General features: G+C 73.1%; 44 protein-coding genes and 2 pseudogenes (1 of these 46 running past the window's edge). 22 read left to right on the top strand and 24 right to left on the bottom strand.

What is annotated here, in order from left to right:
• From AB0F29_RS12165 to AB0F29_RS12130, 8 genes are all read right to left on the bottom strand, one after another.
• A protein-coding gene (locus tag AB0F29_RS12165) for a DUF389 domain-containing protein (protein WP_361870540.1) crosses the window boundary here: on the bottom strand, positions 1-827 show its 5' portion. 43 nt of this gene lie to the left of the window's left edge; the window shows 827 of its 870 coding nt (coding positions 1-827); its start codon is at positions 825-827; the stop codon falls past the left edge of the window.
• Between the two features lie 236 nt (positions 828-1,063).
• Positions 1,064-3,190: an ATP-binding protein gene (locus AB0F29_RS12160; protein WP_361870537.1), complete on the bottom strand. Its 2,127-nt coding sequence runs from the start codon at positions 3,188-3,190 to the stop codon at positions 1,064-1,066.
• Positions 3,187-3,891, bottom strand: coding sequence for a DUF4255 domain-containing protein (locus AB0F29_RS12155; protein WP_361870534.1), 705 nt, complete (start codon positions 3,889-3,891; stop codon positions 3,187-3,189). The genes AB0F29_RS12160 and AB0F29_RS12155 overlap by 4 nt, the downstream gene beginning before the upstream one ends.
• A complete protein-coding gene (locus tag AB0F29_RS12150) occupies positions 3,888-7,193 on the bottom strand; it encodes a hypothetical protein (RefSeq protein WP_361870532.1) in 3,306 nt (1,101 codons plus the stop codon). Before AB0F29_RS12150 ends, AB0F29_RS12155 begins: the two co-directional genes overlap by 4 nt.
• A gap of 394 nt (positions 7,194-7,587) precedes the next feature.
• A complete protein-coding gene (locus AB0F29_RS12145) occupies positions 7,588-7,971 on the bottom strand; it encodes an XRE family transcriptional regulator (protein WP_361870529.1) in 384 nt (127 codons plus the stop codon).
• Positions 7,972-8,473: 502 nt separating this feature from the next.
• Positions 8,474-9,175: an RES domain-containing protein gene (locus AB0F29_RS12140; protein ID WP_361870526.1), complete on the bottom strand. Its 702-nt coding sequence runs from the start codon at positions 9,173-9,175 to the stop codon at positions 8,474-8,476.
• 196 nt (positions 9,176-9,371) lie between these two features.
• Positions 9,372-11,714: a benzoate transporter gene (locus AB0F29_RS12135; protein WP_361870523.1), complete on the bottom strand. Its 2,343-nt coding sequence runs from the start codon at positions 11,712-11,714 to the stop codon at positions 9,372-9,374.
• Positions 11,711-13,819 (bottom strand): ATP-binding protein, encoded by a 2,109-nt coding sequence (locus AB0F29_RS12130; protein ID WP_361870520.1) that lies wholly within the window; start codon positions 13,817-13,819, stop codon positions 11,711-11,713. The genes AB0F29_RS12135 and AB0F29_RS12130 overlap by 4 nt, the downstream gene beginning before the upstream one ends.
• 132 nt (positions 13,820-13,951) lie before the next feature.
• Between AB0F29_RS12130 and AB0F29_RS12125 the strand changes: the two genes are divergently transcribed.
• Positions 13,952-15,328: a hypothetical protein gene (locus tag AB0F29_RS12125; RefSeq protein ID WP_361871134.1), complete on the top strand. Its 1,377-nt coding sequence runs from the start codon at positions 13,952-13,954 to the stop codon at positions 15,326-15,328.
• Between the two features lie 254 nt (positions 15,329-15,582).
• Here the strand turns inward: AB0F29_RS12125 and AB0F29_RS12120 are convergent, their stop codons facing one another.
• A complete protein-coding gene (locus tag AB0F29_RS12120) occupies positions 15,583-16,344 on the bottom strand; it encodes a LuxR C-terminal-related transcriptional regulator (protein WP_361870517.1) in 762 nt (253 codons plus the stop codon).
• Between the two features lie 238 nt (positions 16,345-16,582).
• On the opposite strand from AB0F29_RS12120, the gene AB0F29_RS12115 reads away from it, so the two are divergent.
• The 5 genes from AB0F29_RS12115 (at position 16,583) to AB0F29_RS12095 (ending at position 21,293) form a co-directional block, all read left to right on the top strand.
• Complete coding sequence (locus AB0F29_RS12115; RefSeq protein ID WP_361871131.1) at positions 16,583-17,893, top strand: hydrolytic protein; 1,311 nt, start codon at positions 16,583-16,585, stop codon at positions 17,891-17,893.
• A gap of 703 nt (positions 17,894-18,596) precedes the next feature.
• The gene (locus AB0F29_RS12110) at positions 18,597-20,138 is read left to right on the top strand and encodes a phage tail sheath family protein (protein WP_361870514.1); all 1,542 of its coding nucleotides are present in this window, start codon (positions 18,597-18,599) and stop codon (positions 20,136-20,138) included.
• Positions 20,139-20,200: 62 nt separating this feature from the next.
• Positions 20,201-20,641 carry a phage tail protein gene (locus AB0F29_RS12105; RefSeq protein WP_003966145.1) on the top strand — a complete coding sequence of 147 codons (441 nt, stop codon included), beginning with the start codon at positions 20,201-20,203 and terminating at the stop codon, positions 20,639-20,641.
• Positions 20,638-21,138 (top strand): hypothetical protein, encoded by a 501-nt coding sequence (locus AB0F29_RS12100; protein ID WP_361870510.1) that lies wholly within the window; start codon positions 20,638-20,640, stop codon positions 21,136-21,138. Before AB0F29_RS12105 ends, AB0F29_RS12100 begins: the two co-directional genes overlap by 4 nt.
• A complete protein-coding gene (locus tag AB0F29_RS12095) occupies positions 21,135-21,293 on the top strand; it encodes a DUF6760 family protein (RefSeq protein WP_003966147.1) in 159 nt (52 codons plus the stop codon). The genes AB0F29_RS12100 and AB0F29_RS12095 overlap by 4 nt, the downstream gene beginning before the upstream one ends.
• 1,503 nt (positions 21,294-22,796) lie before the next feature.
• Here the strand turns inward: AB0F29_RS12095 and AB0F29_RS12090 are convergent.
• On the bottom strand, positions 22,797-23,426 hold the full coding sequence (locus tag AB0F29_RS12090) for a hypothetical protein (RefSeq protein WP_361870502.1): 630 nt from the start codon (positions 23,424-23,426) through the stop codon (positions 22,797-22,799).
• A 604-nt stretch (positions 23,427-24,030) separates the two neighbouring features.
• On the opposite strand from AB0F29_RS12090, the gene AB0F29_RS12085 reads away from it, so the two are divergent.
• The 12 genes from AB0F29_RS12085 (at position 24,031) to AB0F29_RS12030 (ending at position 38,066) form a co-directional block, all read left to right on the top strand.
• Positions 24,031-24,552, top strand: coding sequence for a hypothetical protein (locus AB0F29_RS12085; protein WP_361870500.1), 522 nt, complete (start codon positions 24,031-24,033; stop codon positions 24,550-24,552).
• 95 nt (positions 24,553-24,647) lie between these two features.
• The gene (locus tag AB0F29_RS12080; RefSeq protein ID WP_361870497.1) at positions 24,648-25,073 is read left to right on the top strand and encodes a phage tail protein; all 426 of its coding nucleotides are present in this window, start codon (positions 24,648-24,650) and stop codon (positions 25,071-25,073) included.
• Between the two features lie 58 nt (positions 25,074-25,131).
• Entirely contained in the window at positions 25,132-25,854 is a 723-nt protein-coding gene (locus AB0F29_RS12075) for a peptidase M23 (RefSeq protein WP_361870494.1), read from the top strand.
• Complete coding sequence (locus AB0F29_RS12070) at positions 25,851-27,632, top strand: VgrG-related protein (RefSeq protein ID WP_361870491.1); 1,782 nt, start codon at positions 25,851-25,853, stop codon at positions 27,630-27,632. The genes AB0F29_RS12075 and AB0F29_RS12070 overlap by 4 nt, the downstream gene beginning before the upstream one ends.
• A 126-nt stretch (positions 27,633-27,758) precedes the next feature.
• Positions 27,759-28,076 (top strand): PAAR domain-containing protein, encoded by a 318-nt coding sequence (locus tag AB0F29_RS12065; protein ID WP_018959944.1) that lies wholly within the window; start codon positions 27,759-27,761, stop codon positions 28,074-28,076.
• On the top strand, positions 28,073-28,522 hold the full coding sequence (locus AB0F29_RS12060) for a GPW/gp25 family protein (RefSeq protein ID WP_361870487.1): 450 nt from the start codon (positions 28,073-28,075) through the stop codon (positions 28,520-28,522). The genes AB0F29_RS12065 and AB0F29_RS12060 overlap by 4 nt, the downstream gene beginning before the upstream one ends.
• The gene (locus AB0F29_RS12055) at positions 28,522-30,483 is read left to right on the top strand and encodes a putative baseplate assembly protein (RefSeq protein ID WP_361870484.1); all 1,962 of its coding nucleotides are present in this window, start codon (positions 28,522-28,524) and stop codon (positions 30,481-30,483) included. The genes AB0F29_RS12060 and AB0F29_RS12055 overlap by 1 nt, the downstream gene beginning before the upstream one ends.
• On the top strand, positions 30,480-31,055 hold the full coding sequence (locus AB0F29_RS12050) for a phage tail protein I (protein ID WP_098021952.1): 576 nt from the start codon (positions 30,480-30,482) through the stop codon (positions 31,053-31,055). Before AB0F29_RS12055 ends, AB0F29_RS12050 begins: the two co-directional genes overlap by 4 nt.
• A gap of 745 nt (positions 31,056-31,800) precedes the next feature.
• Entirely contained in the window at positions 31,801-32,565 is a 765-nt protein-coding gene (locus AB0F29_RS12045) for a zinc ribbon domain-containing protein (RefSeq protein WP_361870480.1), read from the top strand.
• 471 nt (positions 32,566-33,036) lie between these two features.
• Positions 33,037-34,014, top strand: coding sequence for a terpene synthase family protein (locus tag AB0F29_RS12040; RefSeq protein WP_361870477.1), 978 nt, complete (start codon positions 33,037-33,039; stop codon positions 34,012-34,014).
• 231 nt (positions 34,015-34,245) lie between these two features.
• Positions 34,246-36,549, top strand: coding sequence for a peptidoglycan recognition protein (locus tag AB0F29_RS12035; RefSeq protein ID WP_361870474.1), 2,304 nt, complete (start codon positions 34,246-34,248; stop codon positions 36,547-36,549).
• Between the two features lie 41 nt (positions 36,550-36,590).
• Positions 36,591-38,066 (top strand): carboxylesterase family protein, encoded by a 1,476-nt coding sequence (locus tag AB0F29_RS12030; RefSeq protein WP_361870471.1) that lies wholly within the window; start codon positions 36,591-36,593, stop codon positions 38,064-38,066.
• A 36-nt stretch (positions 38,067-38,102) separates the two neighbouring features.
• Here the strand turns inward: AB0F29_RS12030 and AB0F29_RS12025 are convergent, their stop codons facing one another.
• The 8 genes from AB0F29_RS12025 to AB0F29_RS11990 all read right to left on the bottom strand — a co-directional run bounded on the left by AB0F29_RS12025 (position 38,103) and on the right by AB0F29_RS11990 (position 46,014).
• On the bottom strand, positions 38,103-38,759 hold the full coding sequence (locus tag AB0F29_RS12025) for a TetR/AcrR family transcriptional regulator (RefSeq protein ID WP_361870468.1): 657 nt from the start codon (positions 38,757-38,759) through the stop codon (positions 38,103-38,105).
• A gap of 93 nt (positions 38,760-38,852) precedes the next feature.
• A complete protein-coding gene (locus AB0F29_RS12020; protein ID WP_361870465.1) occupies positions 38,853-39,923 on the bottom strand; it encodes a CopD family protein in 1,071 nt (356 codons plus the stop codon).
• A gap of 157 nt (positions 39,924-40,080) precedes the next feature.
• Entirely contained in the window at positions 40,081-40,296 is a 216-nt protein-coding gene (locus tag AB0F29_RS12015; protein ID WP_007457219.1) for an EF-hand domain-containing protein, read from the bottom strand.
• A 39-nt stretch (positions 40,297-40,335) separates the two neighbouring features.
• Complete coding sequence (locus tag AB0F29_RS12010; protein WP_361870462.1) at positions 40,336-41,199, bottom strand: polysaccharide deacetylase family protein; 864 nt, start codon at positions 41,197-41,199, stop codon at positions 40,336-40,338.
• 398 nt (positions 41,200-41,597) lie between these two features.
• Positions 41,598-42,113: an ATP-binding protein gene (locus AB0F29_RS12005; protein ID WP_361871129.1), complete on the bottom strand. Its 516-nt coding sequence runs from the start codon at positions 42,111-42,113 to the stop codon at positions 41,598-41,600.
• Positions 42,114-42,387: 274 nt separating this feature from the next.
• Positions 42,388-43,155: an enoyl-CoA hydratase-related protein gene (locus tag AB0F29_RS12000; RefSeq protein ID WP_361870459.1), complete on the bottom strand. Its 768-nt coding sequence runs from the start codon at positions 43,153-43,155 to the stop codon at positions 42,388-42,390.
• A gap of 119 nt (positions 43,156-43,274) precedes the next feature.
• Positions 43,275-44,522, bottom strand: a complete 1,248-nt coding sequence (locus tag AB0F29_RS11995; RefSeq protein WP_361870456.1) for an Ig-like domain-containing protein — start codon at positions 44,520-44,522, stop codon at positions 43,275-43,277.
• Positions 44,523-44,772: 250 nt separating this feature from the next.
• Entirely contained in the window at positions 44,773-46,014 is a 1,242-nt protein-coding gene (locus AB0F29_RS11990; RefSeq protein ID WP_361870453.1) for an Ig-like domain-containing protein, read from the bottom strand.
• Positions 46,015-46,166: 152 nt separating this feature from the next.
• Between AB0F29_RS11990 and glgX the strand changes: the two genes are divergently transcribed.
• A complete protein-coding gene (glgX, locus tag AB0F29_RS11985; RefSeq protein ID WP_361870451.1) occupies positions 46,167-48,425 on the top strand; it encodes a glycogen debranching protein GlgX in 2,259 nt (752 codons plus the stop codon).
• Between the two features lie 16 nt (positions 48,426-48,441).
• Here the strand turns inward: glgX and AB0F29_RS11980 are convergent, their stop codons facing one another.
• From AB0F29_RS11980 to AB0F29_RS11965, 4 genes are read right to left on the bottom strand one after another with little or no spacing between them, the layout of a single operon-like run.
• Complete coding sequence (locus tag AB0F29_RS11980) at positions 48,442-49,095, bottom strand: response regulator transcription factor (protein WP_361870448.1); 654 nt, start codon at positions 49,093-49,095, stop codon at positions 48,442-48,444.
• A complete protein-coding gene (locus AB0F29_RS11975) occupies positions 49,092-50,447 on the bottom strand; it encodes a sensor histidine kinase (protein ID WP_361870445.1) in 1,356 nt (451 codons plus the stop codon). The genes AB0F29_RS11980 and AB0F29_RS11975 overlap by 4 nt, the downstream gene beginning before the upstream one ends.
• A gap of 14 nt (positions 50,448-50,461) precedes the next feature.
• Entirely contained in the window at positions 50,462-51,262 is an 801-nt protein-coding gene (locus AB0F29_RS11970; RefSeq protein WP_361870442.1) for an ABC transporter permease, read from the bottom strand.
• Between the two features lies 1 nt (position 51,263).
• Positions 51,264-52,181, bottom strand: coding sequence for an ABC transporter ATP-binding protein (locus AB0F29_RS11965; RefSeq protein ID WP_361870439.1), 918 nt, complete (start codon positions 52,179-52,181; stop codon positions 51,264-51,266).
• A 187-nt stretch (positions 52,182-52,368) separates the two neighbouring features.
• Here AB0F29_RS11965 and AB0F29_RS11960 point away from each other — a divergent pair, with 187 nt between their 5' ends.
• Both AB0F29_RS11960 and AB0F29_RS11955 read left to right on the top strand, forming a co-directional pair.
• On the top strand, positions 52,369-54,438 hold the full coding sequence (locus tag AB0F29_RS11960; RefSeq protein ID WP_361870436.1) for an ABC transporter transmembrane domain-containing protein: 2,070 nt from the start codon (positions 52,369-52,371) through the stop codon (positions 54,436-54,438).
• Entirely contained in the window at positions 54,435-56,315 is a 1,881-nt protein-coding gene (locus AB0F29_RS11955; RefSeq protein WP_361870433.1) for an ABC transporter ATP-binding protein, read from the top strand. Before AB0F29_RS11960 ends, AB0F29_RS11955 begins: the two co-directional genes overlap by 4 nt.
• Positions 56,316-56,351: 36 nt before the next feature.
• Here AB0F29_RS11955 and AB0F29_RS11950 read toward each other — a convergent pair.
• Positions 56,352-56,783 (bottom strand): annotated as a pseudogene (locus AB0F29_RS11950) (DUF3626 domain-containing protein); the annotation flags it as partial.
• The gene (locus AB0F29_RS11945) at positions 56,704-57,153 is read right to left on the bottom strand and encodes a helix-turn-helix domain-containing protein (RefSeq protein WP_361870430.1); all 450 of its coding nucleotides are present in this window, start codon (positions 57,151-57,153) and stop codon (positions 56,704-56,706) included. The gene AB0F29_RS11945 and the pseudogene AB0F29_RS11950, both read right to left, overlap by 80 nt.
• 203 nt (positions 57,154-57,356) lie before the next feature.
• Between AB0F29_RS11945 and AB0F29_RS11940 the strand changes: the two are divergent.
• Positions 57,357-57,671 (top strand): annotated as a pseudogene (locus AB0F29_RS11940) (transposase); the annotation flags it as partial.

The raw sequence follows: 57,671 nt of genomic DNA, 5'->3' as shown, positions 1-57,671 counted from the left end.
GTCACCACCGCGACCGGCACCCCGTCGGGCACCTTCCCGCCGAGGTCCGCGAGGAGCCGGTCCAGCGGTGGCAGGTCGGCCGGTGTGCGCACGGCGATGTACAACGTCCGTGAGCGTGTCTGTACGTCGATGACCTGCGCGCCGGGCGTACCGGAGAGCCAGGCGGTCGCGGCCGCGGAGGTGCGCGTGGTCCAGACGTGGAGCAGCACGGTCACCGTGGTGCTGGCCGCGAGGACCAGGCCCACCGCGGCGAACAGCAGACCGAGCGCCGCGTAGGCACGGCGCGATGCGCGGGCCGGGCGTTCCCGGGTGTGGTCGAGTGCGGCGAAGACCACCATGCCGGCGAAGACCAGGGCGAGCAGGTTGGAGACGAAGAGCACCAGTGCGCCGAGCGCGAGCCACCAGGCGCCCTGCCCGGCGCAGACGCCGACGACGACCAGCGGCGGCACCAGCGAGATGGCGATGGCGACACCGGGCAGCACCGCGGCGACGTCCTTGCGGGAGAGTGCGAGCGCCCCGGCGAAGCCGGTCGCCAGGGCGGCCACCAGGTCCAGCAGGCCGGGCGAGGTCCGGCCGGCGATCTGACCGTCCGACAGCAGGTCGTAGTGGGACGGCACGGCCAGCGAACCCACGGCGCCGACCGCCACCACGAGGAGCACCCCGGCGAGCACGAACCGGCCCGCCGAGCCGCGTCGGCCCTGTACGGCGCCGATGGCGATGCCCATGATCGGGGTGGACAGCGGCGCGATGATCATCGCGCCGATCACGGTGGCCGTGGAATCGGTCAGGACGCCGCCGGCCGCGATCACCGCGGAGAAGAACAGCATGGTCCAGAAGGCCGACTGCTTGGCGCGGGCGTCCCCGCACGTGAGGTCCAGGTCCTCGGCGAGTTCGGCCTGCGACCTCCGTTAACGCTCCGGAAGCACCCACGCGCGCAGCCCTGTGATCATCGGATCAGTATCGGAGCCGGGCCTCGGCGGGGGCCGTAGCCACCCGCGTGGCGTCATCCGATCGGCTCAGCGCGGCACCTCTCCGGCCGTCCCGCCGGTCACGGCCGGGTCCGCTACCGCAGGCCGCGCCCCCGTTCCTTCGCCAGCCACGGCCCGAACTCACTCTCCAGCACCAGCCGTCCGAGCTTGCGGTACTCCTGGAGCACCGCCGTGACGAGCTGGTCCATGTCCAGCGGTTTCCCCGACTCGGCCGCGAGGTAGGCGGCGGTCACCGCGCAGGCCCGGATCGAGCCGCCGGCCAGCTCGAACCGGTCCGCGCAGAAGTCCAGGTCGAGCGCGGCGTCGCGCGGGATCGCCGGTCCCAGACAGCGGTCCCACAGGGCCAGGCGCTGCCGGGCGTCGGGCATCGGGAACTCGGCGATCACGTCGATGCGGCGGGTGAACGCCTCGTCGAGGTTGGCCCGGAGATTGGTGGTGAGCACGGCGATGCCGTCGAAGGACTCCATGCGCTGGAGGAGGTAGGCGGACTCCACGTTGGCGTGCTTGTCGTGCGCGTCCTTGACCTGGGACCGCTTGCCGAAGATCGCGTCGGCCTCGTCGAACAGGAGGATGCCGTTGACGTCGGACGCCTCGACGAAGATCCGCTCCAGGTTCTTCTCGGTCTCCCCGATGTACTTGTCGACCACCGTGGACAGGTCCACGACGTAGAGCTCCATGCCCAGTTCGGCGGCGATCACCTCGGCGGACATGGTCTTGCCGGTGCCGGACTCCCCGGCGAACAGGGCGATGACGCCCCTCCCCCGGCCGCCGCCCGGCCGCATCCGCCACTTCCCGAGGACCGTCTCGCGGTGGCGGGCGCGCAGGGCGAGCTCGCCGAGCTGGGTGCGGGTCGCCGGGGGCAGCACCAGGTCGTCCCAGCCGACCGCGGGGTCGATACGGCGGGCGAGTCGTTCCAGGCCCGCGCCGTTCTGGGCGCGGACCGCCGTCCGCAGGTCCTCCGGGGTCACCGGCCGCTGCCCGATGACGGCCAGCCGGGACGCGACGGTCGCCGCCCGGCGCAGTTGGCCGGAGTCGAGCCGGTAGGCGGCGGCGGACTCGATGAGGGCCTCGTCGGCGGACGCGTGCGCGGCGGACAGGCCGACCGACCGGCCCGCTTCGGCGAGCGCGCGCGCCCACTGGCGCCCGGCACCGTCCGGGCCGGGGGGCGGGACGGTGACGGGCACCGGGCTCTCCGCCGTCCACAGGGGGTCCCAGTTCTTCTTCCCGTACGCGATCAGGGGCGTGGAGCCGAGCGCCGCACACAGGGAGCCGAGCAGCCGGGCCCCTTCGGGGCGTTCGGGGGCGAGCGTTTCGAGCGGGCCGAGGATGACCCCTGCGCGGCCGAGGCGGGCCTCGGTCACCAGGGCCCGTACGAGCGGGGCCGGTTCGGCGGCGATGGCGAGCGCCGCGACGTCGACGACCAGCGGGCGCCGGCCGGCCGCCGCCAGCGCCTCGACCGCGAGGCCGCACGGGTCGCCGCCCCGGTCGAGGAGGTGCACCAGGCCGCTGCCCGTGCCGAGGGCCGCCGCGATCCGGGAGACCTCGGAGCTCTCGTCCGGCTCCCGGGAGGGCGTGGCCTCCTGGACGACCCCGCACAGTCGGCCGTCGGTCCCGTCGTCGCCGAGGAGATGCGCGGTGACCCGGTCCGGTACGCGCAGGGCCCGGGAGAGCAGCGGGCGTTCGCCGTCCGTGATCTCCAGCAGCCCGCCCGCGACGAGCGGGGCGGACGGCGTGAACCGGAAGCGGCCGGGCCCGGCGGTGGGCAGCCCGCAGAGTTCCAGGGCCAGGCCGATGGTGGGCCGGCGGCGGGTGAGGTCGTCGTTGAGGTAGCCGTACAGCCGCTCGAACCGGGTGTCGATGTCCGGGGCCACGGCGACCAGCAGGAGTTCGACGTCCAGCGGGGCGAGACCGAAGCGGTCCGCCAGTCGGCCGAGCCGGCTCCCGGCCGGGGCGGCGTCCGGCAGGGCTCCGTTCTCGTACGCCGGTACGGGCGTGAACGCGTCGCGGGTCTCCAGGATCCGTGCCGCGCCCTCGGGGGTGAGGTACTGCCCCCGGTAGGGGTCGTCGGGGTCCGGATCGACGGCCCGGCGAGCCGCCACGGCCTCCCGGACCCGCTGCTCGACGCGGCCGAGCCGCTCCCAGAGTTCCTCGACGCCGGTCAGGGGGGCGTGGCCGTGGAGCTGTTGTGGTGCCAGGGTCATCGCGCGGCGTTCCCCCGCTTGCGCCGGCCGGGCGGCAGCCGCCGCTCGCGAGGCGTGGCGAAGCCCTGCCCGCCGGGGTCGGACGCCCCCTCGTAGCGCAGGCGCCGGCCGGGGCCGTCGTCGCCGCCGTCCAGGTGGGGTGCGGTCTTCATCACGAGTCCTTCGGTGACGGGCGGGCCGGCGGGGGTGCGTTCGCCGGCCAGCGGTGCGACGACCCGGAGATCGATCGCGGCCTTCAGCTCGCCGCCGAGCGCGGACCAGACGTCCGAGGCGGAGGGTCCGCCGGCTCCCGGCCCCGCCGCCTCCAGCTCCACGGTCAGGCCGAGTTCGGCGAGGCTTCCCGTGTGCATCCGGGCGGGCAGCACCTCGGAGCGGACGAGGACGCGCAACACCTCGGAGAGCAGCCGGTGTTCGTCCTGCGGGCGGTTGGTCCAGGCGGTGACCAGATAGGTCAGCTCGAACCAGCGGGGCGGGGTCCGCCAGCCGGTGACCATGCCCTCCTCGTCGTGCGTCTCGGCCGTGCCGCTGCGCCGCCTGCCCGCGTCCTCGCGGATGCCGTGCAGGAAGACGCTGATGGTCGGGGCGTTGCGGCGGGCGGACCAGTCCTTGGTCGGGGCGTCGAAGACCAGGTCGACGCCGCTGTCCTCCAGCCCGGCCTCGGCCAGCAGCAGCCGCAGCCCCTCGTCGACCTCGTGGATCATCGGCGGATCACCTCGTCCGGCGGGGTGATGGTGCCGAGCACCACGAGGAAGTCGGTCTTCACGGGGCTGAAGCCGGGGCCCTTCGCGGTGATCGTGCGCGGCCCGGTCCGGTCCTTGGCCACGATGAGGAGCTGGGCGATGAACGTGCCGTCGCCCAGCGGCCGGGTCGGCACCGCGGCGGCGGTGATCCCGGGCTTCCAGCTGAGGGTGACGGGCGCCCCGGGCGGGAAGTCCTTGCCCCGTACGGAGGTGACGAAGCCGGGCTTGCCGACGGCGGGCACCGAGACGATGCGGGGCTGGAGGATGCGCAGCGGGATCCGGGAGACGTTGTCGCGGAGGCTGGAGTCGGTGCCCGTGGTGGTGAGCGATGCCGTGATCGTCGTACGGAGGGCCTTGTCGGGTGACAGGACGACGCTGAGGACCGTGGACGCTCCGGGCGCGAGGTCGGGGAGCGTGCAGGTGCCGCCGGTGCAGCCCGCGGGGAGCGGCCCGGCGGGGATGCGTCCGGGCAGTCCCAACTTCAGCCGGAGTCCGGTGGCGAGCGCGTTCCTGCCGTTGCGCACGGTGTAGGTCACCACGACCTTGCCGCCGACGTAGCCGGGGCTGGGCTGGGCCCGCACGGTGACGCCGGGCCCGGCCTCGGGCGCGGGCGGCGGCGGCGCGGGGGCCGGCGGCGGGGGCGGCGTGGTCGTCGGCGGCGGGGCGGGGGTGGGCGTCGTCGGGGTCGGGGACGGCGTCGTGGGAGAGGGCGTGGGAGTGGGAGAGGGCGTCGGGGTCGGAGTCGGGGTCGGGGTCGGCGGCGGGACGTCCTCGACCGGGACGATCGTTCCGCCGGCGTTGTCCGTGGGGTTGGGGTCGAGGACCGCCCCGGTGACGGACCAGTCGATCCGCTGGTCGCCGGTGGTCACGCCGGTCAGCCGGGCCGTGATCGTCACGGTGGTCCCGGGCGGGACGATGCCGAGGTCGCACTGGGGCGTACCGGCGGCACAGGCCCCGGCGTCGGTGGTCAGCTCCTCCAGCCGTACGCCGGGCGGGGCGTCGACGGTGAGGAGGGTGCCGGGCGAGGGCGAAGGACCCCGGTTGGTGACGGTGATCGCCACTTCGGTGGACGAGCCGACCTCCACCGGGTCTCCGGTGGGCGGTGCGGTCAGCGACAGGTCGACCGACTGCTGGAAGGCGGGCTCCTTCTGCCGTCCGTCGTGCGTGTTGTCGAGGGGGGCCACGTCGCCGGAGGCGATGTCGAGTACGGCGAGCTGCTCCATGGAGTTCAGCGGGAGATCCCGGCGCGAGGTGAACAGAAGCTTGCTGCCGTCGGGGGACCAGGCCGCGTCACGGGGCTGGTGGGGGCCGGTCACGGAGGTGTCGGGGATCGGCAGGTCGCAGCCGTCGGGGTTGTCCTTCTGGACGGAGGGCAGCACGACCCGGCAGCCGCCGCCGCGCAGCGGCTTGATGAGGACCCCGGCCTGCTGGTTGTTCCGGCCGCCGCCGTCCTTGCGGTTGAACGCCACCTTCTTGCCGTCCGGGGAGAACGCGGGGCTGTCGTCGATGACCTCGCAGTCGCCGGGGCAGATGGTGGCGCTCAGATCCCGCTGGCGGTCGAGGTCCGCCACCGGCACGACCCAGATGTGCTTGTTGCCGCCGTTGCCGTTGATGAACTGGCTGCGGGTGAAGGCGAGGTTGACGCCGTCGGAGGACCAGGTCGGCTGGGCGTCGTCGTCCGTCTGCCGGCCCTCGGGCGGCTGGATCCGGTCGAGGATCGCGCCGGTGGCGGCGTCGGCGATGAGGATGCGGCTCCGGCCCGGCGCGCCCTCGACACCGCCGGGCGAGGTGCGGGTGAACGCGAGCTTGGTGCCGTCGGGCGAGAAGGTGGGGTCGGTGTCCCAGTCCGTGGGGGCGCGCCCGTCGAGCTCCAGCGCCTTCGCGTTCCTGCCGTCGGCGTCGGCCATCCAGATCCGTTCGATCCGCCCGGCCTCGCCGTCCTCGAAACGGGTGACGGCGATGCGCCGGCCGTCAGGTGTGTAGGTCTGCCGCTCGGTCCACGGGTCGTAGCCGGGGTCCGGTTTGAAGAGAGGGTCCTCCGCGGGGGTGTGGTCCGTGCTGGTGCGGGCCTCCGGGTCCTCCTTCAGGATGGTGAGGCCCAGGTCGCGGGGGTCGGAGCCGTCCTGGCGGACGTCCTGGAGCGTCACGACCTGCGCGGCGGCCAGCAGCTTGTCCGGCTCGTTCGGCTCGTCCGGATTCTTGACGGTCTCCGGTTCCGGGGTGATCCGGGGCACGATGACGGTCCCGGCCGGGGCGTACCAGGTGGGCGGCCCCAACTCGCGGTGCTCGTTGACCAGTTGGTCCGGCGGCACGTCGCCCTGGAACGCGGTCACCCGGTAGGCGTGGTCGAAGTCGTCGCAGCCGCAGGTGTGGTACGGGCTGAGGAAGACGATGTCCTTGCCGTCGGGCAGCCAGGAGGCCGAGCGGGTGCCCCACTCGGCCTGCGCCCCGGCCAACAGCTGCCGGTCGGTCCCGATGCCCCGGGTGGCCCACAGTTTCCTGCCGTCGTCGACGGTCGGGTCGGGGTTCGTGGTGAGGGTGTACGCGACGAGGCCCCGGCGGGCGTCGTCCTCCACCGGGTTCCAGGACGGCTCGGTGGCGTCGCCTGCCGGCGCGTCGCTGATCCGGGTGGGCGGGCCGCCGGCGACGTCCCGCACGAATATGTGCCACCTGTCCAGGGCGTCGCAGGCGTACGCGATCTTCTTGCCGTCCGGGGACCAGGTCGGGGACTCCTCGTTCTCCGGGGTGTTGCTGAGCCGGCGCAGGCCCTTGCCGTCGACGCCGATCGACCACAGGTCGCGCTGGACCGTGCCGCCCGGTCCGCGCTCCGCCGAGTCGAAGACGACGGTCCGGCCGTCCGGGGAGAGCTCGGGGTGGGCCGCGTCCCGGTCGGTGGTGAGCCTGCGCACCGATCCGTCCGCGCCGCGCAGGTACACCTGGGGCCGGGCGCTGTCACGCAGGCTGGTGAAGACCAGGACGTCTCCCCGGGCGGAGGGGTCCTGGTCGTAGTGGGTGGGGCCGTCGCCGAACAGCGGGTCGGTGGTGTCCTTGTCGTTGGCCACCCCAAGGCTGCGGTGTTCGGTGCCGGCGAAGGCGACGCGCCCCGCCTGGAGCGGTTCCGCGTCCGCCACGGCGGCGACGGCCTCGGCGGCCGCGTGCGGGGCGGCGGCCGAGCCGACCAGCAGCAGCGGTGCCAACAGCACCACCGCACCGGTCAGTCGGCCCAGCCGGGAATGCTTTGCCGGGCCAGCAGTGCCGGTCACGGCCCACCTCACAGTCTGTCGATGACTCTCCACCGGCCAGCTTCGCCTGCGCGCGGGGGCGAAGGACAGGCCGCGAGTACCCGGGACGGGGGAAGGGATCGCTGCCCTTTGCGGCGGTGGGGGCACCGCGCCCGGGGCACCGGGGCCGGTGAGGGGCCGGATCCGGCCGACGGAGTGACGGATCCGGCCGGTCGCGGCCGCAGTCGGCCGGTGGGGGCCGAGCCGGCCCGTGGGGGCCGAGCCGGCCCGTGGGTGGACGGGGTCGGCCCGTGGGTGGGCCGTGCCGGCCGGGTGTCGGACGGTGGTGCAGGGCGGGCGGGGCATACGACGGCGCCGCCGGCGACGGAGGTCCGTCGGGCCGGCGGCGGCGGCGCCGCTCAGGTGGGCGGGGGCGTCAGAGGTCGCCCTGGAGGTAGGAACGGGCCGCGGCCATCGCGTCCTTGAAGTGCCCGTCGGCGATGACCTGGAGGGGCGACTCATCCTCCAACTGGGGGTTCATCCCGATCATCCAGGCGCGGGCGGTGTGAGGGTTCTCGCCCTCCTCGATGAGCTTGAAGATCTGGTAGGCGGTGCGCAGACGCACCTCCGCTTCGTAGCGCGGGGCGTTGAGCGCCCTGCACCATTTGCCGACCTGCTTGGCGTCCTCGATGCCGGCGACGTGCGCGGTCACGCGCTGGCTGAAGTTGTCCTGCAGGAAGCGCGCGATGTCCGCGATGGTCTGCTCCGTCGTGTCCCGGTGCGCGCGGGCCTCGGCGGCGGTCTCTCGCATGGTCTGCATGGTCTCCTCGTTTCCTCTCGCTCGCCGTGGGGCGACGGCCGAGGATGCGGGCGCCGGAAGCGCGATGACGGGAAGGGGGCTCGTGGCGCTGCCGTTCGTCGGGCTCGGGCGTGGGGTCCGCCCTGTGCGCGTGGATCCCCTGGCCGCTTCGGGCGCGTCTTCGGGCCGGAGGAGGGGGCCGGGGCGCCGGGACACGCGGCTCGCTCCGCCTCCGCGCTCGGGCACGGCTTTCGGCAGGCGTAAGTGACCGACACTCCGGGTCAACACGACGTCCCCCCTCTGCTATTGAGGAAAGGGTACCCGTCCACCTGCCACTTACTCCACACTTTCCCCACCTTGAAAGAGTGCTAAATCCCACCCCTTGTTGCCATGCACGCCGCTGAGCTGCAGGTTTCCGGCGGGACCTCATGGTGAGGGAGCACGGGTCCGGACGCGTGCCGCGGCGCGGGGCACCGGATAGGGGGACATGACGCACCGCCAGTCGGCCCCACCGGGGTGCGGATCACCGGACGGTGAGGCCGTACTCGCGGGCCACTTCCTTCAGTTCGACGGATTCGGCGAGGATCGGGCGGCGTTCGGCCTCGACGTAGTCGGTGCCGCTGAGGACGGCCCAGCAGCGGCGTCCGCCGTATCCCGACCGGTAGGCGATGCCCTGGGCCAGCCGGTGTCCTGCGGCGTCGCGCTGGGCCACGGTCCAGGCGGCGATCTGCCGTGCGACCCGGCGGTCCCGGCCGTGGATGTGTTCTTCGCCCAGCGGTCCTTCGATGCCCCACGCCTCGAACTCGTGCCGCAGTTCCCGGCGGAGCACCTCGCGGGTGGCGTCCGCGTCGACGTCCAGGAACCGGGCGTCGGACGCCAGCTTCAGCCGGACCAGGATGTGGGTGTCGCGCCAGCTGGACGCGAGATGGCCGAGCTTCATCCGGCCGGCCGCGACGGGCTCGCCGGCGAGGAGTTCGCGCATCTTCGGCTGTACCCGGAAGTGGGCCAGGGCCTCGGCGTAACAGCCGGCCTGTTCGGACGCGCAGTAGAGCATGCCGTGGGTGAAGAGGCTGAAGCGGCCCGCCGACGATCCCTCGATGGTCTCGGGTTCGATCCGGTTGAACTTCAGCGGATCGCCCGATTTGCCGAGCCGCCAGACGCCCCGGTCCGGGGGGAGCGCGAGCTCGACCGGAGGAACGGCGTCTGGGTCCAAGACAGCGGTCATGAGTCCTCGATAGCGATATCTGCGATGGCGTGCCCGTGGGTCCCGGCTCGCGGCTGATCATTGTGGCGTACGCGCCCCGCGCATGTCGGCCCGTCATGCCCCGTCGGCGGGCGCATCGGGGGAGCACTTCGGGCGCGCGGACGGCGCACATGCGTGTCAGGGGCGGTCGCGCCGGACGCGGTCGCCACCGGGACGGTCAGGTCGGCGGGGGCCCGTCGGGCCAGGGACGGTCGGGGCGGAGACGGTCGTGGTGGACACGGAAGATCATGGTTCCCGCCTCTCCGGTCGCGAGGAGCACGGTGGACGGCTCTCCTTCCGGCCGAGGAGCCGTGCGGAGGGTGCTGACGGGGCGGCCCGTGACGATCTGCAGGAGCAGCCTTTCGGCGGCCGCGTCCCACAGGTGGATCCCGGTGGCCCCGGCAGCGGCGAGGACCACGCGTCGGCCGTGGGTCCGGAAGGCGGTCACGGCGTGCAGTTCGCCGTCCCCGGGGTCGAATGCGGCGAGGTGGCCGGAGGGCGCGTCGGGGTCCCAGAGCCTGAGCGTGCCGTTCTGCCCGGCGGTGACCAGCCGGAGTCCGGCCCCACCCCGCGGACGGACGAAGGCCACGTCGTTGACGATGTTCTGACCGCACCGGATCGTGGGACCGCGCTGGGCGAGGGCGGTGACGTCCCAGACGCGGAGGTTTCCGTCGCTGCCGCCGGACGCGAGGAGGACGCCGTCGTCGGTACGGGTGGCGGCCAGGCAGCGGACGCTGAACCGGTGGTCGTCGAAGACGGCCACGGCGCGGTGCCGGTCGAGGTCCCACAACCGCACGGTTCCGTCGGCGCTCCCGCTGGCCAGCAGGCCGGAGCCGTCGCCGGGCAGTGCGAGGAGGGCGAGCGCGGGCGAGAAGTGGCCGCGCAGACGCGGCGGTGGCGTCCCATCGCCGGGTCCTGGGGTGTGGAGCGCGATGCTGTTGTCGCTGAGGGCGGCGGCCAGCACCGGGCGGTGGTGCGGGCCGGCCCAGGCGAGGGCGGTGACCGGCTCGTCGTCGATGACGGACCGCTTCTCGCCGGTGCCGATGGACCGGACGAGCGTGGTGGTTCCCTCGGTCACCGCGAGGAGATGCGCGGGTCCCGATGACAGCGCACTGGCGGTGACGCGGCGCCACCCGGTCCGCCCGTGCCGGAACTCGGCTCCGGCCAGCGGCCAGTTGCGGATCGTGTGATCGGATCCGGCGGTGATGAGGCGGGTTCCCGATCGTTCGGGCAGGGCGGTGAGGGCGGTCACCGCTTCGGAGTGTGCTTGGAGGGATGCGCCGACGGGTTCCAGGTCCTCGGCCCGCCAGAGGCGGACGGTGCCGTCGGCGCCCCCGGAGGCGAGGGTTTCGCGGCCCTCGACGGTGACGACGGCCAGGGAGGTGACGGCGCCGCTCGTCGTCGCCCGGGTCGATCGTGTACGGGACGCGGCGTCGACGCCGTGCACGGAGAGGGTGCCGTCGGCGTCGCCCACGGCGTACAGCCCGGGTTCCGTCGGCGCGACCAGGGTGCGGACGGGTGCGGGGTGCCGGGAGAGGATCCGCGTGGTGCGGCCGTCGAAGCCGGTGACGGTGTCGTGCTGGGCGACGAGCAGCAGGGCGGAGCCGTCCGGCCCGGTCGTGCCGCGCAGGAGGGACGGCGCGGGGCTGATCGAGGGCAGCGGGACGCGGGCCTGCTTCAGTGTCGTCGTGTCGTAGGCGGCGAGGTGGCCGTCGCTCCAGGCGGCGAGGAGCACCGGGGGCCGGTCGTCCCGGGGCCGGTGGAGCGTGAGCGCGGTGACCCAGGCTCCGGTGCGGCGCACGACCGGCCGGATCGGGCGGCCGCGGGTGGCGTCGAGCATCGCGACGGCGCCGTCGGTGCTTCCGGTGGCGACGATCCCCTCGGGCAGGGTCAGCAGGTGGGCGACGGCCCCTTCGTGCAGGGGGATCGGCGGTGCGGACGCGGAGCCGTCGCGTCTCAGGACGCGTACGACGCCGTGGTCGTCCCCGGTGACCAGCAGGGCCTGGTGGGGTGCCCGTGGGCGGGGGACGGTCGACGTCAGGGAGACGACGTCGGCGTCGTTGAGGGCCCACACGTTGTCCGGGCTCGCGCAGTCGCTCCACAGCGGTGTGACGGGCGAGCGGTCGAACGGCGCGTCCGGGGCGCCGGGCCGGGGGGACGACGTGTGCCGTGACATCGCGGCGTGGTGCGCCAGGTGCAGGCTGGTCAGCCGGGACAGGGGGCTGAGATCGCGGGCGTAGGGCTCCAGGGTGGCCCAGGTCTGCAGCCACTGCTGCTGGACGGGCCGGTCCCCCTCTCCCGCCAGCAGGCGGCCGAGCCCGGAACTCGACTCCCAGGGCAGCAGGGCCGGCGGTACGTGGGTGTCGTCCAGGACGCACCCCTGGGCGGCGTGCTGGGCCAGGTGCCGCCGCAGATAGGGGTGGGGCGGGATGCTGGGGTCGTCGGGGACGAGTTCGGCGAGCGCGGCGGCCAGTTGGCGGTGGATCTCCGCGTGCCGGTTCTCACCGGCCGGTCCGCTCATGCCGCCCCTCCCCGGTCCAGCCAGTCCGTGTCGACGTCGCGCAGGGCCTCGGCCAGCGTTTCGTGGGCGGGCCGGTAGACCCGCCGGTCGTCCTCGTGGTCGTGGGCCAGATAGCCGTTGAGCCGGCTCTTGAGCAGCTTCGCGATCATCTCGTCCCAGTCCGGCAGGGCCCGGCCGAGCAGCACCCGGGCCATCTGCGGCCAGATGGTGGACCAGGGGATGCCCGCTCCCCCGGCGAAGGCGGACGCGCGCAGGAGGGCGAGGGCCACCTCGGAGGGGAGCCCGTCGGCCTCGACCAGCACGAGGTCGCGCTTGAGGAGCCCTTCCGTGCCGTTGTTCAGCATCCTCTGCCACTCCGGCTGCCGGGCGACCGCGGCGGGGTCCTTGACGGACCGGAGCTGTTCCCCCGCTATGCGCGCGTCGATGAAGGAGGGCCAGACGACGGGTGCGACCAGTGCGGCCGCCTCCTCGGCCGAATCGCGGTGCCCGCCGCCGCCCTCGCAGATGAGGGCGTGCAGATACGCGGCGATGTCCTTCTCGCTGCCCTCGTCGTCCGTACGCTGCTCCTCGGCGGTCGGGAAGACGGCCTTCAGCGCCTCGTTGTGTCCCTGTTCCTCCTCGGGCAGTTCCCCGGACGGTTCGCTGAGCGGCCGGCTGGAGCGCACGCCGATCAGCAGCCGCAGACCGCGTCCCCGGTCGGCGAACGGTTCGCCGTCGAGCCTCGGTACGGGTACCTGGTCCAGTCGCGGCGCGCAGAACGCGTCGAGCGGCGCCAGCACGTCCTCGATGATGCGCTGCCGTTCGTCCGCCTCGTCGAGGCCGTCGATGACGAGGGTGACCGCCTCCTCACGGTCCCGGAGCGCGGCGAGGATCTGCTGAGCGGCCTCGACGACCGGGTCCTCGGTCGTCCGGATCCGCCGGGGCGTCTCCCCCAGGGCTTCGAGGAGGTCGTGGGCCAGCTCCGCCGCGCCCCGGTGCCGGGCCAGGACCGCCCCGGTGATGGATCCGGGCGCGGGGACGGTGTCGGGCTCGGACAGGTCGAGTGCCGTCTTGCACAGGGGGTCGTCGCGGAACGCGGGGTCGCTGAGGACGACGGCGCGGGCGAGCACGGCGGACTTGCCGCTGCCCGCGCTGCCGGTGACGAGGAGGACCCCGCGGGTGCGGGCCGGGCTGAGGAAGGCCGCGATGCTGCGGTTGATGTCCTCGCGGCCCCGGAAGTACCAGCCGGGGTCCTGGTCCTGGGTGCGCCCCGTGGCCCGGTCGAGCCAGTGGTCGCCGGCCGGCGTGCCCGGGTGCCGGCCGTCCGCGCCGGTCAGTTCGCGCACCCGGCGGTATCCGGGGTTGGGGATGCAGGGGGTGGGGGTGAGGACGCCGCTGCCGTCGACCACCCGGTGGAGCCGGTGCTTCTTGCGCTCCGCCGGGGCCAGTCCGCGTTCGAACTCCGCCATCAGCTCGACGACGCTGAGGTGGGGGGTGGTGATGCCCGCGGTGGTGCGGAGCCGTTCGAGCGCGCCGCGCAGCAGGGTGGAGAACCGGCGGACCTGGACCGGCCGGTCGTGGCCGGCGGTGACGAGGACGTCGAGCCGGCAGGTGTTGCGGCGTTCGGCGCGGATGTCCTCGACCAGATCGTCGATCTCGCCGCTGATCTTCCCGGCGTAACAGGTGTTGACGATGACGAGGACGTTCCGGGCGTGGGAGTCGAGCGCGGCGGTGATGAGGTCGGTGGTGCGGACCGAGGTGTTGAGGTGGCGGCCCTTGACGGAGTCGGGCAGTTGCAGGAAGTGCGTCCTGGTGCCCGCGTGGCCGTGGCCCGTGATGAACAGGACCAGCGCCTCGCCCTCCATCTCCCGTACCCGGTTCTCCCGGAGGAAGTCCTCGACGTGCTCGCGCCGGGTGACGGCCGGGGCGGGCACATGGCGGAATCCGTCGGACGCGACCGGTGATGACCACCACTCGGCGACGACGTCCAGTTGCTCGTCGATGCCCGCGGTGAAGCTCTCGTCGCCGTCGCCGTAGTCGCGTACGGCCAGCGTGAGCAGGGTCCGCTGCGACCCGTTCTGCTCGGCGGCCCGATTCCGCCCTAACTCCCCCACCGTGTTACGCATCTCTCTAGTCTTCCAGGCATGACGAAGCCGCCGCAGACGAATCCGGGCCGCAGCCCCGGCAGTGCCCCCCGCCTGTCTCCGGAGGTGACTCCGGCCGTCACGCACGACGCGGTCGTGATCGTCCCCGGCATCATGGGGAGCGAGCTGTACGACACCGTCACCGGCGAGGTGCTCTGGGGGCTGGCGCACCCCCAGTGGCTCGCCAAGGCCTGGCTGACCCGGGACGGTCTCGCCCCGCTGCGTCTGACGCCGGAGGAACAGGCCGGGGAGTACGGGCGGATCCAGCCGCGCAGGCTCCTGCGGACCCCGGTGTGGATCCCGTTCGTGCGGGGCATCGAGCCGTACCACAAGCTGACCCGGGCCATCGAGGAGACCGTCGCCCACCCCGACGCGGTGCTGCCCTTCCCCTATGACTGGCGGCTGCCGGTGGAGGTCAACGCCCGGCTCCTCGCGGCGGAGGCGCGCAGGCATCTGGAGCGGTGGCGGGGGCACCCCGCCCACACAGCGGCCCGCCGCCGGGCGCTCGACGAGCGCGAGGGGCGTCTCGTCTTCGTCGCCCACTCCATGGGCGGGCTCGTCACCCATGCGGCGCTCACTCTGGGATTCGACGACGATCTGGCGGCCGACACCCGGGGAGTGATGACGCTGGGGACACCGTTCCGGGGCTCCGTCGTCGCGGCGAACATCCTCAACGCCGCGCAGGGCGCGCCACTGCCGCTGCCGCACCGCAGGCTGGCCGCGCTGGCCGCCGCGATGCCGGGCGTCCACGACCTGCTGCCCCGGTTCGTCTGCCTGGAGGAGGGCGCCGGGGCGCGCCGGCTCACCCCGTCGGACGTGGGCGCGCTGGGCGGGGACGAGGAACTCGCGAAGGTGTCCGGGGAGTTCTTCGCCCGGCACGAGCTGCCCCACCACCGCCCGGTCGCCGGAGTCCACCAGGACACGGTGCAGTCGCTGCGGCTGGAGAACGGGGAGGTCCTGGCGTCCGAGTACTGCTTCCGCACCCACCGCGACGGCGAGTTGAGGCGCGACGAGAACGGGGTGGCGCTCCGCTTCGGGACCCGGGGGGACGGTACGGTCCACCGGGATTCGGCGTCGCCCGGGGGCGGGGCTGTTCCGATCGCGCTCCAGCACGGTGCGCTGGCGAGCGGCGGTGCAGCGCGGCACGCGGTCGTCGACTTCCTCCTGGAGGAGGAAGACCTCGGTCCGGACCAGGCGGACGAGGGCCTCGGGCTGACCGTCCCGGACTACGTGACGCCGGAGGCGCCGTGGTCGCTCCGGATCACCGGGACCGACGACCCCTCCGGGATCGACTGCACGGTGGCCTCGGTCGACGGCCCCGTCCGCCGCCGGGTCCGTCCGTACGCGGAGGACGGCGACGTGCTGACGGCCGACGTGGAGCTCCCCGAGGCCGGGCTGTACCGGATCACGGTGGAGGCCGACCGGCTGCCCTCGCCACTGACGCAACTGGTGTTCGCCGGTCCCGACGGCACGCGGGCGGCGGAGCGCTGACTGGGGGCCAGGGCTCGCTCCCGTCTCCGCGAGCGGGGCCGGGGGCGGACGGGGCGGGCCGGGGACGGGAGCGGCCGGACCGGGGCCGAGCCGACGCCGGGCCCGGGTTTCCCGTCTCCGCGAGCAGAGTCGCCCCTCCCGGCGCCCGGCCGGGCTGGGGCCGGACCGGGGCGGGGCTGAGGCGGGGCTGGGGCGGGGGGCTGGGGCGGGCCGCGTCCGGCCGGGACACCTGGCCGGACTGGGGCGGCGGGCCCTCAGATCAGCCCGTGCCGCATCGCGTATCCGACCGCGTGGGCCCGGTTGCGCAGTTCGAGCCGGGTCGCGACCTCGTGCAGCACGTTCTTGACGGTGCGTTCGGAGTACGAGGTCTTCTGCGCGATCTCCGCGGTGTCGCAGCCCTCCGAGACCAGCCGGATCATCTCCGCCTCGCGCGCGGTGAGGGTGGAGAGCGTGAGCCCCCGGGGGTCGAGGACCGTCCGCTGGAGGGAGCTGACGTGGTCGAGGAGCTTGCCGAGCAGATCGCCGGGCAGGACGCCTTCGCCGTTGGCCATCGCCCGGACCAGGTGGACGAGCCGGTCCTGGTCGGCCTCGCCGCGCCGGAGCACGGCGGCGACCCCGCACTCGATCATGGTCTGGAGGGCGCCCGACTCGAAGAACCCCACGACCAGTCCGGTGCGGGTGGAGGTGTTGCGCTGGAGGCGGTGGAGGAGCTGGACGGTGGGGTCGTCGACCATGTCCACCACGACCAGCGAGACCTGGGCCCGGTCCGCCTCGGCCTCCGGCAGCAGTTCTATCTCGGGCCGCACACGCAGTTGGTGGATCATGCCGGTCTGCAGGATCAGATCCTCCGCGTACACCGCCACGGAGACCCTGCCCCCGGGCGCTCCCCCGGGGCCGGCCGTGCGGCGGTGCGCCGCGTCGGGCCTGCGGTAGTGCCCGCGCGCCGCCGCGCCGTTCGCGGTCGCGTTCGCCGTGCTGTTCGTTGTGCTGTTCGTCGTGTCCGTGATCGTCGTCATCGTTCCGTGCCCGTCTTCCTCAGGTACTTCAGCCCGATATGCCTGCTCGTCCTCATGTCACCCCCGCCGGCCGGGGGCACGGCCCGCGGGCGCGCGGAGGGGGCGCGGGGACACTGTGCCGAGGGGCCCGCGGGGCACCACCCCTGCCCGCTTGTTGCCCTCGCGTCTCTGCTGCCGAGGGGTACGGGCGGCCTAACGTCGCAGAGTGACCACATCTGCCGAACTCGAAAGCCCCACGGTGACGGTGTCGCCTGGCGGTACCGCGACGACCACCCTGACCGTGCGCAACGACGGCGACATCGTCGAGGCCTACACACTTGAGGTGGTCGGCGACTGCGCCGCCTGGAGTACCGTCGAGCCGGCGCGTGTGTCGCTGTACCCGGGCACCTCCGAGACGGTGACCCTGACCTTCGCCCCGCCGCGCTCCCACGAGGTCCGGGCGGGTGAAACCCCCCTGGCCGTACGGGTCCTGCCCGCGGAGCGGCCCGAGTCGGTGGTGGTCCCCGAGGGCACGGTGACCGTGGAGCCCTTCCACGAGCTGCGCACGGAGCTGGAACCGCGCCGCCGCCGGGGCTGGCTGGGCGCCCGCTTCGGTGCCGCGGTGCAGAACAAGGGGAACACCCCGGTCGATGTGGTCCTCGCGGGCAAGCAGGCCGGAGAGGATCTGCGGCTCACCTTCACGCCGGACACGAAGCGACTGGAGCCGGGAGAGTCGGCGGAGGTCCGGCTGAAGGTCCGGGCCCGGACGCTGATCTGGTTCGGGGAGCCCGTCACCTGGCCGTTCGAGGTCCGGGCGACCGAGGGCGCCGAGGGGGAGGCCGGGGACGAGCAGCCCGGTGGACCCGAGCCGCTGCCCGGGGAGTTCGCCCAGATACCGGTGCTGCCCAAGTGGCTGCTGATCGTGCTGGCGGCACTGCTGGCCCTGCTGCTCGCGTGGTTCGCGCTGGTGCGTCCCGCGGTGAAGAGCACGGCCGAGCAGGCGGGGACGAAGGCCGCGCAGAAGGAGGCCGAGCGGGGCAAGGAGCAGGGGTCGGCGCCGCCCGGCGGCGCGGAGAACCCGGCAGGCGGTCAGGGCGAGGGCGCCGGTCCGGACGGAACGGGCCCCGGTACGGGCGGTTCCGGCCCGGGCGGCTCGGGCCCGGGTGGCTCCGGCGGAGGCGGGGGCACCGGCGGGAGCGGTGGCGGTGGCGGTGCGCAGCACTCCAAGACCATCGACGTGAAGACCCCGGCGGGACGCTCGGCAGAGGGCGTCTACAAGGTTCCTGCCGGGAAGGTGTTCGGCGTCACCGACATCGTGGTGGCGAACTTCCAGGGGGACGAGGGCATCGTGACGATCTCCTTCGGAGAGAACAAGATCACGACGATCGCGCTGGAAACCTTCCGCAACCAGGACTATCACTGGGTCACCCCCATTCAGGTTCCGGAGAACGCCACCGTCACCGCCTCCGTCACCTGTGCCAAGCCCGGCACTCCGGCCACCGGTACGCAGGCTTCCGGGTGCCATCAGGTTCTGAATGTCAGCGGCGAACTGAGCGATCTCGCACGATAGAAACAGCGACGCCGGGCGTTCTGCTTCGTCTGTCGACGAGACAACAGCAGAAACCCGGTCGAGAGGAAACCCGGCGTGCCGGGGGGTGGCGGATTAGCCCTCCCCGGTACACCAGAGGTCTCGACCAGTTCGGTCGCCCGCGGCGAAGACAGCATCGGAAGAATATCCGCATCCGCTGGCCGCGGGCACGAACATCCCTGCTCAGGAACGGTCCTGACGGCCCGGTGACAGACGACGGGTGCCCGTTCGGAGCGTCCCCGTGCCCGATTTCCGCTCCCGTATACGACCGAATCCCCCCACCTTCTCGGCGCATTCTGGCCGAATCGCGTCACCTCGGTCCGCCGGCCCGGCGGCCCCGGACGGCGCTCGGCCTTCCGTGGTTTACCGGGAAAAAGAGATACCAAACACATCAGGTCCCTGGCGCGGCGTCCGCCTTTCACTCAACCCCCCGGCGGAGGCGGCGGATTCGGGCCGTTCCGTAACACATTGTTCTCTTTCTCTTCACGTCGCCCGGGGAATGCGGGCCGGCTCCGCGAATACGGCTACCGGCCCGCCCGGCCCGCCAAGGGCAGTGTTACCCGGCGTACGGGGGCCCGGAAAGGCAGCCGCATTGCCCCGGGTCCAGGACTCTGGGGCCTACTCCCCGCCCGGCCGGACGGTCAAGACTGGCCAGTGATCGAGTGACCGTCCAGAAGGAGCGAGCATGCCGTCGTACCTCACCCCCGGTGTTTACGTGGAGGAGGTGCAGTCCGGAGCGCGGCCCATCGAAGGTGTCGGCACCGCGGTCGCAGCCTTCGTCGGCTTCGCCGGGACGGGCCCCTTCCACCAGCCGACGCTGGTGACCAACTGGGACCAGTACGTGCAGACGTTCGGCGCCTTCACCGCCGACACCTATCTGGCCCACGCCGTCTACGGCTTCTTCGCCAACGGCGGCGGCGCGGCCTACATCGTCCGCATCGGCGGCCCCGCGCAGGGCGCCGAGGCCACCGCTCAGGGCTCGGTCGCCCAGGCCCCCGCCCCGGTCGCGCTCGGCGGGTTCCTGGTCTCCGCGAAGCCCGGCACGGGCGCCGACCTCTCCGTGGAGATCGCCGACGCCGAGGGCGAGAACCCCCCGGAGGACCGCTTCCGGCTGCTGGTGCGCCAGGGCGGCAAGGCCGTGGAGACGTACGACGTCTCCACCCGCAAGAACGTCAAGGGCTACCTGGTCACCCAGGCCCGCGACTCCAGGCTCGTCCAGGTCACCGAGCAGCCCGGCACGGCGCAGAGCCGCCCCGAGAAGCAGACCGTCGCCCTCGCCCCCGCCGCGGCGGGCGCCCCCGGCTCCGGTGTGGCACGGCTAGACGCCTCGGAGTACGTGGGCGACGCCTCCGCGCGTACCGGTTTCTCCGGCCTCGAAGCGATCGACGAGATCACGATGGTCGCCGTCCCGGACCTGATGAGCGCCTTCCAGCGCGGCGACATCGACGCCGAGGGCGTCAAGACCGTGCAGCTGGCGGTCATCTCGCACTGCGAGCAGATGGGCGACCGGGTCGCCGTCCTCGACACCCCGCCGGGCATGAACGCCCAGCGGGTGCGCACCTGGCGCAACGAGGACGCCGGTTACGACTCGCGCTACGCGACTCTCTACTACCCGTGGGTCAAGGTCTTCGACCCGGCGAGCGGCCGCAACTCCCTGGTCCCGCCGAGCGGTCACGTGGCCGGCGTCTGGGCGCGCAGCGACAACGAGCGCGGTGTCCACAAGGCCCCCGCCAACGAGGTCATCCGGGGCGCGGTGGACCTGGAGATCCGCCTCAGCAAGGGCGAGCAGGACCTCCTCAACCCGATCGGCGTGAACTGCGTACGCGCCTTCCCCGGCCGCGGCATCCGCATCTGGGGCGCGCGCACCCTCTCGTCCGACCCGGCCTGGCGCTACCTCAACGTGCGCCGCCTCTTCAACTACCTGGAGGAGTCCATCCTCCTGGGCACCCAGTGGGTGGTGTTCGAGCCGAACGACGACCGCCTCTGGTCGAGCATCCGGCGCAACGTCACCTCGTTCCTCACCGAGGAGTGGCGCCGCGGGGCGCTGTTCGGCCGCACGGCCGAGGAGGCGTTCTACGTCCGGTGCGACCGGAGCAACAACCCGCAGGAGTCGATCGACCTCGGTCAGGTCGTCTGCGAGATCGGGGTGGCCCCGGTGAAGCCCGCGGAGTTCGTGATCTTCCGTCTCTCGCAGTTCTCCGACAGCACCAGCCTCGTCGACGAGTGACCCTCGCGGTCCTCCCCCACCCCTTCACTTTCACCATCGATCAGAACAGGTGACACAGAGTCATGGCAGAGGGCGACGCTCTTTCCACCCATATCTTCGGCGTACAGCTCGGCGGCTATCTCGTGGAGTCCATCCAGGAGATCAGCGGCATGACCGTCGAGGAAGAAGTCGTCGAGGTCCGTCAGGTGACGGCCGAGGGCAAGCAGATCATCCGCAAGCAGCCGGGCGCCCGGCAGGCGGGCGAGGTGACGATCACCCGAGGGCTCGACCAGAGCAGCGAGTTCACCACCTGGATCAAGGAGACCCTCAACAACGGGGCCGTCGACACCGCGCGGCAGAACCTCACGATCGAGATCAAGGACTCGACCGGTGAGACCGTCCGCCGCATCCAGCTGATGCAGGGCTGGGCCTCCAAGTGGGAGGGCCCCTCCCTCAAGGCCGGCGAGTCCAGCGCGGCGACCGAGACGGTGACCATCACCTTCGAGGAGATCGTGGTCGAATGAGGCGCCGGACCGTTACGCCGGGCGGCGGCCTCGAAGAGGTCCTGGACAACCTCGCCACGGCGCCCGCCGCACGCGAGGAGGCCGCCGTTCCCGCGCCCGCCCGCCCCCGGGAACGGGAACGGGACACGCTTCAGACGGAGTTCGCCTTCGAGCTGCCGCGCGGGTACGTCGACGACGAGGGCCGTGTGCACCGCAGCGGCACCATGCGGCTCGCGACGGCCCGGGACGAGCTGCGCCCGCAGATCGACCTGCGGGTGAAGGAGAACCCTGCGTATCTGTCCGTGGTGCTGTTGAGCCAGGTGATCACCCAGCTCGGCACGGTCACCGATGTGCACGCCGGGATCGTCGAGCGGATGTACGCGACCGATGTGGCGTTCCTCCAGGACTTCTACCGCCGGATCAACAGCGAGGGCCACACGCATGCCGCGGTGACCTGCCCGCTGTGCCACGGGTCGTTCGAGGTGGACCTCTCGGGTGGGCGCCTGGGGGAATCGTGACGTACGCGCTTCCCCGGCTGCGGGAGGAGATCGCGTACGTCGCCTACCACTTCCATTGGCAGCGTGAGGACATTCTCGACCTCACCCACGGCGAACGTCAGCAGTGGGTGCGGGAGATAGCGCGGATCAACACCCGCGTCAACGAAGGCGGGTGATCGTGTGGGGCTCGGGGACTGGCTGCGCCGGGCGGACCGGCAGGGCTCCGGCGCGCCCTCGCGGGAGGACGGCGGGCACGCCGGCGTGTCCGCCGTACCCACATCCGGCCAGGAGTCCGGCCCCGCTTCCGCATCCGGTTCGGCTACCGGTTCCTCGGCGGCTTCCGGCGGCGAGGGCGGGGGCTGGGACGGCGGCTGGCGGCGGGTGGCCCCGCCGACAGTGACCGTCGCCCGGTCCTCGATCGGCGTGAGCGACGGGCTGCGGTTCCGTTCGCGGCTGGCCTCCTGGCAGAACCCGGCGCTCGGCGGGGAACTCGGCCACTCCGTCCTGCCGTCGGCGCCGGTCGGCCTCATCCACGGCGTGGCCCGCCCGGGCGGCGCGAGGACCACGTCCCCCGGGGGGCCGCTGCTGCTGCGCGCGGTCCGGCCCCCGGGCGCCGATGACCCCGCCGCTCCCACGACGGGCCTGCCGCCCGCCTCGGTGACCCGGGCGGCGGCCAGGGACAGCAGGACGAACGGCGGTACGGGGACGGGGAAGCCGACCACCGGCTCGCCGACGGTCCAGCGGGCGAGCGCGGCACGCGCCCCGGCCCCGTCCCTGTCCGCCGCCAACCGGTCGCCGGCGGCCAAGTCGCGTACATCGGGCGGGTCGAGTGCGTCGGGCGGGTCGGGGATCTCCCGCACGTCGGGTACGTCCGGTACGTCGGCTGCGGCAGGTACGTCCAGTACGTCGGCTGTGTCGGGATCATCCGACCCGTCCTCCTCCACGGCCCCGTCCGACTCTACGGCTCCCTCCAGGTCGTCCGTGTCCTCCGGTGCGCGCCCTCCCGCCGCCGTACGTCCGCAGCGGATCGCCCCGCCGCTGATCGTCGCCCGGCGTCCGGCGATGCCGCTGCGGCAGATCGCCGGGCTCGTGCCCGCCACGCCCGCCGCCCCTTCCTCCTCATCCGCTTCCTCCGCACCCCCCGCGTCCTCCCCTTCGTCCTCGGCAGCCGCGCCGTCAGCCGAAGCCGCCGTCCCCGCCGTCCAGCGGGCCGGAACCGAGCGGCGCAGCGGTCCTGACCGTGCGGTTCCGGAAGGCGACGCCCCGTCTCCCGACCGTGGCTCAGGTCGGCCCGCCGCCGATGTGGTGCGCCCGGCCCTGGGCCGGCCTCTGCGCGAGATGCCCGCCGGAGCCAGGCCGGCCGGTGCCGACGGACCGGCGGGCGTCGTGCCGTCCGCCCCGGCGACAGCCCACCCGGCGGAGATGCCGGTGCTCCAGCGCCAGGCTTCGGACCCGCCGAACTCGCCGGGCCTTCCGGCCCCGACGGCCCCGACAGCCGCGACAGCCGCGACACCCACGCGCCGTTCGACCGGATCGACCGGATCGACCAAGGCACCTGCGCCGTCGCCATCGCCATCGCCATCGCCATCGCCGTCGTCGTCGTCGGCACCGCAGCAGCAGCCGTCGTCACCGGAGAACCGTTCCCGTACGCCCCAGTCACCCCGGTCGTCCCCGTCACCTCAGTCGTCCCAGAGCACCCGGCCGTCCGGTTCGTCGACAGCCTCGGGGCCCTCCCCTTCGGTGCAGCCGGCACCGCGGGCCGACGCTTCCGGCAGCGCACGGGCCCGTGCGCGGGGTGGGATCGGCACGCCGCTTCCCGCGCTGCCGCCCACGGCCCGGCTCGGCGGCGACGCGCCGCTGCTCGGTGACCGCGCGCCCGCCGGGGCGCGGCCGGATCCGGGTCGGCCCCCGAACACCGGGCCCGCTGTTCCCGCCCCCGCTCCGGGGCTCCCGGGCACGCCCTCCGCGATGCCGGTGCGGACGGCTTCCGTCCCGCCCGCCGTACCCTCAGCACCCGCCGGGTCTTCGTCCGGAAACGCGGCCGTCCAGCGCGCGGCGGAGCCCGCCCGGGCCCGGACCGGTCCGGCCTCCACGGCTCCCCCGCCGCCCGTACGCGTCCGGCCGATCGCCCGGGGCCGTACGGCACAGGGCTCCGCCGACGCGACGCCGTCGCCCGTTGCCCAGCGGTCACGAACGCTGCTCTCCGGCCGCGCCCTGACGGTGAACACCGGTTCCGCCGAGGGGTTTTCGGCGCCTCCGACCACGTCGACGGCGGGCGGCGGCACCGCGCGCCCGGTCGTGGCGGCCACCTGGCGGCGCGACGTGCGGCAGCCGGGCGCCGGCGCTCCCTCACCGAGCCCCGCCGACGGGCGGACCGGTGGCGGGCCGAGCGCCGGCCTCGCGCGACCGACGTCCTCCGGTACGGCTTCGGGGCCCCCGGTCCAGCGTTCGGCGACCACGAACCCCCCGCGCCGGGGTGGTGACACCTCCACCGACCGGGCCGGGGGCACCGCGAACCGGAGCGCCGTACCCGCCGACCGCCACGACGGGAGCGCGCCGGGTCACGCACCGGGGGCCACGGCCGCCCCCGCCGGGCGCGGTCCGTCCGCCCGTGGCGTACTCCAGCGACTCGTACGACGGTCCGGGCGGACCTCAACGCCCTCGCCCGCGCCGCCCGGCACCGCCACACCGCCGCAGGCTTCCGGGCCGACGCCCCGCCAGGCTCCACAGCGGGTTTCCGAGCCGGCGTCCCCCCGAAGTCCGCAGCGGATTTCCGCACGGCACGCCGCCCCGGCCTCGGACCGGGCCGCCGTCCCGGCGGTCACTCCCCCTGCCCCCACCCCTGTTGTTCAACGCGCCGCACCGCTCCCGGGCACCCTGCCCTCCCGGCCGGAACTGCGGGGTGCCACCCCGATGCCTCCGGTGTCCGTGACCGCCGCCACGCGTCCCGTTCCCGTCGTCCGGCCGCATCCGCCCGAAGCGGCGCGTCCGGAAGCCGCCGTACCCGTACAGCGGCTGGCCATGCCGGTGACGCCCGACGTCGCCGGTCCACCGCTCACCGGGCCTGCCCCCGCGGGCGGCGCCGCTCCCGGCGCGTCGCCCGGACTCTCCGTACGGGTCCCGCCCCGCGCGCCCGCACAGGCCGCCGGAGCGGGCCGCCCGGAGAGCAGGGCGCAGGCGGTCCAGCGTGCGGCGGCGAAGGCCGGGATCACCGGGGTTCCGGTGCAGGCCGCCCCGCCGCAGCCCGCAGCCGGGGCGACGGGCGCGGCCACCGGCTCCGACGACGCTTCCGACGCTCCGTCAGCGAACCGGCTGAGCGGAGGGGAGATCGAGGAGCTGGCCCGCCGGCTCCTCGACCCGGTGAGCCGGCTCATCCGCGCCGATCTGCGCCGGGGCAGGGAACGCAGCGGACGGCTGCACGACGGCCGACGCTGACCGCCCGACCGCCCCGGCGCCCGCCCGGCGCACCGGGAAGAACCGCACCACCCCGCACGACCCGTACGAGAGACAGCAGAGAAGACGAGAGACGCATGACGGACAACATCTTCGCGACGAGCGTGTTCTTCAAGCTCGCGATCGGCGGCAGCGACCTGGGCGCGTTCCACACCTGCTCCGGTCTGGGCGCCGAGGTGGAGATGGAGACGTACGCCGAGGGCGGGAACAACGGATTCACCTGGCAGCTGCCGGGGCGGATCAACTGGACGAACATCACGCTGACCCGCCCGGTGACCGCCGACACCCTCAAGATCGCGCGCTGGCTGAACGAGACGATCCAGCGGGTCGAGCCCAAGGACGGCGAGATCGTGGCGCTGCGGCCCGACCTCAGCCGGATCATCAGCTGGCAGGTGCACGGCATCGTGCCGGTGCGCTGGCAGGGGCCCTCCTTCGATCCGGCCAACTCCGAGGCGGCGATCGAGACGCTGGAGATCGCGCACGAGGGCCTGGAGCCCTCCTGACCGGCACCGACGGCACCGACACACCCGCCAGGAACCGGACGAAGGAAGGAGGACCGCAATGTCACCCGCTCTCCGCGCGAGCCGCGCTCGCGCCCAGCTGACCATCATGGAGCCGCCGTCGACGGTCGGCGCCAAGCCCGGCGGGGCGCTCGCCCGTCTCACGTTGCAGTTCAACCCGTCGAAGCTGTCGCTGAGCAAGACCACCGAGTGGCGGCGCACTCCGTCCCGGATGGCCGGGCAGTCCGCGCTGCCCGAGTTCGTCGGCAGCGGGCCACGGGCCCTGTCGCTGGAGGTCTTCCTGGACGCCACCGCCACGCACGACAACTCCGTGGAGAAGGCGGTGGAGAAGTTGATGACCGCGTGTGTCCCCACCCCCAAGAGCCTGGCCCGCAAGACGCCCGCCAGCCCCTGGGTGCGCTTCGACTGGGGGACGTCCAAGACGACCTCGTTCGACGGGGTGCTCTCCAACCTCTCGGTCTCCTACACCCTGTTCGACGTCGACGGGAAGCCGCTGCGCGCCACCTGTTCCCTGTCGATCGAGGAGGCGAGCATCGGCCCGGCCGGCCAGAACCCCACCTCGGGTTCGAAGGAGGCACGGCGCACGCACCGGGTCGTGGCCGGGGACAGCCTGCCGCTGCTGGCCTGGCGGGAGTACGGCGACGCCACCGCCTGGCGGACCATCGCGCACGCCAACGACATCGACGACCCCATGCAGTTGACCCCGGGCAGCGAACTCCTCGTGCCCGGACGGGAAGACCACCTGGCGGAGGAGAGCCGGTGAGCGGAAAGGAAGCCCCCGGCCGCTCCTTCGCCGCCGACCCGATCGTCGAGGCGCCCGCCGAGCTGCCCGCCGCCTGGGCCACCCAGCTGGTGAGCTGTGTGGTCGACGAGAACGTGGGCCTGCCGGACACCGCCGTCCTGATGTACCGGGACCCCGACCACACCTTCCTCACCGCGACCGGCATCGGCATGGGCACCCCGCTGAAGGTCTCGGTCGTCACCGCGCGGGACCGGGCGCCCGAACGGCTGTTCACCGGGGAGGTCACGGCGGTCGAGCTGGACACCGACACCACCGGCTCGTTCACCGTCGTGCGGGCGTTCTCCAAGGCGCACCGGCTCCAGCGCGGCCGGAAGGTCGTGGCGTACCGGAACATGAAGACGGCGGACATCGTCCGCAAGGTCGCCGCCGGCGCCGGTCTGGTCTGCGGGCGGGTCGAGGCCGCGCCCGTCACGTACAAGCAGGTGACCCAGCCGAACGTGTCGGACTGGGAGTTCCTCCAGCACCTCGCGGCCGAGAGCGGGGCCACCGTACGGGTGGACGAGAAGGGCCGGCTGCAGTTCACCAAGCCGGACCCCGCCTCCTCGGCCCCCTCCCCCTCGACCTCCGCCACGCGCGACCCGATGGTCCTGGAGTACGGGAACAACCTGCTGGCCCTGCGTGCGGTGCTGACGGGTGCGGACGGGTCGGACAGCGTCGAGGTGCGCGGCTGGAACGTGGAGACCAAGACCCGGCTGGTGGCCCGGCAGCAGTCCGTCCGCAGCAACACCGTCACCCCGGGGATGAGCCCGTCGACGGCGGCCAAGATGTTCGGCTCGGGATCCCGGACGACGATCGCCGACACCCCGTACCGCACCCAGGCGGAGACCCGGGCCGTGGCCGGTGCGCTCGCCGCCTCGGTCAGCGCCGGATTCGGGGAGATCGAGGCGGTCGCCAACGGGAACCCGCAGCTGCGGGCGGGCATGCCGGTGGCCCTCGGCAACGTGGGGCCCGCCTTCTCCGGCCGCTACACCGCGACCGCCGCGCACCACGTCCTCGAACCGGACACCGGCTACCGCACGACGGTGATCGTCAGCGCCTCGCCGGACCGGTCGCTCTCCGGCCTGGCCTCCGGCGGCAACGCCCCCTCGCGCGGCCCCCGCATGCCGGGCCTGGCGATCGGGGTGGTCACCGACATCCGCGAGGAGGGCAGGGGCCAACGCGGCTGGGTGCGGCTGAAGTTCCCGTGGCTCGACGACACGTACGTCACCGACTGGGTCCGTACGGTGCAGTGGGGCGGCCAGGGCGGCGGCGGGGTGTTCAGCCCCGAGGTCAACGACGAGGTGCTGGTCGGGTTCGAGCAGGGGCTGCTGGACAGCCCGTATGTGCTCGGCGGTCTGTACAACGGGGTCGACAAACCATCGCCGCACGACGTCCCGCTGGTCGACCCGACGAGTGGGAAGGTCAACCGCCGTTCCCTGGTGTCGCGTTCGGGCAACCGGCTGGAGCTGCTCGACGCTCCGCGCGGCCCGTCCGGGGTGCGCATCGCCAGCGGTGACAAGCGGCTCGACGTGATGCTCGACGAGAAGAAGGGCGAGATCACGCTGACGGTGAAGGCGCGCGGCGGCACCCGGGACCTCAGCTCGGTGACGCTGTCCGCCTCGGGCATCACGCTCGACGCGGGGGCCACGGGTGACGTGAACATCACGGGCCGCTCGGTGACCGTCAACGGCAGGACGGGGGTCACGGTCGACGGCGGGCTGCTCGCGGTCCTCAAGGCCAAGCTCATCAGGATCAACTGACCGCCCGTCCGCCCCTCTGCCGCGCACCCGCCCGGCCGCCCGCCGCCCGCCCGTCCGCCACGAACCCCGACCGTCCCGAAGTCCGATTTCCCCGCAGTCCCTTTCACCGCTAGGAGAACCCCGGCCATGCCCCCCGCAGCCCGCACGGGCGACAGCACCGCCCACGGCGGTCTCATCGGCACCCCGCCCCCGGGTGCGGTGGCCGTGGCCACCGTGTTCATCGGCGGCCGGCCGGCGGCCGTCACCGGGAGCCTCCATGTGTGCGTCATCCCCCCGCACGCCCTGCTCGGGCCCGGCAACGTGATCATGCCCAACCCTGCCGGCGCGCTCACCGGTCAGGTACTCATCGGCGGGCTGCCCGCCGCCCGGATGATGGATAAGACCAGCTGCGGCGCGCCCATCATCAGCGGTGCGCCGAACGTCCTGATCGGGGGCCCGATGTGAGCGGCGGCGGATTCATCGGGCGCGGCTGGGGCTTCCCGCTGCGGGTCGGGCCGACGGGCGGGATCGCGCTGGTCGAGCGGGACCGGGAGATCGAGGAGGCGATCCGCCTGATCCTCGGCACCGCGCCGGGCGAGCGGCCGATGCGCCCGGAGTTCGGCTGCGGCATCCACGACTACGTCTTCGCGCCCGGCGACGGGGCGACGGCCGGGCGGATCGCGCAGGAGGTCCGCACCTCGCTGGAGCGGTGGGAGCCGCGCATCGAGGTGACGGACGTGGTGATCGCGTTCGACGCCATCGAGGACGGCACGCTCTACATCGACGTGCACTACACCGTGCGGGCCACCAACGACCTGCGCAACCTCGTCTTTCCCTTCTACACGATCCCGTCGTCGGAGGGCTCTTCCGAGAGCTCGTCCGGGGCCGCTCGGGAAGCGGGAGTGCGCTGATGCCCCTGCCTTCGCCCAATCTGGACGACCGGCGCTTCCAGCAGCTCGTCGACGAGGCCAAGCGGTACGTCCAGCAGCGCTCCCCCGAGTGGACCGACCACAACGTGTCGGACCCCGGGGTCACGCTGATCGAGACGTTCGCCTACCTGGTCGACCAGTTGCTGTACCGGCTGAACCGGGTGCCGGACAAGAACTACGCGGCCTTCCTCGACCTGCTGGGCGTGACCCTGTTCCCGCCGGCCGTGGCGCGGGCCGAGATCGACTTCTGGCTGTCCGCGCCGCAGCCGGAGACCGTGCACCTCCTCGCGGGCACCGAGGTCGCCACCGCGCGCGGGGAGGCCGAGGAGCCGGTGGTGTTCTCCACCTCCGACGACCTGCCGATCGTGCCGAGTTCGCTGGTCCGGCTGGTCACCGCACCGGTGTCCGGCGAGCAGACGGACCGGACGGGACCGCTCGGCGCGGGCAAGGACATCCCGTGCTTCCAGGCCCGGCCCGAACCCGGCGACGCCCTGCTGTTCGGGCTGCCGACGGCCGTGCCCCGGTGCATCGTCGCCGTCCGCCTCGACAGCCGGGTGGAGGGCGTGGGCGTGGACCCGCGTCAGCCGCCGCTGGTGTGGGAGGCGTGGGACGGGGCCCGCTGGGTGACGTGCGCGACCGGCACCGACAGCACCGGCGGGCTGAACAGGCCCGGCGAGGTCATCGTGTTCGTCCCGGCCGGGCACACCCCCTCCGTCGTGGCGGGGACCCGGGCGGGGTGGCTCCGCTGCCGGGTCACCGCCCCGGAGCCGGGCCAGCCGTTCTACTCGGAGTCGCCGACGATCCGGGAGGCCGAGGTGTTCACGGTCGGCGGCACGGCGGCGGCCGAGCACGCGGAGACCGTCCTCGACGTGCCCCTCGGGGTGTCCGAGGGCGTCGCCGGGCAGCGGTTCTCGGTGAACCGGGCGCCGCTGCTGCTGGACGGGGAGCCGCCGGTCGTCCAGGTGTCGACGGACGAGGGCTGGCAGGTGTGGACCCCGGTCGAGCACTTCGGCGCGTCCGGCCCCGGTGACCGGCACGTGCGGATCGACGCCGTCGCCGGGGAGTTCGCGTTCCCGCCGGAGGTGCGGGAGCCGGACGGCACGATGCGCGCGTACGGCGCGGTGCCGGAGAAGGGCGCCCAGCTCCGCGTCCCGTGCTACCGGACGGGCGGCGGCGCGGCGGGGAACGTCGCCCGGGGTGCGATCTCCGTGCTGCGCAGTTCGGTGCCGTACGTCGCGGGCGTGAACAACCGTGAGGCGGCGACCGGCGGCGTCGACGGGGAGACCGTGGAGAACGCGAAGGTCCGCGCGCCCAACATCCTGCGGGTGCAGGAGCGGGCGGTGACGGCCGAGGACTACGAGGTCATCGCCCGGGAGGCCGCGCCGTCGCTGCGCCGGGTGCGGTGTCTGCCGGCCGTGGCGGGCGAGGCCGGTGCGGTACGGGTGCTGGTGGTGCCCGACGCGACCCCCGACGAGGACGGCCGGCTGCGGTTCGAGCAGCTGATCCCCTCGGACCCGGTGCTCGCGGCGGTCACCGAGCGGCTCGACGAGCGGCGTCTTGTCGGCACCCGGCTGCTCGTGGAGCCCCCCGCCTACCAGGGCGTCACGGTCGTCGCCCGGCTGGTGGCCGCGCCCGGCGATGTGGACCGGGTCCGGGTGGAGGCGCTGGAGGCGCTGTTCCGGCACATCGACCCGTTGCGGGGCGGGGCGGACGGCCAGGGGTGGCCGTTCGGCAGGCCCGTGCAGTACGGGGAGGTCTTCGCCGTGCTCCAGCGCGTGGAGGGGGCCGGTCTGGTGGAGGACGTCCGGCTGTTCCCTGCGGACCCGATCACCGGGCGGCGCGGGGCGGCGGTGGACCATGTCGACGTGGCGCCGGGGGCGTTGGTCTTCTCGCACCAGCACCAGGTGGTGGTCACCGCGAACGGGGCCGGTGAGGGCGTATGACGCGGGCCGCGATACCCGGGCTGCCCAGCCGGTACCCGATCGGCGAACTGCTGCCCGCCCTGTACGCGGACGACGACCTGGCCCAGCGGTTCACGGCGGGCCTGGACACGGTGCTGGCCCCGGTCCTGTCCACCCTGGACAACCTGCCCGCCTACTTCGACCCGTCGCTGGCCCCGGCCGACTTCCTGCCCTGGCTGGCTTCCTGGGTGGGCGTCGAGGCCGATCCGGCGTGGCCGGTCGAGCTGCGCCGGGCGGTCGTCGCCCGCGCCGTGGAGCTGCACCGGTGGCGCGGCACGCGGCGGGGTCTCGTCGAGCGGCTGCGGCTCTGCTGCGGTGTGCACGCGGATGTCCGGGACGGCGGGGGCGCCACCTGGTCGGCCGAGCCGGGCGCGGCTCTTCCGCCGCCGCCGACCGGTGAACTGCTCGTCCGGGTCTGGCCGGTGCGCGAGGGCGTCGCCGTGGACGCCCGCCGCGTCCTGGACGTCGCCACCGCCTCGTGCCCCGTCCACCTCACCTGCCGGGTGGAGGTCCTGCCGGGCCCGCCCGGAGAGCCCGAACAGACAGGAAGCTGACGTGATGCGTTCGTGCCCGGCGTGCGGTACGGCCAACGGCGAGAGTGACGACTTCTGCGGCAACTGCGGCGGATACCTGGGCTGGTCCTCCCAGCCGACGCGGCCGAAGCGAGCGGCGGCTCCGGAACCGGACCCTGAGCCGGAACCGGAACCGGAACCGGAACCGGAACCGGAACCAGAGCCAGAGTCGGAGCCAGAGCCAGAGTCGGCTGGTGCTGCGGCGGCTGCGGCGGCTGCGGAAGCGGAAGTGGCGGAGGCCCGCCCCGGGCCCGCGCCGATCCCGGCCCCGGCCCCTACCCCGGCCGGGCCGCCGACGCCCCCGCCGCCGCCGCACGCAACGGACCCGGGTCCGCCCTCCCCCGCGCCCGCCCCCGACGCGCCGGAGCGGCCCGAACCGGCGCCCTCGGAACGCCCCGAGCCCCCCGCGCGCCCCGAACCGGCGCCCTCGGAACGCCCCGGGCCGCCCCCGCGCCCTGCCCCCGCGCGCCCTGAACAACCGCCGGCGCCGCCCCGGTCCGCTCCCGCGCCCGGGCCTTCCGCGACGCCTCCCGCTCCCGCGCCCACCCCCGTACCGCCGCAGCCCACCGCGCCCCCGGCGAACCCCGTTCCGGCGACTCCGCGCGTGCCTCCGGTCCGGCCCGCCCCCGCTCCCGTACGTCCCGGAATCCCGGCATCCGCACCGGTCGTCGCACCGGCTTCCAGGAGCGCGTCCGATGGGGGCGGGGGAGACGAACCCATCGGGGCGGTGCGGCCGGCCAAGCCCGTGGCCCGGCGGCCCGTCGTGCGGCCGGTGGAGGCGGACGAGACGCCGGACGGGCCGCCCTGCCCGGCCTGCGGCACGCCGAACCTGCCGGGGCGGCAGTTCTGCCGGCGGTGCGCCGCTCCGCTCCGGACCCGGGAGCAGCCCGCCGCCCTGCCGTGGTGGCGCACCGTGTGGCCGTTCCGCCGCCGGGTACGCGGCGGTTCGGGCCGGGCGCTGCGGCGGACGCTGCTGGTCCTGGTCGTGGCCGGGCTGCTGGTGGCGGGCTTCCTGTTCTTCCCGCTCGGGCGCTACGTCTACGAGGACGTCCGGGACAAGCTCGGCGGCACGCGGGAGATCAGCCCCACCGGGGTGACCGCCAGCGCCTCGGCTCCCGGTCACCCGGCGAGCGCGGCGATCGACACCCTGACGAACAAGTACTGGGGCGCCCCCGCGCTCGGCGCGTCGCTGACCGCCTCGTTCCGGACGCCGTTCCGGCTGGTCGGCGTCGTGGTGTACACCGGTGTGTCGAAGGAGCCGCAGGAGTTCCGGCGAGGCGCGCGGCCGACCCGGGCGGAGCTGATCATCACCACGAAGGACGACAAGGTGCACAAGAAGACGGTGACCCTCAACGACAAGCCCGGCAAGCAGGAGACGCGGATGGGCATCAGCGACGTCGTCTCCGTGGAGCTGGTGCTGCGGGAGGCCGCCGGCCAGGGCGAGGGACGGCCGATCGCGGTCGGCGAGGTCGAGTTCTTCAAGCGCACCTGAGCAGGCGCGCCCGGGCCGGAAGCAGGCGCACCCCGAGCCGGAATCCGTCACTCCGCCCATCGCACGACACTCCCGGCCCCACTCCTGACACGACCGCACCGAGGGCCCCGCGAGGTCACCAACTACCCAGTAGCGATCAGAGAGTTATTGACGATCAAACATTTTCGGTCACAAATGGCTTCCCTCCGCACCCCCACCCGGGGTTGACTGGGCATCACCCATGGTGACGCGCCTGCCCATCGGCTCGCCGCCCCCTGCCCCGACGCCCCGGGCTCCCGGCGGAGGAAGGAAGCCGGCAATGGCACTCCGACCTCGCATGTCGCCCCGCCGCCCGGCCGCCGGGCTCGCGGCAGCCGCCTCCGGGCAGGTGCGTCCCCTGCCCGATCACCCGGAATGCGTCGTCCACATCGTCCGCCCGCATTCATCAGTCGAGGGGCTGCAATGAGCCATATCACGTTACCGGCGTTTCACATGCCGTTCCAGAGTGCTGGATGTCATCCAGGCCTGACGGAAACCCGCGAGGCAGCCTGGGAATGGGCCGAATCAGAAGGGCTCCACCTGTCCCTGCCGGCTCGGAAGAAAATGATCCGGACGCGCCCGGAACTATGGATTTCGCTCATCTTCCCCCAGGCTGAACAGGCGCATCTCGACCTCTTCTGTCAATGGCTCTTCTGGGCCTTCCTCGTGGACGACGAGTTCGACGACGGCCCGGCCGGACGCGATCCACTGATGTGCGAGACGGCGATCACCCGCCTGGTGGACGTCCTCGACGGGGCCGCGCCGAACGGGCCGATGGAGCGGGCGCTCGCCGGGCTGCGGGACCGCACCTGCCGCGGCCGGTCGCCGCAGTGGAACCGGCAGTTCCGGCGGGATACGGCCGCCTGGCTGTGGACGTACTACGCCGAGGCCGTCGAGCGCGCCGCCGGGCAGGTGCCGAGCCGGGCAGAATTCGCCAAGCACCGGCGGGATTCGGTCGCCATGCAGCCCTTTCTCTGCCTGCATGAGATCACCGCCGGAATCGACCTCCCGGATTCCGCCCGGAGTCTGCCCGCGTATATCGCCCTGCGGAACGCGGTCACCGATCATTCCGGTCTCTGCAACGACATCTGCTCCTTCGAGAAGGAAGCCGCTCTCGGGTACGAGCACAACGCCGTACGGCTGATTCAGCGCGACCGGGGCTGCACCCTCCAGGAAGCGGTCGACGAGGCCGGTGTCCAACTGGCCCGGATCGCCGAGCGGGTGCAGCGGGCGGAAAGGGAGCTGATCGAGGAAATCGAGGCGGCGGGCATCGGCGGCCCGACCCGGGCGGCCCTGGAGCGCTGTGTCCAGGACTACCGGGGACTCGTACGGGGCGACTTCGACTACCACGCGCGCGCCGAGCGCTACACCCGCCCGGATCTGGTGGAACGGGACGAACGGGACTCGCTGTCCCAGCACTTCGCCGCCTGAGCGCCCCGCCCCGCGACGACCGCCTCCGCCCCGCCGGACGGCCCGGACATGTCCCGCCGGACGGCGGCGGGGTGGGGCGGGGCGCGGTTCGACCGCATGGAAGACTGAGGCCCGCACGCATGTCCCGGGTCGCCCCACCGGCCGGGCCGGCGGAGACGCCGTGCCCCCGGTCAGCGACTGACCGGCCGGAATGCCCTGCCTTCCAGCCAGCATCGTCCCGGGGAATCACACGTGAGAGCACAGCGAAGAGTCTGGACCACGGCCGCCGTCACGACGGCGGCCGTGGCGGGTGTCCTGGTCTTCCAGGGCGTGACCGGCACCTCCGACGCCGACCGCGACGGGCGGGCGGCGGACGCCAAGTCCGCCCCGGTGAAGTCCGATGTGCACAGGACCGCGCTGAAGACCTCGCCCGACGGCGGCTCCGCGTCGCTCGCGCGGCGCGACGCCGAACCGTTCAGTCTGCTCGGCGTCACCTGGACCGATCCCGCCGCCCGGGTGACCGGGAGCGTCGAGGCCCGTACCCGCTCCGCCGCCACCGGCGAGTGGACCGGCTGGCTGCCCCTGGACACCGAGATCGACGGCCGCACCGAGACCGGCCGGTCCGGTGTCCGCGGCACCACCGAACCCCGCTGGGTCGGCCCCTCCAACGGCGTCGAGGTCCGCGTCCGCGCCGGTGACGGCGCCCGGGCCGGACTGCCCGACGGGCTGCGGCTCGACACGGTCGACCCGGGCTCCGACACCACCTCGCTCGCCGCCGAACCGGCCGCGTTCAGCGTCGAGGAGACCCCCTCCGAGGAGCCCACGCCCGGCGAGGAGCCCCCGGTCACCCCGCCCACGGAGGAGCCGGTCGAGGAGCCCACGGACAGGCCTTCGCCCACCCCGACTACGGAGACCCCGGCGCCGCCGAGCCCCACGCCGAGCCCGAGCACCGACTCCCCGACGCCGTCCGCTTCGCCGACGACGCCCACCGGCTCCCCGTCCCCGACGCTCCCGCCCGTCCCGCCCGCCCCGCCGTCCACCGTTCCCCAGCCGCCGATCGTCTCCCGGGCGGCCTGGAAGGCCGACGAGTCGCTCAGCACCGAGGCGCCCGACTACCTGGACCGGGTCAAGGCCGTCTTCGTCCACCACACGGCGCAGACGAACGCGTACTCCTGCGCCGACTCGGCGGCCATCGTGCGCGGTCTGCACACGTACCACGTGAAGTCGAACGGCTGGAAGGACCTCGGCTACAACTTCATCGTCGACAAGTGCGGCACCGTCTTCGAGGGCCGCAAGGGCGGTGTGGACCGGCCCGTCATGGGAGCCCACACCTACGGGTTCAACCGGGACACCACCGGTATCGCCGTGATCGGCATGTACACCGACACCAAGGCCGCCACCGCCGCGACCACCTCCGTCGCCCGCGTCGCCGCGTGGAAGCTCGGCCAGTACCAGGGCGACCCGGCCGGTTCCGTCCAGCTCACCGCGGGGGCGAACGGCAAGAACATGGCCCACGAGAACTTCGTCGCCGGCCAGCAGTACGCCTTCCCCCGGATCTCCGGGCACCGGGACGGGTTCGCCACCGAGTGCCCCGGACTCTCCCTCTACCAACAGCTCCCGGCCATCCGCTCCCTGGCCGCCGGACCCGTCACCGGTCTCACCATCTCCTCGGTGACCGGGGCGAGCGCCTCCGGCTCCACGTACTACACCCGGTCGAAGATCACCGTCGGCTGGAAGGCGGCCACGCCCTCCTCCTTCGTCAAGGGATACGAGCTGCTCGTCGACGGAAAGCCGGTGGCCTCGGTCAAGGGCAACGTCACCTCTGCGACGGCCACCCTCGCCGCCGGCAAGCACTCCGTGCAGGTCCGGGCCGTCCACCAGTCGGGGAAGACCTCCCTGTCGCCGGTCGCGACCGTGGTCGCCGACACCGCACCGCCGGTCTTCTCCACCAAGCCGGCCCTCACTTTGCGCACCGGCACGGTGGACGCCACCTCGGTCCCGCTGACCCTGAAGTGGAAGGCCACCGACGCCGCCTCCCTCAAGGAGGTCCGGCTGACCGCCCCCGTCGCGAAGACGTACGGCCCGACCACGAGCAGCGCCTCGCACACCGCGAAGCCCGCCAGGGCCACCGCCTGGAAGATGACGGCGTACGACCGGGCGGGCAACACGGCCGCCGCCTCGGTCTCCGGCACCCCGGTGATCCTCCAGGAGTCCGCCGCCAAGAAGGGCGGCAAGTGGACCACGAAGTCCTCCGGCAGCTACCTGGGCGGCAAGTCGTACTCCAGCAGCGCCAAGGGCGCGAGTCTGACCTGGACGTTCACCGGCCGGTCAGCCGCCTGGGTGGTGTCGCGGGCCGCCACTTCGGGGCAGGCATACGTCTACGTCGACGGGAAGAAGGCCGCCACGGTGGACCTGAAGTCCTCGGCCACCAAGTACCGGCAGGCGATCTGGACGAAGTCCTGGTCCTCCAGTGCCAAGCACACGGTCAAGATCGTGGTCGTCGGCACGAAGGGCCGCCCGACGCTGACCACGGACGGGTTGGTCTACCTGAAGTAGCCGCCCGGACCACCGCACCGCGAGAGGGGTGGGCACGCATCATGTCCGACAGCGTGACGGGGACTCCCCCGCAGGTGAGGACCGTGTACGGCACCGTGCGCGGTGCGGTGGAGCGGGGCGTCGCGGTCTTCCGCGGCATCCCGTACGCGGCTGGGCCGGTGGGTGCGCGCAGGTTCCGCGCGCCCGGTCCTCCCGAGCCGTGGACGGGGGTGCGCGAGACCGTGGCGTACGGTCCGACGGCCCCGAAGCGGCCCTACGCCCCGCCGCTGGACCGGCTGCTGCCGGATCCGGCGGTGCCGGGCGACGACTGTCTGAACCTGAACGTGTGGACGCCGTCGCCGGAGCGGGGCACGGCCGGGCTGCCGGTGCTCGTGTGGATCCACGGGGGCTCGCTGCTGCACGGTTCCTCGGCGGTGCCGGTGTACGACGGATCCGCGTTCGCCCGGGACGGGGTGGTCCTCGTCTCGGTCAACTACCGCCTGGGCGTCGAGGGCTTCGGCGTCTTCCCGGACGCGCCCGCCAACCGGGGGCTCCTGGACCAGCTGGCCGCCCTGGAGTGGGTGCGCGACAACATCGCGGCGTTCGGCGGCGACCCGGACCGGGTGACGGTGGCCGGGGAGTCGGCGGGGGCGGTCTGCGTCGCCGCTCTGCTCGCCTCGCCCCGGTCCGCGGGGCTGCTGCGGAGGGCGGTGCTCCAGAGCGGGGCGCCCGCCGCGCTGCCGCCCGCCGCCGCGCGCGGGACGACCGAGCTGATCGCGAAGCGGCTCGGGGTCCCCGCGACGGCCGCGGCGCTGGCCGCCGTGGACCCGGAGGCGCTGCTCACCGCGCAGACCGAGGTCACCGGCGGCGGGAACCCGCTGACCGGCCGCGACTCCTTCCAGCTGGTCGTGGACGGCGAGCTGCTGCCGCACGACCCCGTGGAGGCACTGCACGCGGGCGCGTCCGCCGGGATCGACCTGCTGCTGGGGGCGAACACCGAGGAGTACCGGCTCTGGTTCGTGCCCGGCGGGCTCACCGAGAGGGTCAGCGCGCTGCGGCTCCGCCTCGCCCTGCTGAAGTTCAAGGTGCCGGGCGCCACCGCCCGCGTCTACCGCGCCAACCGCCCGGACGCCACCCCCGGTGAGATCCTCGGCGCGCTCGCGACGGACAGGCTGCTGCGGGTCCCGCTCAACCGGCTGGCCGACGCCCGGACGGACGCGCCGGGCGCCACGTACGTGTACGAGTTCGGCTGGCCCACCCCCGTACAGCGCCTCGGCGCCTGCCACGCGCTGGAGCTGGGCTTCGTCTTCGACACGCTCGCCCACCCCGACACGATGGCCCTGACCGGCCCGGACGCCCCGCAGGAGCTGGCGGACTCGATGCACCGGGCATGGGTGGACTTCGCGACGGATGGGGATCCGGGGTGGCCGCCCTGGGACGCGCGGCGGCCCGTGACGGTCTTCGGCCCGGGCGCACCGGAGCTGGTCCTGGCCCCGCGCGACGACGAGTTGCGCGGCTGGCGGCCGTACAGGCGCTGAGGCCGCACGGAGGTCCCGTACGGATCGGGCCGGGGGTCAGCGCTGCCGCGCCGTGCCCGCGGGTGGTGCGCTCAGGCGCAGCCGGGTGAGGACGGCGGGGCGGGCGAGGCCGGGCATGATCAGGGCCCACATGGCGCTGACCTGCTGGTGCAGGGCGTCGCGCTCGTCGAGGGCGAGAGCCAGGAGCTGCACTCCGCTGTAGCAGCCGACGATGGTCCGGGACGCCTCCTCCGGGGTGACGTGGTCCTGGAGCTCGTCGGCGGCGCGGGCGGATTCGAGGACGGCGGTGACGGCCCCGAGCGGGCCCGCGTAGCTCTCGGCGGTCAGGTAGGGGCCCGGTTCGATCGACAGGCGCACGGCGGCCCGCAGGACGGGGTCCTCCAGGATGCCGGCGGTGTAGAGGTGGCTGATGTCGATCAGCGCCTGGAGCCAGACCTTGGGCGCCGGGCCCGCATCCGCCTGCTCGGAGATCTGCCGGAAGAACGCGTGCTGGCGGTCCAGGATCGCGTTGCCGAGCTGTTCCTTGCCCTCGAAATGGTGGCAGAAGGCGCCGCGGGAGACTCCGGCCCGGCGCAGGATCTCCGGGGTCGACGCTCCGGCGTACCCGGCCCGGTCGATCACGACCCCGGCGGCCTCGACGAGCCGCCGGACCACCTGTTCGCCGCGGTCTCCGCTCTCCCCGTGCTCCTGCATCGCCGTGACGCCTCCCTCGGTCGTGTCCGACGCTACCCGGGGGCACAGCGACACGCTCCCGGTACGCGGCCGGATGTCAGGCATCCGTCCTTTTCAGGGCCGCAGGGAGATCCAGTGCGGGTCGGGGACCACGGTGAGGATCGCCGAGACCACCACGACCAGGCCCAGCACGGCCTGTTCCCGGCGGGCCAGCAGGTGGGCGACCGACGGGTCGGTGTCCCGGAGCATCCGCCGCCGGGCCGCCACCGCCAGCACGCTGACCACGGCCATCAGCGCCAGCTTGACCAGCAGGGTGCGCCCGTAGGCGGAGGTGAACACCACGTCCAGCGGCAGCCGGCGCAGGGTCGACGCCGTGCCGGTGGCGGCGAGGGCGACGTACAGCCAGATCGCCAGGCGCGCGTACCGGCCGAGCAGGGCGCGGGCCGCGACGGGTGAGCCGCGCCAGAGCCACATGGTGCGCAGGACGTACAGCAGGCCGCCGGTCCACAGCGACGCGGCGGTCAGGTGGACGACGGTGAGGGCGGCGCCGAACTCGGGGCTGTACGCCTCCGGGTGGGCGCGCAGGGCCTCCGCGCCGATGACGAGGGCGAGCGGGGCGAGTGCGAGGGCCGGGCGCCGGCTCGCGGCGCAGAAGGCGGCGAGGAGCAGGCCGTTGGCGATGAGGAGGAGCAGTCCGCCCTCGCGGGTGCCGTAGGTCTCGGTGATCCCGAGATCGCTGACGGCGGCGAGGCGGACGATCTGCCCGGCCGCGGCGGCCGCCCCGGCGAGCGAGGCGTACACCGCCCAGCTCCGTACGGCGGTACGGGGGCGGCCCCGGACGGGCCGGATGAGCTGCGGGGCGAGGAGTTCGCCGAGGTGGAGGGCGAGCGCGGCGAACAGGACGGTGCGGAGCACGGTGGTGAGCCCCGCGCCGGGTATCCGGAGCTCCCCGGTGCCGCGGGCCACGAGTCCGGGGCCGAGCAGGGCCAGGAGGAGCGCGAGGCTGCCGACGGCGCACAGCAGGAGAGGGGTGGTCCAGGAGCGTCCGGCCGGCCGGGCGGGCGGGCGGCCGGGTATCCCGTCGGCGAAGGGCGCGTCGTCCGTCGGCGCCGGTACGGCCGCCGCCGCGGGCGGGAGGCCGGGCCCGGTCGGCGCGGCCGGGTCGGCGGGGGGTCCGGAGAACATCACGGCCCGATCCTCGCCGGTGGACAAAGACACAGCAAGCCGCGCACGGGGGGCGGGACCGCCGGAAGGCGCCCGGAAAGGGCTGGAAGGGGGGCTCTTCGGACGTGTCCGGCGGCGGCCGGGCCCCGATGGACGCGGGACCGGCCGCCGCGGCGGATCAGGCCTTGTTCTGCGAGGCCCAGAACTCGTCGAAGGTGAGCAGGCCGTCGCCGTTGGCGTCGTGGGCGTTGATGATCGCCTGCGCCACCGTCTCGGTGACGAAGGGGTCGCCCAGCTGGGCCATCGCGCTCTTGTACTCGTTGGCCGTGATGAGCCCGTCGCCGTTTTTGTCGAACCGCTCGAATGCCGTCCGCGCCGACTCGATGTCCGCCACAGTTCCGCCCCTTCGTGATGCCGAATGTCAGGGGTCAGATTATCGGGCCGTCCGGGTGACCTCGGCGGCCGGTCGGCCCAGCAGCTCCGTGGCCGTCACCGCGCGCAGCCCGCGGCGGCCGATCTCGGCGAGAAGCAGCGGCAACGCGTCGACGGTGACCGGCCGGCCGAGACTCAGCTCCACCACCGATCCGTTGCGCAGCTCCCCCGCGACCTTCCGGGTGACGGCGGCGACGCGGGTGGCCGCGTGGTCCTGCGACTCCACGTCGCAGCCGAGGACATGGGGGTAGCCGGCCCGCTGCGCGAGGCGCTGGAGGAGCGGGGAGGCGTACGCGGTGGGCGAGGGGCGGAACCAGGTGCCGATGGACCCGGTGAGCCGGCGCAGCCGCCGGGCGCACGCGGTGATCTCCTCGTACGCGGCGCGCTCGTCCAGGGACGCGAGGTCGAGGTGGTGCTCGGTGTGGTTGCCGATCTCGTGGCCCCCGTCGAGGATCCGGCGGGCCAGGCCGGGGTGTTCGGCGAGCCAGGTGCCGACCGCGAGCACCGTGACGCGTGCGCCGGCCTGTTCGCACCGGGCGAGTGCGGCGTGGGCGAGGTCCGGGTCGCCGCGCCCGTCGAAGGTGAGGGCGACACGGGGCCGGTCGCGGGGACCGTGCGCGATCCGGAAGGGCATGCCGGGGAAGCGGTGCGGGGTGGGGGCGGCGGCCCGGGAGGCGGCGGGGCGCGGAGTCACGGTGGCGCCGGGGGCGGGGACTTCGCCGGGAGGACGGGTGACGGCCGCGGGTCCGGCGGCTCCGCCCGCCCCGTCGCTCCGGGCGCATCCCGCGGTGAGGACGGCGGCCAACGCCCCGGCCCCCGCTCCCAGGGCGTTCCGGCGGCCCACGGGGGCCCTGTGTCCATCCATGCCCGACCACCTCGCGTTCCACGGGTTCCCTCGGTTACCGGGACACAGTAGAGGCGCGATGGGCGAAATGAGCTGATTGAGCGATTCATCAGATGATCAATGAATCATTCAGACCTCGCCATAAAGATGCATGGAATGCCAGGCGAGTGATCGAGCACACCTGCGATTCAACCGGCGAATGCCCGTTTGTTCCATAAATATCTCGACAAGTCGCTTTGGCGCCGAGGTCGCCCGTCTGCCATAGTCGGAGCCACGACCCCCATCGACCCGGGCCCAGGTCGTCATGAGCGGCCGTGGACACACCCCCCATGCCACGGCCCCCGCCAGAAGCCCCCGCAGCGCCGCACCACGGCCGATCGGGGGCTTCTGCGTATCCGGAGCGACAGGGGACCGCGCGGTCAGCGGTCGGAGATGCGCATCTCGAACCAGGTGGTCTTGCCGCGCGGCAGCAGATCCACACCCCAGCGGTCGGAGAGCTTGTCGACGAGGAAGAGGCCCCGGCCGCTGATGTCCATCTCGCGCACCGGCATCAGACACGGCAGCCCGCGCGAGGGGTCGCGCACCTCGATGCGGATCCAGCCCCGGCGGCGGACCATCCGTAGCCCGAAGATCCGGGCCCCGGTGTGGCGTACCGCGTTCCCCACGAGCTCGGAGACGAGGAGCACCGCGTACTCGGCGGTCTGGGGCGAGAGGCCCCACTGGCGGAGCACGACGCAGGAAGTGATGCGCCGGGCCGTCGCCGCCGACTCCGGGCGGGACGGCAGCCGAACCTCCCCCTCGGTCGGATTTCCGAACAACTCCAGCGCCTTGAACGCCTGTTCGTCATCCATGGTCGACGTCCAGCGTGCCGCGGTCGCGCTGCTGCGCGGTCGCGGCTGATCCACACCCTCCAGGCCCGCCATGCCCACCATCATGGCCGCACGCATCGCCCCCCGGGGCCGTTCCGGAGGAATCCGCACCCCGGAACAGCCCATGCCACAGAAGGCTTTTGGCATATGCCTCTGGCAGAACAGTTCCCCGAACGGCCCCGCTGAGCTGCGGTGATGCCTTTCCTGACGAGGACGGTCGGGCCGAAGGCGGCACCGGGCCTTAAGGTTGCCTTAAGGCCCGGATAATCCGCTCTGACGGATGAACTCCCCCGGCGGGACCGTCCGACCCGACTACCGGGCCACCCGTTCTGACTACCGGTCAGCCGAAGGTGGCCTTGCCCGGACCCTCCTCGACGAAGCTGCGCATGCCCCGCTCGCGGTCCTCGGTGGCGAACAGACCGGAGAACCAGTTCCGCTCGATCGTGAGCCCGGTGTCGATGTCCGTCTCCAGCCCGGCGTCGATCGACTCCTTGGCCGCGCGCAGCGCCAGCGCGGGCCCCTTGGCCAGCTTGGCGGCCCAGGTGTGCGCCTGCTCATAGACCTCGGCGGCCGGGACCACCCGGTCGACCAGACCCAGCGTCAGGGCCTCCTCGGCCTTGACCATACGGCCGGTGAAGATGAGGTCCTTGGCCCGGGAGGGGCCGATCAGCCGGGCCAGCCGCTGGGTGCCGCCCGCGCCCGGGATCAGGCCGAGGAGGATCTCCGGCTGGCCGAGCTTGGCGTTGTCCGCGGCGATCCGGAAGTCGGCGCAGAGCGCCAGCTCGCAGCCGCCGCCGAGCGCGTAGCCGGTGACGGCGGCGACGACCGGCTTGGGGATGCGGGCGACGGCGGTGAAGGCGTCCTGGAGGCCCTTGGACCTCAGGACCATCGCCGTGTGGTCCATCGCCTGCATCTCCTTGATGTCCGCGCCCGCCGCGAACACCTTCTCGCCGCCGTAGAGGATCACCGACCGCACGTCCTCGCGCCGGGTCGCCTCCTCGGCCAGCTCCCGCAGCCGGTCCTGGATGGCCACGTCCAGGGCGTTCATGGGCGGCCGGTCCAGGAGGATCGTGCCGACTCCGTCGCGTACTTCGAGGGTCACAGTCATGGAGGCAGGTTAACCATTGCTAACGCCGGCGGGCCCGGTGCTGTTGGTCACAGCGCGGGCCCGGTGCCGTTGGTCACAGCACCGGGCCCGCCGGGTCGATCGGGAAGCGGAGGGAAGTCCTACTTCTTCCACTCCTCCCAGTCCATGTTCCAGCCGTTGAGGCCGTTGTCGGGCTGGATGGTCTTGTCGTGGGAGTTCTTCACGATGACCACGTCGCCGATCAGCGACTTGTCGTAGAACCAGGCCGCGGGCGTCTGGTTGTCGTAGCCGCCGCGCACATCCCGCAGCCCGACGCAGCCGTGGCTGGTGTTGCTGTTGCCGAAGATGGAGGACGCGCCCCAGTAGTTGCCGTGCAGGAAGGTGCCCGACGTGGACAGCCGCATGGCGTGCGGCACGTCCTTGATGTCGTACTCGCCGCCGAAGCCGACGGTGTCGCCGTTCATCCGGGTCACCTTGAGCTTCTCGCTGATGACCATCTGACCGTTGTACGTGGTCGTCGCCGGGGCGCCCGCGGAGATCGGGATGTCCTTGATCTGCTTGCCGTCGCGGACCACCTTCATCCGCTTCGCGCTCGCGTCGACGGTGGAGACCTGACTGCGGCCGATGGTGAACGACACCTTCTTGGCCTGCTTGCCGTAGACGCCCGGGCGGCCCTCGACGCCGTCGAGGTTGAGGTCGACGGTCACCTTGGTGCCCGCCGCCCAGTACTTCTCCGGGCGGAAGTCGAGACGGTCGTTGCCGAACCAGTGGCCCTCGATCTCGACGGCCGGCTCGGCCGTCACCTTGATCGCCCGCTCCACCGCGTCGGGGTCGGTGATGCCCCGGGTGAAGTTGATGGAGACCGGCATGCCGACCCCGACGGTCGAGCCGTCCTCCGGCGTGTAGTGGCCGATGAAGGTGTTCGCCGGGACGAGCGTGGTGAAGGTGGTGTCCTTCGCCGACTCACGTCCCTCCGCGTCCTTCGCCACCGCGTGCACCGCGTACTTCGTGGCGGCGGCGAGGTGCCGTTCCGGCGTCCAGCTCGCGCCGTCGGCCGCGATCTCGCCCTCGATCTCGTTGCCCTTGGGGTCCGAGACCTTCACCGTGGTCAGCTTGCCCTGCGTGGCGCCGATCTTCAGCGCGCCGCTGGTCGCCACGGACTCCGCGCCGTCCTCGGGTGCGATGGTCACCACCGCCTGCGAGGCGGTCGTGTCCTCCTTCTTCGCGCTGCCCGCCGGCCCCTTCTTGTCCCCCGCGCCGGTGTCACCGCCGCCGCACGCCGTCACCAGCAACAGCAGCGCTCCCAGAACCAGGGCCAGAAGCCCCGGCCCGCCGCGCCGCTTCCCGCTCGCCCCGGCCGATGCCCCCGATATCGGCTGCCCGTTCACTGTGGTCGTCTCCCCTCGCAGGGCCCGGCTCCCGCCATGGCCCGCACCCCCGCGCGCCGAACATGCGCGCCGCCGCAAGATAATCACATCGCGAGCGGGGTGAACTCCCTCCGGAATGTCACCGTTCCGTACCAGTGGCCCGGGGAGCTGCGCAGGTGGCGCGGGGTGCCGGGGCGGAGCGGCGGGGTGCGGGCGACCGTGACGGGGGCCGGGGTCTCAGCGCAAGGCGGAGCGCGGCGGTGCCCGGGGCTCAGCGCAGGGCGGAGCCGGCCTTCCACTTCTTCCAGCCGAGGTTCCAGCCGCTGAGCCCGTTGTCCGGGGCGACCTTCTTGTCCTTCGAGTTGACCACCTCGACCACGTCGCCGATCAGGGTCCGGTCGAAGAACCAGCCGCCGGGCGTGGAGCCGCTGCCGCCCTTGGCGTCGCGCAGCCCGACGCAGCCGTGGCTGACGTTCTCCGCACCGAAGACGGAGTCGTCGGCCCAGTAGTTGCCGTGCAGGAAGGTGCCGGACTCGGTGAGCCGGATCGCGTGCGGCACGTCCTTGATGTCGTACTCGCCCCTGCCCTTCTTGTCCGTGAAGCCGACCGTGGCCCCGTTCATCCGGGTCACCTCATGCATCTCGGTGACCACCATCTTCCCGTTGTACGTGGTCGTCTTCGGCGCCCCCGCGGTGATCGGGATCGTGTCCACGAGCTCTCCGTCCCGGCGCACCTCCATGGTCTTCTCCTCGGCGTCGACCCGGGAGACCTGGGAGCGGCCGACCGTGAAGACGACGGTCTTGTCCTGGCTGCCGTAGACCCCCGGGGCTCCCTCGACGTCGCGCAGCCCGATGTCGACGGTGACCTCGGTGCCGGGCTTCCAGTACGCCTTGGGGCGGAAGTCGAGCCGGTCCTTGCCGAACCAGTGGCCGGAGACCTCCACCACCGGATCGGACGTCACCCGGATGGCCTTCTCCACCGCGGCCCGGTCGGCGATCGGGCGGTTGAAGGAGAAGGAGACGATCATGCCGGTGCCGACGGTGGAACGGTTCTCCGGTTTGAAGTACCCGATGAAGCGGTGGTCGGGGACGAGCGTGGTGAACGTGGAGTGCCGGGCGGAGCGGCGGCCCGCCCCGTCCACGGCCACCGCGTCGATGCTGTACTTCGCGGCGAGGGCGAGCCGCCCCGCGGCGGGCTCCGGCTTCCAGGACCTCCCGTCGTCGGCGACGCGCCCGGCCACCGTCTGCTGCTGCACGTCCTCGATCCGTCTGACCTGCACGCTCTCCAGCCGCCCGTCGGGGACCTGCACCGCGATGCGGGTCTCCTCGTCGACGTCCTCGGCGCCGTCCTCGGGGAAGACGCTGATCACGTCGCCGGAGGATCGCCCCTTGCCGTTGAACACGGCCTCCCGGGCCTCGGTGCAGCCGGCCAGAAGGGCCAGCACGGTCAGCAGTCCTGCCCATGTCAGCACGGCGGCCGAGCCGGCCCGTGCGCTCTTCGCTGTGTGGTTCACGCTCCCCCCAACGACAAGGGCCGGTCGGGGGAAACGTGAGTGCGGGCCGTCCGGTGGGCAGAACAGAGGGGAGGACTACCCGAAGAGGCCGTGGCCGGGACGCCGCGCGCCACTCGTAGGTGCCCGTCCCACGAGCCGCGGGAGGCGACACGGTGTCCAGCGCAGCCGAGCAGGAGGCAGTACGGGATCCGGCAGCGGTGGCCGGCACCGGGGCGGGGATGGCGGAGGCCCACCGCGCCGACGCCGCCCGGGACGGCGCACCGCCCCCCGCCGTCTGGCCCGGGGCCCCGATGCCGCTGGGCGCCCGCTTCCGGGTCGGCCCGGACGGGGTGGCGGGGACCAATTTCGCGCTGTGGGCGGGCGGGGCGGAGGCGGTCGAGCTGTGCCTCTTCGACGAGCGGGGCGCGGAGACCCGCTGTCCGCTGACCGAGCTGACCCATGAGATCTGGCACGGCTTCGTCCCCGGGGTGCGGCCGGGTCAGCGTTACGGCTACCGGGTGCACGGCCGCTGGGACCCGTGGACGGGCGCCCGCTGGAACGCGGCGAAGCTGCTCCTGGACCCGTACGCCCGTGCGGTCGACGGCACCTTCGCCCTGCCGCCCGAGGTCTATGGGCACGTACGGGACTGGCCGGACCAGCATGTGGCCGACACCGTGCGGGACGACCGGGACTCGGCACCCTTCGTGCCCAAGGGCGTGGTCGTCCGCGACGACGACGACTGGGTGGAGGACCGCCGCCCCAAGACCCCGTGGGCGGACTCCGTCATCTACGAGCTGCATGTGCGCGGCTTCACCAAGCTGCACCCGGACATCCCGCCCGAGCTGCGCGGCACGTACGCGGGGCTCGCGCACCCGGCCGCGGTCGAGCACCTGACGCGGCTCGGGGTGAGCGCCGTCGAACTGCTCCCGGTCCACCAGTTCGCCCACGAGGACCATCTGCTGCGGCGCGGGCTGCGCAACCACTGGGGCTACAACTCCATCGGCTACTTCGCCCCGCACGCCGGCTACTCCGCCTCCGGGACGGCGGGCCAGCAGGTCGGCGAGTTCAAGCGGATGGTGCACGCGCTGCACGAGGCCGGGATCGAGGTGATCCTCGACGTCGTCTACAACCACACGGCGGAGGCGGGCGAGCTGGGCCCGATGCTGTCGCTGCGCGGCATCGACAACCGGGGCTACTACCGGCTGCGGGACGACCCGCGCCGCTACGCCGACTACACCGGCTGCGGCAACACCCTGCACGTGGTGCAGCCGCAGGTGCTGCGGCTCATCACCGACTCGCTGCGCTACTGGGTCACCGAGATGGGCGTCGACGGCTTCCGCTTCGACCTGGCGGCGGCGCTGGCCCGCTCGATGCACGACGTCGACATGCTCTCGCCGTTCCTCGCGGTGATCGCCCAGGACCCGGTGCTGCGGCGGGTCAAGCTCATCGCCGAGCCGTGGGACGTCGGCAACGGCGGCTATCAGGTGGGGGCCTTCCCTCCCCTGTGGACCGAGTGGAACGACCGCTACCGCGACGCGGTGCGCGACTTCTGGCGCGGCGCGCTCCCCGACGTACGGGATCTCGGCTACCGGCTGACCGGCTCCAGCGATCTGTACGCCTGGGGCGGCCGCCGCCCGTACGCCTCGGTCAACTTCGTCACCGCGCACGACGGCTTCACCCTGCGCGACCTGGTCAGTTACGAGCAGAAGCACAACGAGGCCAACGGGGAGGGCAACCGGGACGGGACGAACGACAACCGGGCGTGGAACTGCGGGGCGGAGGGGGAAAGCGACGATCCGGGGATCAACGCGCTGCGCCGCCGTCAGCTCCGTAACCTGCTGACCACCCTGCTGCTCTCCACCGGGGTGCCGATGCTGGTGGCGGGCGACGAGATGGGCCGGACGCAGGGCGGCAACAACAACGCCTACTGCCAGGACAACGAGACCGGCTGGCTGGACTGGTCGCTCCTGGAGGAGCCCGCGTGGCGGGAGCTGACCGAGCTGACGGCCCGGGTGCTGACGCTGCGCCGGACCCATCCGGTGCTGCGGCGCCGCGCGTTCTTCTCCGGCCGGGCGCAGGCCCCGGACGGACTGCGGGACCTGGCGTGGTTCGCCCGGGACGGCCGGGAGATGACGGAGGGCGACTGGTACGCGCCGGCGGCCACGCTCGGGCTGTACCTCTCGGGCCGGGACATCCCGGGGCGGGACGCGCGGGGCGAACCGGTCACCGACGACAGCTTCCTGGCGGTCCTGCACGCGGGCGCGGAGCCGGCGGTCTTCGCCCTGCCTGGAGCGCCGTGGGCGGCCCGCTACGAACTGGTTCTGGACACCTCGCGGGAGGAACAGGCCGAGGCTCCCGGCACGGTCCTGGACGGCGGTACGGAGATGGCGGTGCCGGCCCGTTCGGTGCTGCTGCTGCGGGTGACGGCGTAGGAGGGAGGGGCCCGGATCAGCCGAGGATGCCCCGGTCATAGCCGACGGCGACGGCCGCGGCCCGGTCCTTGGCGCCCAGCTTGGCGAAGACATGGGTGAGGTGGGTCTTCACGGTCGCCTCGCTGATGAACAGTTCGGTGGCGATCTCCCGGTTGGTGGTGCCCCGCGCCACCAGGAGCAGTACCTCGCGCTCGCGGGCCGACAGGGCGGCCCCGGCGGGATCGGTGGCGGGGGTGCGGACCCGGGTCATCAGCCGGGAGGCGACCGCGGGCGACAGCACGCTGCGCCCGTCGGCGGCGGCCCGGACGGCCGCGAACAGCTCCTCGCGCGGGGCGTCCTTGAGGAGGTAGCCGGTCGCGCCCGCCTCGATCGCGGGCAGGGTGTCGGAGTCGGTGTCGTACGTGGTCAGCACCAGGACCTTCGAGCGGGCGCCGCGCCGGGTCAGCTCCGCGATGGCCGCCACTCCCCCGCCGCCCGGCATCCGCAGGTCCATCAGGACGACGTCGGGGTCGAGTGCCTCGACGACCGCGAGGGCGTCCACGCCGTTCGCCGCCTCGCCGAGGACCTCGAATCCGGGTGCGGCGGCGAACATGCCCCGCAGCCCGTCCCGGACGACCGGGTGGTCGTCGACGACGACGAGGCTGATGGTGCGGGCGGCGGTCTCGGTCATGACGGCACCGTACGGCGAGCCGGAGGTGTCTGGCCAGGGGCCGCCGCGGTGCTGTTCACGGGGTGCCTGACCAGGGGGACCCTGGCCGACACCGCCGTGCCGCCGCCCGGTTCCGACTCCACCTCGACCGCGCCCGCGATGCGCTCGGCGCGGGCCCGCATCCCGCCGAGGCCGAAGCCGCCGGTGCGGTCGGCCGGGGTGGCGGTGGCGGTGGCGAGGTCGAAGCCGCGCCCGTCGTCCCGTACGTCCAGGGTCAGTTCGTCGTCCATGAAGGACAGCGTCACCCCGACCCGGGAGGCCCCGGAGTGCCGCCCGGCGTTGGCGAGGGCCTCACCCGCGATGCGCAGCAGGGTGGCGGCGATCTCGTCGTGGACCGGCTCCACGGTGCCGGTGACGGTGAAGTCGGCCCGTACGCGGTGCTGTTCGGACCAGTCGGCGACGGTCTTCTTCAGCGCTCCGGCCAGCTCGTCGTGCTCCAGGGCGACGGGGGCGAGGTTGTGCACGGAGCGGCGGGCCTCGCCGAGGCTGTGGCGGGCGAGCGCGGCGGCCCGCTCCAGGTGGACGCGGGCGGTCTCCGGATCGCGGTCCGTCAGGGAGGTGACGACCTGGAGCTGGGCGATGATCCCGGTGAGTCCCTGGGCGAGGGTGTCGTGGATCTCGGCGGCGAGCCGACGCCGCTCGTCGTCGACCCCCGCCTCGCGGGCCTGGACGAGGAGTTGGGCGTGCAGGGCGGCGTTCTCCGCCATCGCCTCCTCCAGCCGGAGGTTGGTGCGCTCCAGCTCGGCGATGGTCTCGACCTGGACGCGGGCCTTCTCCTCCTCCCTCATCCCGAGGTGCCAGAAGAAGAGGGCGAGGGAGGTGTTGACGAGGTACAGCGCACAGAAGGCGACCCAGTTCATCAGGGATGCGGGCGGCAGGCCGCCGCTCTGCGAACCGGCCAGGGTGACGGCGGTGGTGAGCAGCCCGATCCGGACGGCGCGCCTGGGCAGCAGGGGTTCGACGTCGAAGTAGCTGAGCGCCGCGTAGATCGCGAAGAACGGGTTGAGCCAGGACAGGGCGAAGGCGAGGAGGGTCCTCATGGCGTAGTAGGCCACCCCGGCCGGGGCGCCCGGAGCGGTACGCTGGCGGGTCCGGCCCCACCAGCCCTGGAGCCCGTACGCCGCCACGACGAGGACCCCGGCCGCGTACATCTCGGTGCGGGTCATGATCAGGTCGGCGGCGACGGCCCCGACGATGACGGACAGGGTGAGGACGGCGTAGGGCCCGTACCGGTAGAACTGCTCCCAGCGCTCCTCGACCGTGCGGGGCCCCGTCAGACCGGACGGGTACGGGGAGCAGGGCGGCTGCGTCATGCGGGCAGTCTCCGTCACTGCCACCGGAAGAGTCGAGCGGCCGCGATGCCCAGTGCCGCAGTCCACAGGGCGAGGACCAGGAGGTGGATCCAGCCCGGCCAGCTCCCGGACGCGGCCTGCTCCAGCGCCTGGGAGGCGGCCCCCAGCGGGGTGATCTCCACGATGCGGCGCAGGGCATCGGGCATCGTCTGGACGGGCAGCCACACCCCGGCGCTGAACATCATCACGAGGTAGGCGCCCGTGCCGAACGCGGTGGCCGCCTTCGTCGTACGGGACAGGGCGCAGATCATGGAGCCCAGGGTCAGCGCGGCGGCGACGGCGAGCAGCAGCGCCAGCAGGTAGCCGGGGAGCTGTTCGGGCAGTGCGACCCCGTAGGCGATCCGGCCGACGACGGTGACGAGGAGCGCGGAGGCGAGGCAGGCCGCGCCGTGCAGCAGGATCTGGGCACAGAGCAGGGCGGAGGGCCGCACCGGGGTGGCGGACATCCGGCGCAGGATTCCGCGCTCGCGGTAGGCGGTGAGGACCGGCGGCATCGCCTGGACCGCCGCCGTGATCATGGCGAGCAGGATCGAGATGGGGACGTACAGGTCGATGACGCGCCGTCCGCCGAGATCGTCCTGCGCCTCCTGGAAGGCGGGGACGAAGCCGAGGATCACCAGAAGAACGGAGGGGAAGGCGAAGATCCAGAACAGGTTGCCCGGTTCGCGGAGGAAGAGCCGGGTCTCGGCGATCAGGACGGCGGCCGCGGGACCGCGTCGCCGGGCGACGCGGGACCCGGGGGCGGTGGCCGGTGCGGTGGTGGTCTCGGTCGGCATGTCAGACGTCCTGTCCGGTGAGGTCGAGGAAGGCTTCGTCGAGGCTGGTCTCGGTGATCCGCAGCCGCCGGGCGGTGACGCCGAGTTCGGCGAGCAGGGCGACGAACGGGGTGACCGTCTCGTCGGTGCCGTGCAGCGCGAGCGCCCCCTCGCGGTCGGGCGGGGTCACGGTCGCGACGCCGGGAAGCGCGGTGAGCCGGGTGAGGTCGGGGCCGGTGAGTGCCCGGGAGGGCACGAAGGAGACGACGGTGGAGCCCGTGGCCCGCCGGATCAGCCCCGCCGGGGTGTCCAGGGCGACGACCTTGCCCCGGTCGATGACGGCGATCCGGTCGCAGAGGCGCTGGGCCTCCTCCATGAAGTGGGTGACGAGCAGGACGGTCACCCCGCCGTCGCGGATCTCCTCGATGAGCTTCCAGGTGTCGCGGCGGGCTCGCGGGTCGAGGCCGGTGGTCAGCTCGTCGAGTACGACGACCTTCGGGTTGCCGATCAGGGCGAGGGCGATGAACAGGCGCTGCTTCTGGCCGCCGGAGAGCTTGGCGAAGCGGGTGGTGAGCTTCTCGTCGAGGCCGAGCCGGGCGGCGAGCGGACGCCAGTCGACCGGGGTCGGGTAGAACGCGCTGTACAGCTCCAGCGCCTCCCGTACGGTCAGTTTGGCCTGGAGCTCGCTCTCCTGGAGCTGGGCGCCGAGCAGCCGCGTCACCCGGTCGTGGTCGGCGACGGGGTCGAGCCCGGCGACCCTGATGGTGCCCGCGTCGGGGATGCGCAGACCCTCCACGCATTCGACGGTGGTGGTCTTGCCCGCCCCGTTGGGGCCGAGGATGCCGAAGATCTCCCCCTCGTCGACGGAGAAGGAGACGTCGTCGACCACGGCACGGCCGGCGTAGGTCTTGCGTACCCCGTTGACTTCGATGATTGCCATGTCCCCCAGGGTTCCGGCGGGCGGGCGCGGGCGGTATCCGCCGTCACGCTCGACGGCGCATCAGCCGATCGGTTGACCCGGGGTACGACCGGTTGACCCGGGGTACGACCGCCGCCGTCGGCAGAGGTTCCGGCCCGGCGGAAATTGGCAGGACCGATGTCAGTGGTGAAACGTAAGGTCGCCCCTGATGCCCAAAAAGCCTGCAGAGCGCACGGACCGGTCCGCCGTGCGCTCCCTCCTGCGCCTGTGGCCCTATGTCCGACCCGTGCGGGTGCGCCTGTTCACGGCCGCCTTCGTGGCGATCCTGGCGTCCTGCCTGGGGCTGGTGATCCCGCTGGTCCTGAAGTGGATGGTGGACGGTCCCGTCGCCGAACGCGATCCGGGCGGGGTGTGGCTGGGAGCGCTGTACCTGCTGCTGCTGGGTATCGCGGAGGCGCTGCTGTTCGGGCTCCGGCGGTGGCTGGTGGCGCGCCCGCTGGCCGGGGTCGAGGCGTCGATGCGGGCGGATCTGTTCCGCCATCTGCAACGGCTGCCGATCGCGTTCCACGACCGCTGGGCCTCGGGTCAGCTGCTGTCGCGCGGGACGACGGACCTGATGCTGCTCCGGATGTTCCTGGCGTTCCCGCTGACCTTCCTGGTCGTCAACACGGCCACGATCCTGGTCGGGTTCGTCATCCTGTTCGCCCAGGACTGGGCGCTCGGTCTGGTGCTGCTGGCGCCCGCGGTGCCACTGGTGATCCTGTGCTCGCTGTTCGAGACGAAGTTCTCGGTGGTCGCGCGCCGGGCCCAGGACCAGGTCGGCGATCTCACCACGGTCGTCGAGGAGAGCGTGCTGGGCATCCGGATCGTCAAGGGCTTCGGCCGGCACCGCAGCCAGGCGCAGGCCTTCCGGGCGCTCTCGCACCGGCTGCGCACCACGGAGCTGGGCAAGGCCCGGCTGCTCGCCGGGGTGTGGGCGCTGATCACCGCCCTCCCGGAGCTGGCGATCGGCGCGGCGCTGGTGCTGGGCACGATCCAGGTGGCGGACGGGACGCTGTCGGCGGGCACGCTGGTGGCGTTCCTGTCCACGGCGCTCGCCCTGCGCTGGCCGGTGGAGTCGATCGGCTTCCTGCTGGCGATGAGCCAGGAGTCGGCGACCGCGACCGACCGGTATTTCGAGGTGCTGGACGTGGCGGAGGAGCCCGGGGCCGTCGCCGTACGGGAGGGCGCGCCGGCCACCGCCCCGGGGATGGTGTTCGAGGGCGTCGAGTTCCACTACCCGGACGCGGATCCGGGCTCGCCGCCGGTCCTCGCCGGGATCGATCTGCACGTCCGGCCCGGTGAGACGCTGGCGCTGGTCGGGGGCACGGGGTCGGGCAAGACGACGCTGACCGCCCTGGTGCCCCGGCTGCACGAGGTGACCGGCGGGCGGATCACGCTGGACGGCGAGGACATCGCCACGATGGAGCGTTCGCGGCTGCGGGAGCTGGTCTCGGTGGCGTTCGAGGAGCCGACGCTGTTCTCCGCGACGGTCGGCGAGAACGTGACGATGGGCGCGGCCGAAGCGGACGAGAAGCAGGTGCGCCGGGCGCTGTCGGTCGCCCAGGCCGACTTCGTGCACGAGCTGCCCCAGGGGCTGGACACCGAGGTCGGCGAGCAGGGCCTGAGCCTGTCCGGCGGCCAGCGGCAACGCCTCGCGCTGGCCCGCGCGGTGGTCGGGGCGCCGCGCTTCCTGGTGCTGGACGACCCGCTCTCCGCGCTGGACGTGCACACGGAGACGCTGGTGGAGGCGGCGCTGCGGCAGGTCCTGGAGCGGACGACCGCGGTGGTCGTGGCGCACCGGCCCTCCACCGTGATGCTGGCCGACCGGGTGGCGCTGCTGTCCGGGGGCCGGATCGCTGCGGTCGGTACGCATCAGGAGCTGTTGCGCGACAACGCGGAGTACGCCTGGCTGATGTCGGGCGCGGGCAGCGAGCCCACCGCACGGCCTCCCGCCGGCCCGGTGGACACGTCCACAGCGCCGGTGGACACGTCGGCCGCACCGGCCGACACGTCCGCAGCACCCGTGAACACGTCGGCCACATCGGCCGACACGTCCGCAGCACCCGTGAACACGTCGACCGCACCGGCCGACACGTCCGCAGCACCCGTGAACACGTCAACCGCACCGGCCGACACGTCCGCAGCACCGGAGGACGAGCCTGCCGCGCCGCACCCCGCCACCGCGGTGAGCGCCCCCGTACAGCAGGTCCCCGCCGAGGAGGGCAGTGCCCGATGACCACGACCACCGACAACGCCTCGCTCCCGGCCGCCGACGACGACGGGCCGCCGAAGAGCCGGGTCGCGCCCGCGCCCGGCCGCGTGGACGACCCGTTCGACCGGGACGACCTGCCCGCGCCGCCCGGGGCGACCAGGGCGCTGCTGTTCTCGCTGCTGGCCCCGATGCGGGGCCGGGTCGCGGTCTCGGCCCTGCTCCTGCTCGTCCAGCAGGTCGCGATGCAGGCGGGCCCGCTGCTGGTGGCGTACGCCATCGACAGGGGGGTTCCGGCGTTCCGGGACCATGACTACGGGCCGCTGATCGCGGTCGCGATCGCCTACACGCTCTGTTCCACCGCCGCGGGCGTCCTCCAGTACACCTTCGTCCGGGCCGCCGCACGGATCAACCAGGACGTGCTGCTCGATCTGCGCGGCCGGATCTTCCGGCACGCGCAGGCGCTCAGCGTCGACTTCCACGAGCGCTACACCTCGGGCCGGCTGATCTCGCGCTCCACGACGGATGTGGAGTCGCTGCGGGAGCTGCTGAGCGAGGGACTCCAGGAACTGATCGGCGTGGTCCTGTCGTTCGTGTCGATCGCGTTGGTACTGCTCTGGCTGGACCTGGGGATCGGCGCGATCGCCACGCTCTCCTTCGTACCGCTGTATCTGATGGTGCGCCTGTACCGGCGGCGGGCGTCCGTCGCGTTCGCGGCGCGGTCGACGGCGATCGCCGCGGTGATCGTGAAGTTCGCCGAGACGATGAACGGCATCCGTCCGGTCCAGGCGTTCCGCCGCGAGCGGAGCAACGACACCGTGTTCACGGCGCTGAACACCCACCACGAGCGGGCGAACGGCGACGCGATACTGGAGATGGCCCGCTATGTCATCGGTTCGCGGCTGATCGCGAACACGGCGGTGGCCGGCATGGTTCTGTGGGGCGCCTACCGGGTCGCGGACGGAACGCTGGCGCTCGGGGTGCTGGCGGCGGCGGTGCTGTACATGCGCCGGCTGTACGACCCGATCGACCGGCTGGGCATGTTCCTCAACTCCTACGAGTCGGCGGCCGCTTCGCTGGCGAAGATCGCCGGGTTGCTGGCCCAGACGCCGAACGTCCCGGAGACCGACCGGCCGAAGGAACTGCCGCCGCGCCAGGGCGGGCTCCCCGGCCGGGAGATCACGTTCGAGGGGGTGCGGTTCGCCTACCGTACGGGCGGCGAGGTGCTGCCCACGTTCGACCTGCGCATCCCGGCGGGCCGGACGGTGGCGGTCGTCGGGTCGACGGGCGCGGGCAAGTCGACGCTGGCCAAGCTGCTGGCCCGGTTCTACGACCCGACCGAGGGCCGGGTCCTGCTGGACGGCACCGACCTGCGCGACCTGGACACCGCCGAGCTGCGCCGGGGCGTGGTGATGGTGACGCAGGAGGCGTTCCTGTTCTCCGGGACGGTCGCGGAGAACATCGCGATCGGCCGCCCGGACGCCACCCGCGAGGAGATCGAGCACGCCGCGAGGGCGATCGGGGCGCACGACTTCATCGCCGCTCTGCCGGACGGCTACGACACGGACGTGCGCAAGCGGGGCGGGCGCATCTCGGCGGGCCAGCGGCAGTTGGTGGCGTTCGCCCGGGCCCTGCTGGCGAACCCGGCGGTGCTGATCCTGGACGAGGCGACCAGCTCTCTGGACGTCCCCGGCGAGCGGGCCGTGCAGCGGGCCATGGACACGGTGCTGCACGGCCGCACGGCGGTGGTGATCGCTCACCGGCTCTCCACGGTGGAGATCGCGGACCGGGTGCTGGTGATGGAGCACGGCCGGATCGTGGAGGACGGCGCACCCGCCGAACTGATCGGCGGGACGGGGCGGTTCGCGGGGTTGCACCGGACGTGGAAGGACAGCCTGGCCTGAGCCGAGGATGCTCCCTCGCCTCGCTACCGAAAGGCGCTACTGCCGAAAGGCGTTGACGGCACGTGGCGCTGTGGGGGGTGCTGTTGTCTGTGACCCCCTCCACGGCGTCCCGAATCGCGCCAGGTAGTGCCACACCTTCTTGACCGCCTGGGGGTCATAGAGGCCGGCGCGTGCCGAGTTTCCGATGATCCGGGGATCGAGCATGCCGTCGACCGCGATCCGCGTGCCCAGGTCGACGTATTCCTGGCCGCGGTAGTCGGGGTGACGTCGGAGTTCTTCCACCCCGAGTCGGAAGCCGGGGTGCCACTCCACCGGGCAGCCGAGACGCAGAGCCGCGCCCTCGACCGCCGTGCCTCGGTAGCAGGGGTCCAGCACCAGCGCCTCCACATCACATCGCAGGTGGACCGACGCGTGCACCTGCGCCTCGATGTAGTCGTCGAGCTCGTCCTGACGGTCGGCGCAGGCGAGGGAGCATCCTCGGCTCAGGCCAGGCTGTCCTTCCACGTCCGGTGCAACCCCGCGGACCGCCCCGTCCCGCCAGCTGTTCCCGTTCAAGATCACTCAGAGACAGGCCCGCCTTCGGTCGCCCCGGCCGGTCTGCGTCCGCCAGGCCCTCAAGCCGTGACTCCGTGAACCGCTTGCGCCACTTGCCGACCGTCATGGCCGACACACCCAAGTCCTCGGCAAGCCGCGCGTACACGACGTCCGGCTCGGCACACCGCAACACAATGCGCGCCCGGACAGCCAACCTTGACGCCCCCTGTGACCAGCGCACCAGTTGGTCACGCTCGTCAGCGGTCAACACGAACTCGGCGGAAGAGCGCCCCGAAAACGACATCCTGAAACCGTAGCAACTTAACGCCAGGATTTCCGGCGCAGGATACTAGTACTCCAGCCGGACTTCGGTGTATGTCCTGGTCAACGGCTTGAGCGTGGGGATTTTAGCGGGGTGGTGCCGGGTGTGGGGCGGGTTCGCCCGGCCTGTCCCGCGAAGGAGTGACCGCGCCGTGTGTGTGTCAGCGGCGGGGACAGCCATCGCATGTGATCGATGATGTACCCGCCTCCGCGTGGGAACAAGAGCTGGAAGAACTCTTCTTGCGGATCGGACACCGCTTCCCCCGCGTCGAGCCCAGACGCCGGATGCGGGACTACGTGCGAGACCTGCTCGGGCCCGTGGGGCGCAAGAACTCCTGGCAACTGGCCGAGTTCGCCGGGCACCCCACCCCTGACGGGCTGCAGCACCTCCTGGGGAAGAGCCGCTGGGATACGCGACGACCTGCAGGGATACGTCGCCGAACACCTCGGCACCGACGAGGGCATCCTGATCATTGATGACACCGGATTCGTCAAGAAGGG

This window comes from Streptomyces sp. NPDC026589 (assembly GCF_040638385.1).
In the GTDB taxonomy this organism is placed as follows: Bacteria; Actinomycetota; Actinomycetes; order Streptomycetales; family Streptomycetaceae; genus Streptomyces.
This window is presented reverse-complemented; position numbering and strand designations above follow the sequence as displayed.

Excerpts from the sequence above, each read along its gene's own strand:
- AB0F29_RS12160 (WP_361870537.1), bottom strand. The coding sequence starts at position 3,190 with ATGACCCTGGCACCACAACAGCTCCACGGCCACGCCCCCCTGACCGGC.
- AB0F29_RS12155 (WP_361870534.1), bottom strand. The coding sequence starts at position 3,891 with ATGATCCACGAGGTCGACGAGGGGCTGCGGCTGCTGCTGGCCGAGGCC.
- AB0F29_RS12145 (WP_361870529.1), bottom strand. The coding sequence starts at position 7,971 with ATGCAGACCATGCGAGAGACCGCCGCCGAGGCCCGCGCGCACCGGGAC.
- AB0F29_RS12140 (WP_361870526.1), bottom strand. The coding sequence starts at position 9,175 with ATGACCGCTGTCTTGGACCCAGACGCCGTTCCTCCGGTCGAGCTCGCG.
- AB0F29_RS12135 (WP_361870523.1), bottom strand. The coding sequence starts at position 11,714 with ATGAGCGGACCGGCCGGTGAGAACCGGCACGCGGAGATCCACCGCCAA.
- AB0F29_RS12130 (WP_361870520.1), bottom strand. The coding sequence starts at position 13,819 with ATGCGTAACACGGTGGGGGAGTTAGGGCGGAATCGGGCCGCCGAGCAG.
- AB0F29_RS12125 (WP_361871134.1), top strand. The coding sequence starts at position 13,952 with ATGGGGAGCGAGCTGTACGACACCGTCACCGGCGAGGTGCTCTGGGGG.
- AB0F29_RS12120 (WP_361870517.1), bottom strand. The coding sequence starts at position 16,344 with ATGACGACGATCACGGACACGACGAACAGCACAACGAACAGCACGGCG.
- AB0F29_RS12110 (WP_361870514.1), top strand. The coding sequence starts at position 18,597 with ATGCCGTCGTACCTCACCCCCGGTGTTTACGTGGAGGAGGTGCAGTCC.
- AB0F29_RS12105 (WP_003966145.1), top strand. The coding sequence starts at position 20,201 with ATGGCAGAGGGCGACGCTCTTTCCACCCATATCTTCGGCGTACAGCTC.
- AB0F29_RS12100 (WP_361870510.1), top strand. The coding sequence starts at position 20,638 with ATGAGGCGCCGGACCGTTACGCCGGGCGGCGGCCTCGAAGAGGTCCTG.
- AB0F29_RS12085 (WP_361870500.1), top strand. The coding sequence starts at position 24,031 with ATGCCTCCGGTGTCCGTGACCGCCGCCACGCGTCCCGTTCCCGTCGTC.
- AB0F29_RS12080 (WP_361870497.1), top strand. The coding sequence starts at position 24,648 with ATGACGGACAACATCTTCGCGACGAGCGTGTTCTTCAAGCTCGCGATC.
- AB0F29_RS12075 (WP_361870494.1), top strand. The coding sequence starts at position 25,132 with ATGTCACCCGCTCTCCGCGCGAGCCGCGCTCGCGCCCAGCTGACCATC.
- AB0F29_RS12065 (WP_018959944.1), top strand. The coding sequence starts at position 27,759 with ATGCCCCCCGCAGCCCGCACGGGCGACAGCACCGCCCACGGCGGTCTC.
- AB0F29_RS12055 (WP_361870484.1), top strand. The coding sequence starts at position 28,522 with ATGCCCCTGCCTTCGCCCAATCTGGACGACCGGCGCTTCCAGCAGCTC.
- AB0F29_RS12050 (WP_098021952.1), top strand. The coding sequence starts at position 30,480 with ATGACGCGGGCCGCGATACCCGGGCTGCCCAGCCGGTACCCGATCGGC.
- AB0F29_RS12040 (WP_361870477.1), top strand. The coding sequence starts at position 33,037 with ATGCCGTTCCAGAGTGCTGGATGTCATCCAGGCCTGACGGAAACCCGC.
- AB0F29_RS12030 (WP_361870471.1), top strand. The coding sequence starts at position 36,591 with ATGTCCGACAGCGTGACGGGGACTCCCCCGCAGGTGAGGACCGTGTAC.
- AB0F29_RS12025 (WP_361870468.1), bottom strand. The coding sequence starts at position 38,759 with ATGCAGGAGCACGGGGAGAGCGGAGACCGCGGCGAACAGGTGGTCCGG.
- AB0F29_RS12020 (WP_361870465.1), bottom strand. The coding sequence starts at position 39,923 with ATGTTCTCCGGACCCCCCGCCGACCCGGCCGCGCCGACCGGGCCCGGC.
- AB0F29_RS12010 (WP_361870462.1), bottom strand. The coding sequence starts at position 41,199 with ATGGATGGACACAGGGCCCCCGTGGGCCGCCGGAACGCCCTGGGAGCG.
- AB0F29_RS12005 (WP_361871129.1), bottom strand. The coding sequence starts at position 42,113 with ATGATGGTGGGCATGGCGGGCCTGGAGGGTGTGGATCAGCCGCGACCG.
- AB0F29_RS12000 (WP_361870459.1), bottom strand. The coding sequence starts at position 43,155 with ATGACTGTGACCCTCGAAGTACGCGACGGAGTCGGCACGATCCTCCTG.
- AB0F29_RS11980 (WP_361870448.1), bottom strand. The coding sequence starts at position 49,095 with ATGACCGAGACCGCCGCCCGCACCATCAGCCTCGTCGTCGTCGACGAC.
- AB0F29_RS11975 (WP_361870445.1), bottom strand. The coding sequence starts at position 50,447 with ATGACGCAGCCGCCCTGCTCCCCGTACCCGTCCGGTCTGACGGGGCCC.
- AB0F29_RS11970 (WP_361870442.1), bottom strand. The coding sequence starts at position 51,262 with ATGCCGACCGAGACCACCACCGCACCGGCCACCGCCCCCGGGTCCCGC.
- AB0F29_RS11965 (WP_361870439.1), bottom strand. The coding sequence starts at position 52,181 with ATGGCAATCATCGAAGTCAACGGGGTACGCAAGACCTACGCCGGCCGT.
- AB0F29_RS11960 (WP_361870436.1), top strand. The coding sequence starts at position 52,369 with ATGCCCAAAAAGCCTGCAGAGCGCACGGACCGGTCCGCCGTGCGCTCC.
- AB0F29_RS11955 (WP_361870433.1), top strand. The coding sequence starts at position 54,435 with ATGACCACGACCACCGACAACGCCTCGCTCCCGGCCGCCGACGACGAC.
- AB0F29_RS11945 (WP_361870430.1), bottom strand. The coding sequence starts at position 57,153 with ATGTCGTTTTCGGGGCGCTCTTCCGCCGAGTTCGTGTTGACCGCTGAC.